49 protein-coding genes and 1 pseudogene (2 of these 50 running past the window's edge) are annotated in these 55422 nt (G+C 74.3%); 27 read left to right on the forward strand and 23 right to left on the reverse strand.

All coding sequences use genetic code 11. From position 1 onward, the window contains the following. The 5 genes from ACZ60W_RS02835 to ACZ60W_RS02855 form a co-directional block, all read left to right on the forward strand. Window positions 1-538, forward strand: the 3' portion of a protein-coding gene (locus ACZ60W_RS02835; RefSeq protein ID WP_469753548.1) for an L-threonylcarbamoyladenylate synthase. 83 nt of this gene lie to the left of the window's left edge; the window shows 538 of its 621 coding nt (coding positions 84-621); the start codon falls outside the window, past its left edge; it ends in the stop codon at window positions 536-538. 85 nt (window positions 539-623) lie between these two features. Continuing rightward, window positions 624-1331 (forward strand): DUF4232 domain-containing protein, encoded by a 708-nt coding sequence (locus ACZ60W_RS02840; protein WP_469753549.1) that lies wholly within the window; start codon window positions 624-626, stop codon window positions 1329-1331. Between the two features lie 100 nt (window positions 1332-1431). Beyond that, window positions 1432-2919 (forward strand): AlkA N-terminal domain-containing protein, encoded by a 1488-nt coding sequence (locus ACZ60W_RS02845; protein WP_469753550.1) that lies wholly within the window; start codon window positions 1432-1434, stop codon window positions 2917-2919. A gap of 6 nt (window positions 2920-2925) precedes the next feature. Continuing rightward, window positions 2926-3429, forward strand: a complete 504-nt coding sequence (locus tag ACZ60W_RS02850) for a methylated-DNA--[protein]-cysteine S-methyltransferase (RefSeq protein ID WP_469753551.1) — start codon at window positions 2926-2928, stop codon at window positions 3427-3429. Between the two features lie 21 nt (window positions 3430-3450). Then, the gene (locus ACZ60W_RS02855; RefSeq protein WP_366307196.1) at window positions 3451-3654 is read left to right on the forward strand and encodes a type II toxin-antitoxin system VapB family antitoxin; all 204 of its coding nucleotides are present in this window, start codon (window positions 3451-3453) and stop codon (window positions 3652-3654) included. Window positions 3655-3694: 40 nt separating this feature from the next. On the opposite strand, the gene ACZ60W_RS02860 is transcribed toward ACZ60W_RS02855, so the two are convergent. Both ACZ60W_RS02860 and ACZ60W_RS02865 read right to left on the reverse strand, forming a co-directional pair. Then, window positions 3695-4000, reverse strand: a complete 306-nt coding sequence (locus ACZ60W_RS02860; RefSeq protein WP_469753552.1) for a hypothetical protein — start codon at window positions 3998-4000, stop codon at window positions 3695-3697. Window positions 4001-4057: 57 nt separating this feature from the next. After that, window positions 4058-5722 (reverse strand): BCCT family transporter, encoded by a 1665-nt coding sequence (locus ACZ60W_RS02865; RefSeq protein WP_469753553.1) that lies wholly within the window; start codon window positions 5720-5722, stop codon window positions 4058-4060. A gap of 112 nt (window positions 5723-5834) precedes the next feature. Here ACZ60W_RS02865 and ACZ60W_RS02870 point away from each other — a divergent pair, with 112 nt between their 5' ends. After that, complete coding sequence (locus tag ACZ60W_RS02870; RefSeq protein ID WP_469753554.1) at window positions 5835-6986, forward strand: glycerate kinase; 1152 nt, start codon at window positions 5835-5837, stop codon at window positions 6984-6986. A gap of 111 nt (window positions 6987-7097) precedes the next feature. Here the strand turns inward: ACZ60W_RS02870 and ACZ60W_RS02875 are convergent, their stop codons facing one another. Continuing rightward, on the reverse strand, window positions 7098-8297 hold the full coding sequence (locus ACZ60W_RS02875) for a PucR family transcriptional regulator (RefSeq protein WP_469753555.1): 1200 nt from the start codon (window positions 8295-8297) through the stop codon (window positions 7098-7100). 196 nt (window positions 8298-8493) lie between these two features. On the opposite strand from ACZ60W_RS02875, the gene ACZ60W_RS02880 reads away from it, so the two are divergent. The 5 genes from ACZ60W_RS02880 to ACZ60W_RS02900 are packed head-to-tail and all read left to right on the forward strand — an operon-like array spanning window position 8494 to window position 13438. Continuing rightward, window positions 8494-9312, forward strand: a complete 819-nt coding sequence (locus ACZ60W_RS02880) for an ABC transporter ATP-binding protein (protein WP_469753556.1) — start codon at window positions 8494-8496, stop codon at window positions 9310-9312. Further along, window positions 9309-10181, forward strand: a complete 873-nt coding sequence (locus tag ACZ60W_RS02885) for an ABC transporter ATP-binding protein (protein WP_469753557.1) — start codon at window positions 9309-9311, stop codon at window positions 10179-10181. The genes ACZ60W_RS02880 and ACZ60W_RS02885 overlap by 4 nt, the downstream gene beginning before the upstream one ends. After that, a complete protein-coding gene (locus tag ACZ60W_RS02890) occupies window positions 10178-11068 on the forward strand; it encodes a branched-chain amino acid ABC transporter permease (RefSeq protein ID WP_469753558.1) in 891 nt (296 codons plus the stop codon). Before ACZ60W_RS02885 ends, ACZ60W_RS02890 begins: the two co-directional genes overlap by 4 nt. After that, the gene (locus ACZ60W_RS02895; protein ID WP_469753559.1) at window positions 11061-12176 is read left to right on the forward strand and encodes a branched-chain amino acid ABC transporter permease; all 1116 of its coding nucleotides are present in this window, start codon (window positions 11061-11063) and stop codon (window positions 12174-12176) included. Before ACZ60W_RS02890 ends, ACZ60W_RS02895 begins: the two co-directional genes overlap by 8 nt. Next, on the forward strand, window positions 12173-13438 hold the full coding sequence (locus tag ACZ60W_RS02900; RefSeq protein WP_469753560.1) for an ABC transporter substrate-binding protein: 1266 nt from the start codon (window positions 12173-12175) through the stop codon (window positions 13436-13438). The genes ACZ60W_RS02895 and ACZ60W_RS02900 overlap by 4 nt, the downstream gene beginning before the upstream one ends. A gap of 129 nt (window positions 13439-13567) precedes the next feature. Here the strand turns inward: ACZ60W_RS02900 and ACZ60W_RS02905 are convergent. Further along, window positions 13568-13756: pseudogene (locus ACZ60W_RS02905) on the reverse strand (NAD-dependent epimerase/dehydratase family protein); the annotation flags it as partial. Here ACZ60W_RS02905 and ACZ60W_RS02910 point away from each other — a divergent pair. Then, window positions 13743-14744 (forward strand): GNAT family N-acetyltransferase, encoded by a 1002-nt coding sequence (locus ACZ60W_RS02910; RefSeq protein ID WP_469753561.1) that lies wholly within the window; start codon window positions 13743-13745, stop codon window positions 14742-14744. The pseudogene ACZ60W_RS02905 and the gene ACZ60W_RS02910 sit on opposite strands and share 14 nt — an antisense overlap. A 66-nt stretch (window positions 14745-14810) precedes the next feature. Here ACZ60W_RS02910 and pssA read toward each other — a convergent pair whose 3' ends face one another. The 9 genes from pssA to ACZ60W_RS02955 form a co-directional block, all read right to left on the reverse strand. Then, the gene (gene pssA / locus ACZ60W_RS02915) at window positions 14811-15677 is read right to left on the reverse strand and encodes a CDP-diacylglycerol--serine O-phosphatidyltransferase (protein WP_469753731.1); all 867 of its coding nucleotides are present in this window, start codon (window positions 15675-15677) and stop codon (window positions 14811-14813) included. Beyond that, a complete protein-coding gene (locus ACZ60W_RS02920) occupies window positions 15670-16326 on the reverse strand; it encodes a phosphatidylserine decarboxylase (RefSeq protein WP_033202964.1) in 657 nt (218 codons plus the stop codon). Before ACZ60W_RS02920 ends, pssA begins: the two co-directional genes overlap by 8 nt. 169 nt (window positions 16327-16495) lie before the next feature. Further along, the gene (locus tag ACZ60W_RS02925; RefSeq protein ID WP_469753562.1) at window positions 16496-17701 is read right to left on the reverse strand and encodes an acyl-CoA dehydrogenase family protein; all 1206 of its coding nucleotides are present in this window, start codon (window positions 17699-17701) and stop codon (window positions 16496-16498) included. A 2-nt stretch (window positions 17702-17703) separates the two neighbouring features. Next, window positions 17704-18216: a MaoC family dehydratase gene (locus tag ACZ60W_RS02930; RefSeq protein WP_226738650.1), complete on the reverse strand. Its 513-nt coding sequence runs from the start codon at window positions 18214-18216 to the stop codon at window positions 17704-17706. A 5-nt stretch (window positions 18217-18221) separates the two neighbouring features. Beyond that, window positions 18222-19187: an HpcH/HpaI aldolase/citrate lyase family protein gene (locus tag ACZ60W_RS02935; RefSeq protein WP_469753563.1), complete on the reverse strand. Its 966-nt coding sequence runs from the start codon at window positions 19185-19187 to the stop codon at window positions 18222-18224. Further along, complete coding sequence (locus ACZ60W_RS02940) at window positions 19184-21220, reverse strand: protein meaA (RefSeq protein WP_469753564.1); 2037 nt, start codon at window positions 21218-21220, stop codon at window positions 19184-19186. The genes ACZ60W_RS02935 and ACZ60W_RS02940 overlap by 4 nt, the downstream gene beginning before the upstream one ends. A 14-nt stretch (window positions 21221-21234) precedes the next feature. Beyond that, complete coding sequence (ccrA, locus tag ACZ60W_RS02945; protein ID WP_469753565.1) at window positions 21235-22572, reverse strand: crotonyl-CoA carboxylase/reductase; 1338 nt, start codon at window positions 22570-22572, stop codon at window positions 21235-21237. A 397-nt stretch (window positions 22573-22969) separates the two neighbouring features. Next, window positions 22970-23788, reverse strand: coding sequence for a TetR family transcriptional regulator (locus ACZ60W_RS02950; RefSeq protein ID WP_469753566.1), 819 nt, complete (start codon window positions 23786-23788; stop codon window positions 22970-22972). A 115-nt stretch (window positions 23789-23903) separates the two neighbouring features. Further along, the gene (locus ACZ60W_RS02955; RefSeq protein WP_469753567.1) at window positions 23904-25685 is read right to left on the reverse strand and encodes a 3-hydroxyacyl-CoA dehydrogenase family protein; all 1782 of its coding nucleotides are present in this window, start codon (window positions 25683-25685) and stop codon (window positions 23904-23906) included. A gap of 363 nt (window positions 25686-26048) precedes the next feature. Between ACZ60W_RS02955 and ACZ60W_RS02960 the strand changes: the two genes are divergently transcribed. Further along, window positions 26049-26651 (forward strand): HEAT repeat domain-containing protein, encoded by a 603-nt coding sequence (locus tag ACZ60W_RS02960; RefSeq protein WP_469753568.1) that lies wholly within the window; start codon window positions 26049-26051, stop codon window positions 26649-26651. Here ACZ60W_RS02960 and ACZ60W_RS02965 read toward each other — a convergent pair. From ACZ60W_RS02965 to ACZ60W_RS02980, 4 genes are all read right to left on the reverse strand, one after another. After that, entirely contained in the window at window positions 26622-28064 is a 1443-nt protein-coding gene (locus ACZ60W_RS02965) for an MFS transporter (RefSeq protein WP_469753569.1), read from the reverse strand. The genes ACZ60W_RS02960 and ACZ60W_RS02965 overlap by 30 nt on opposite strands. A 134-nt stretch (window positions 28065-28198) precedes the next feature. Next, window positions 28199-28648, reverse strand: a complete 450-nt coding sequence (locus ACZ60W_RS02970) for a RidA family protein (RefSeq protein ID WP_469753570.1) — start codon at window positions 28646-28648, stop codon at window positions 28199-28201. Window positions 28649-28727: 79 nt separating this feature from the next. Then, window positions 28728-30362: an alpha/beta hydrolase gene (locus ACZ60W_RS02975; RefSeq protein WP_469753571.1), complete on the reverse strand. Its 1635-nt coding sequence runs from the start codon at window positions 30360-30362 to the stop codon at window positions 28728-28730. 148 nt (window positions 30363-30510) lie between these two features. Further along, window positions 30511-31554: an Rv2578c family radical SAM protein gene (locus ACZ60W_RS02980; protein WP_469753572.1), complete on the reverse strand. Its 1044-nt coding sequence runs from the start codon at window positions 31552-31554 to the stop codon at window positions 30511-30513. Window positions 31555-31699: 145 nt separating this feature from the next. Between ACZ60W_RS02980 and ACZ60W_RS02985 the strand changes: the two genes are divergently transcribed. Both ACZ60W_RS02985 and ACZ60W_RS02990 read left to right on the forward strand, forming a co-directional pair. After that, window positions 31700-32143: an SRPBCC family protein gene (locus ACZ60W_RS02985; RefSeq protein WP_469753573.1), complete on the forward strand. Its 444-nt coding sequence runs from the start codon at window positions 31700-31702 to the stop codon at window positions 32141-32143. Between the two features lie 238 nt (window positions 32144-32381). Further along, window positions 32382-34862 (forward strand): MFS transporter, encoded by a 2481-nt coding sequence (locus tag ACZ60W_RS02990; RefSeq protein WP_469753574.1) that lies wholly within the window; start codon window positions 32382-32384, stop codon window positions 34860-34862. Between the two features lie 35 nt (window positions 34863-34897). Here the strand turns inward: ACZ60W_RS02990 and ACZ60W_RS02995 are convergent, their stop codons facing one another. After that, the gene (locus ACZ60W_RS02995; RefSeq protein ID WP_469753575.1) at window positions 34898-36187 is read right to left on the reverse strand and encodes a hypothetical protein; all 1290 of its coding nucleotides are present in this window, start codon (window positions 36185-36187) and stop codon (window positions 34898-34900) included. Between the two features lie 173 nt (window positions 36188-36360). On the opposite strand from ACZ60W_RS02995, the gene ACZ60W_RS03000 reads away from it, so the two are divergent. From ACZ60W_RS03000 to ACZ60W_RS03020, 5 genes are all read left to right on the forward strand, one after another. Then, window positions 36361-38148 carry a hypothetical protein gene (locus ACZ60W_RS03000; RefSeq protein WP_469753576.1) on the forward strand — a complete coding sequence of 596 codons (1788 nt, stop codon included), beginning with the start codon at window positions 36361-36363 and terminating at the stop codon, window positions 38146-38148. Window positions 38149-38243: 95 nt separating this feature from the next. Further along, window positions 38244-39077 carry a M55 family metallopeptidase gene (locus ACZ60W_RS03005; RefSeq protein ID WP_469753577.1) on the forward strand — a complete coding sequence of 278 codons (834 nt, stop codon included), beginning with the start codon at window positions 38244-38246 and terminating at the stop codon, window positions 39075-39077. After that, window positions 39070-40404, forward strand: a complete 1335-nt coding sequence (locus tag ACZ60W_RS03010) for a M20/M25/M40 family metallo-hydrolase (protein ID WP_469753578.1) — start codon at window positions 39070-39072, stop codon at window positions 40402-40404. The genes ACZ60W_RS03005 and ACZ60W_RS03010 overlap by 8 nt, the downstream gene beginning before the upstream one ends. A 37-nt stretch (window positions 40405-40441) precedes the next feature. Next, the gene (locus tag ACZ60W_RS03015) at window positions 40442-42445 is read left to right on the forward strand and encodes a S9 family peptidase (RefSeq protein ID WP_469753579.1); all 2004 of its coding nucleotides are present in this window, start codon (window positions 40442-40444) and stop codon (window positions 42443-42445) included. After that, window positions 42442-43404, forward strand: coding sequence for a S66 peptidase family protein (locus ACZ60W_RS03020; RefSeq protein ID WP_469753580.1), 963 nt, complete (start codon window positions 42442-42444; stop codon window positions 43402-43404). Before ACZ60W_RS03015 ends, ACZ60W_RS03020 begins: the two co-directional genes overlap by 4 nt. A gap of 74 nt (window positions 43405-43478) precedes the next feature. On the opposite strand, the gene ACZ60W_RS03025 is transcribed toward ACZ60W_RS03020, so the two are convergent. Further along, a complete protein-coding gene (locus ACZ60W_RS03025) occupies window positions 43479-44567 on the reverse strand; it encodes an adenosine deaminase (protein WP_469753581.1) in 1089 nt (362 codons plus the stop codon). A gap of 156 nt (window positions 44568-44723) precedes the next feature. Next, window positions 44724-45551, reverse strand: a complete 828-nt coding sequence (locus ACZ60W_RS03030) for a GntR family transcriptional regulator (RefSeq protein WP_469753582.1) — start codon at window positions 45549-45551, stop codon at window positions 44724-44726. 181 nt (window positions 45552-45732) lie between these two features. Here ACZ60W_RS03030 and ACZ60W_RS03035 point away from each other — a divergent pair, with 181 nt between their 5' ends. From ACZ60W_RS03035 to ACZ60W_RS03045, 3 genes are all read left to right on the forward strand, one after another. Then, window positions 45733-45981 (forward strand): LapA family protein, encoded by a 249-nt coding sequence (locus tag ACZ60W_RS03035; protein WP_469753583.1) that lies wholly within the window; start codon window positions 45733-45735, stop codon window positions 45979-45981. Continuing rightward, on the forward strand, window positions 45978-46328 hold the full coding sequence (locus ACZ60W_RS03040) for a hypothetical protein (RefSeq protein ID WP_469753584.1): 351 nt from the start codon (window positions 45978-45980) through the stop codon (window positions 46326-46328). Before ACZ60W_RS03035 ends, ACZ60W_RS03040 begins: the two co-directional genes overlap by 4 nt. Before the next feature lie 244 nt (window positions 46329-46572). Further along, window positions 46573-47139 (forward strand): GNAT family N-acetyltransferase, encoded by a 567-nt coding sequence (locus tag ACZ60W_RS03045; RefSeq protein ID WP_469753585.1) that lies wholly within the window; start codon window positions 46573-46575, stop codon window positions 47137-47139. On the opposite strand, the gene ACZ60W_RS03050 is transcribed toward ACZ60W_RS03045, so the two are convergent. Further along, complete coding sequence (locus ACZ60W_RS03050) at window positions 47127-47459, reverse strand: DUF6204 family protein (protein WP_469753586.1); 333 nt, start codon at window positions 47457-47459, stop codon at window positions 47127-47129. The two genes, ACZ60W_RS03045 and ACZ60W_RS03050, sit on opposite strands and share 13 nt — an antisense overlap. A gap of 176 nt (window positions 47460-47635) precedes the next feature. Here ACZ60W_RS03050 and ACZ60W_RS03055 point away from each other — a divergent pair, with 176 nt between their 5' ends. Further along, window positions 47636-49816, forward strand: coding sequence for a DUF5107 domain-containing protein (locus ACZ60W_RS03055; protein WP_469753587.1), 2181 nt, complete (start codon window positions 47636-47638; stop codon window positions 49814-49816). A 350-nt stretch (window positions 49817-50166) separates the two neighbouring features. On the opposite strand, the gene ACZ60W_RS03060 is transcribed toward ACZ60W_RS03055, so the two are convergent. After that, window positions 50167-51003 (reverse strand): methyltransferase domain-containing protein, encoded by an 837-nt coding sequence (locus tag ACZ60W_RS03060; protein ID WP_469753588.1) that lies wholly within the window; start codon window positions 51001-51003, stop codon window positions 50167-50169. A gap of 90 nt (window positions 51004-51093) precedes the next feature. Then, a complete protein-coding gene (locus ACZ60W_RS03065) occupies window positions 51094-51612 on the reverse strand; it encodes a GNAT family N-acetyltransferase (protein WP_469753589.1) in 519 nt (172 codons plus the stop codon). 232 nt (window positions 51613-51844) lie between these two features. Here ACZ60W_RS03065 and ACZ60W_RS03070 point away from each other — a divergent pair, with 232 nt between their 5' ends. The 3 genes from ACZ60W_RS03070 to ACZ60W_RS03080 form a co-directional block, all read left to right on the forward strand. Then, a complete protein-coding gene (locus ACZ60W_RS03070; RefSeq protein WP_469753590.1) occupies window positions 51845-53056 on the forward strand; it encodes a sulfite oxidase in 1212 nt (403 codons plus the stop codon). 82 nt (window positions 53057-53138) lie between these two features. Next, window positions 53139-54371 carry an aminotransferase class I/II-fold pyridoxal phosphate-dependent enzyme gene (locus ACZ60W_RS03075; protein WP_469753591.1) on the forward strand — a complete coding sequence of 411 codons (1233 nt, stop codon included), beginning with the start codon at window positions 53139-53141 and terminating at the stop codon, window positions 54369-54371. A 70-nt stretch (window positions 54372-54441) separates the two neighbouring features. Then, a protein-coding gene (locus tag ACZ60W_RS03080) for an MBL fold metallo-hydrolase (RefSeq protein ID WP_469753592.1) crosses the window boundary here: on the forward strand, window positions 54442-55422 show its 5' portion. The gene runs 93 nt beyond the window's last position; 981 of the gene's 1074 nt are visible here — the first part of the coding sequence; the start codon lies at window positions 54442-54444; its stop codon lies beyond the right edge, outside the window.

Here is a 55422-nt window from a genome sequence, read left to right on the forward strand (position 1 = left end):
GCTCGTCGCGTACCCCACCGACTCCTGCTACGCGCTGGGCAGCCGGCTCGGCAGCCGCGACGGCATCGGCCGCATCCGCGCGATCCGCGACCTCGACGACCGGCACCACTTCACGCTCATGTGCCAGAACTTCGCCCAGCTGGGCCAGCTCGTGCACATCGACAACGACGTCTTCCGCGCGGTCAAGGCCGCGACCCCCGGCGCCTACACCTTCATCCTGCCCGCCACCAAGGAGGTGCCGCGCCAGCTGCAGCACCCCAAGAAGAAGACGGTCGGCGTGCGCATCCCCGACCACGTCGTCACCCAGGCCCTTCTCGCCGAGCTCGGCGAGCCGCTGCTGTCCAGCACCCTGCTCCTGCCCGACGAGGCCGAGCCGCTGACCCAGGGCTGGGAGATCAAGGAGCGGCTGGACCACCAGGTCGACGCCGTCCTCGATTCCGGCGAATGCGGAACCGAACCGACCACCGTCGTCGACTTCTCCAGTGGCGAGCCCGAGATCGTGCGCCGCGGGGCGGGAGACACCACGCGGTTCGAGTAGCACGGGCGCGCCGGCCGGCCGGGCCGCGTCCCGGCATGTGATCCTGTGCCGTTCCGACACGGCACCACGACGGGGGAGTTCCACCATGTCCAGGCGTCGCCTTCGCACGTCCGCCCTGCCCGCCGCCGCGCTCGTCTGCGGCCTCGCCCTGACGGGCTGCTCCGGCGCCACGACCTCGGGCTCGGCGAGCGGCGGCTCGACCCCGGCCGCGACCACGGCCCCGGCACCCTCCGCGTCGGACGCCGGCGGCGGACCCTCGTCGGGCGGCGACCCGTCCGCCTCGGGAAGCACGGGCGGAAGCACCGGAGGGGACACCGGCGGTTCGGGCGGCACGGCCTCCGGAGGCACCGCGACGGAGTCCGGCGCCCCGGCGTCGGCCCGGCCCTGCCGCACCGCCGGACTCGGCTTCGCGGTCGCGCCCGGCAGCGGCGCCCAGGCCGTCGGCGAAGAAGGCGCGGTGGTCGTCGAGCTCACCAACAAGAGCGGCGCCCCCTGCACCCTCAAGGGTTACCCGGGCGTCGACCTCGTCGGCGACACCACCTGGTCGCTGCCCCGCCAGACCTCCCGGGCGCCCCGCCTGGTCACCCTGAAGCCCGGCGCCACGACGACCTTCACCCTCACCTACCAGTCGTACGCAGAGGGCACCGGCGTCGAGCTCACCCCGAAGCGGCTCGTCGTCACCCCGCCCGGCGAGACCCGCTCGACCACGCTGACCTGGGACTTCTCCTCGGTGCTGCTCCAGGACGGCGCCACCCACCCCGGCTCGTACGTCGGCCCCGTCGGCGGCAGCTGACCCGGCCGCGCCCGCCCCGGCGCCCCCGGTCCGCGCGAGGGCGGACGGCCATGTCGTTTTTTCGCCAGCCCGACGGCCGTCCGTCCCCGATCCTGGAAGCATGCACACCGACACCGAGCGCTGCGTGCAGGCCGTCCAGTCGAAGGACGCCCGCTTCGACGGCGTGTTCTTCACGGCCGTCCTCACCACCCGGATCTACTGCCGGCCCAGCTGCCCCGTCGTCCCGCCCAAGCCGCGGAACATGGAGTTCCACCCCAGCGCGGCCTCCTGCCAGCGGGCCGGCTTCCGGGCCTGCAAGCGGTGCAGGCCCGACACGAGCCCCGGCTCGCCCGAGTGGAACGTCCGGGCCGACGCCGTCGCCCGCGCCATGCGCCTCATCCAGGACGGCGTCGTCGACCGCGAGGGCGTGCCCGGTCTCGCCCGGCGCCTCGGCTGGTCGACCCGCCAGATCGAGCGCCAGCTCCTCGCGGAACTGGGCGCCGGACCGCTCGCCCTCGCCCGCGCGCAGCGCGCCCAGACCGCCCGCGTGCTCATCGAGACGACCCCGATGCCGCTGGGACAGGTCGCCTTCGCGGCCGGCTTCTCCTCGATCCGCAGCTTCAACGACACCGTCCGTGAGGTCTTCGCCCTCACCCCCGGCGAACTCCGCGCCCGGGCCGCCCGCTCCTCCCCGGCCGGACCGCCCGCCACCCCGGGCGTGATAAGCCTCCGGCTGCCGTTCCGCGCGCCCCTGGAGCCCTCCAACCTCTTCGGCCACCTCGCCGCGACCGGCATCCCCGGCGTCGAGGAGTGGCGCGACGGCGCCTACCGCCGGACGCTGAGCCTCCCGTACGGGCACGGCATCGTCGCCCTCTCCCCGCGCGCCGACCACATCGCCTGCCGGCTCTCCCTCACCGACCCGCGCGACCTCGCCCACGCGATCAGCCGCTGCCGCCGTCTCCTCGACCTCGACGCCGACCCCGTCGCCGTCGACGAGCGGCTGCGTGCCGACCCGCTGCTCGCGCCGCTCGTCGACGCGGCGCCCGGCCGCCGGGTGCCCGGCAGCGTCGACCCCGCCGAGTTCGCCGTACGGGCCGTCCTCGGCCAGCAGGTCTCCACGGCCGCCGCCCGCACCCACGCCGCCCGGCTCGTCACCGCGCACGGCGTCCCGGTCGACGACCCCGAGGGCGGCCTCACCCACCTCTTCCCCGACCCCGAGGCGCTCGCCGACGTCGACCCCGAGACCCTCGCGCTGCCGCGCAGCCGCCGCGCCACCCTCCTCACCCTGGTCCGCGCCCTCGCCGACGGCTCGCTCGCCCTCGGCCCCGCCGAGGACCGCGAGGAGACCCGCGCCCGGCTGCTCGCCCTGCCCGGCTTCGGCCCCTGGACCACCGAGATCATCGCCATGCGGGCCCTCGGGGACCCCGACGCCTTCCTCCCCGGCGACCTCGGCGTCCGCCGCGCCGCCGAGGGCATGGGCCTGCCCGGCAGCCCCGGCGCGCTCACCGCCCGCGCCGCCCACTGGCGCCCGTGGCGCGCCTACGCCGTCCAGTACCTCTGGGCGACCGACGACCACCCCGTGAACCACCTGCCCAGCGAAGGACACTGAACCGTCATGGCCCCCACCGTCGTCCACACCGTCGTGGACAGCCCGTACGAGCCGCTGACCCTCGTCGCCCTGGACGGCGTCCTCAGCCGCCTCCACATGACCGGTCAGCGCCACCGCCCGTCCGAGGAGACCTTCGGCGACCCCGACCCGCGCCCGTTCGGCGAGGTCGTCCGCCAGCTCGACGCCTACTTCGCCGGTGAACTCACCACCTTCGACCTGCCGTTGAACCTCGTGGGTACCCCGTTCCAGCGCAAGGTCTGGGACCGGCTGATCCACATCCCGTACGGGGAGACCCGGACCTACGGCCAACTCGCCGAGGAACTCGGCAGCCCCGGCGCCTCCCGGGCCGTGGGCCTCGCCAACGGGAAGAACCCCGTCGGCATCATCGTCCCCTGCCACCGGGTGATCGGTGCCGGCGGCAGCCTCACCGGCTACGGCGGCGGCCTCGACCGCAAGCAGCGCCTCCTCGCCTTCGAGTCGGGCGCGGGCGAACCGGACGCGCTGTTCTGAGCGGGGTGTTAGGTTCCCGGCATGGCCAAGGTGAACATCGCGCTCGACGCGGAACTCGTGGTGGAAGTCATGGTCCTCGCGGGTATCGGCAACCCGCAGGACGCCGTCGAGGCCGTCGTGCGCGACTACATCGCCCGCGGCCACCGCACGGAGGCCAGGGCCGTCAGCCGGGACGAGCCGCACCGCACGGGTGAGATCGTCCCGCCGGAACCCCAGCAGGGCTGACGCGCGGGGCGGACCGGCACCGGCCGGGCCGCCCCGGCCGTCACCCGGCCGACCGAGCCAACCGCACGGTCCGTTCCGCCGGTTCGCCGATCCCCACGCCGTCGAACCCGAACACCGCGCCGCGCATCCGGTCGCGCAGCGGCTCCGACCACCGCGGCGGAATCGCCGCCGCCCGCTCGCGCCGCGGCCACGCCGGGCGCGGCGCGAAGCCCGCCGCGTCCGGCGGCGGGGGCGGCAGGTGGTCCGTCAGCGCCAGCGCGTTGGTCAGCCGCGGAGAGCCGCCGATGTGCCCCCGGGTCCGGTGGTCCCCGCGCTCCACCCGCTTGCCGAGCAGGTTGCCCGCCATCCGGCCCGTCCAGCCGCCCGGGATCCGGTCCGCGAGCCCCGCGTCCGTCAGGACCTCTCAGGCACCGCCCTCGGGCGGCTCCGCGCCGGCCCCGGTCCGGGGCCGGCGCCCGCCGCCCTGCTCGGTCAGGGCCTCCCCGACCAGCGTCCGCACCGCGTCCCGCAGCCCGTGCAGGGCGTGGTGCCGGGCCGGGCCCGCCCCCGGGTCCTCCCGCAGCTCCTTCAGGAGCGCGAAGCACAGCACCAGCATGACCACCACGAACGGCAGCGCCACCAGGATCGTCGCCGTCTGGAGCGAGTCCAGACCGCCCACCACCAGCAGCACCGCCGCCACGGCCGCCATCAGCACGCCCCAGGTCACCACGAGCCAGGTCGGCGGGTGCAGCGAGCCGCGGCTCGTCAGCGAACCCATCACCAGCGAGGCCGAGTCCGCGCTCGTCACGAAGTACGTCATCACCAGCACCATCGCCACGACCGACGTCACCGACCCGACCGGCAGCGCCTCCAGCATCGCGAACAGCGACGCCTCCGCCCCGTCCCGCACCGCCGTCGCGAGGTCGGCGGCCCCCGTCGACTCCAGCCGGATCGCCGTGCCGCCCATCACGCAGAACCACACCACCGTCGCCCCCGACGGCACCAGCAGCACGCCCATCAGGAACTCCCGGATCGTCCGGCCCCGCGAGATCCGGGCGATGAAGGTGCCCACGAACGGCGCCCACGACAGCCACCAGGCCCAGTAGAAGATCGTCCATGCCCCCAGCCAGTCGCGGTCGGTGAACGCGCCCGTACGGCTCGCCATCGGCAGCAGCTGGTGCAGATAGCCGCCCAGGGACGCCGGGACGGTGTCCAGGACGTACACGGTCGGACCCAGCAGGAAGACGAACACCATCAGGCACGCGGCGAGGACGATGTTCAGCGTCGACAGCCACTTCACGCCCTTGTTGAGCCCCGAGAACGCCGACAGCACGAAGGCCGCCGACAAGGCCGTGATGACGATCAGCCGGGTCGCCGTGGAGTCCTCCACGCCCATCGTCAGGTTCAGCCCTTGGGACACCTGGAGCGCGCCGAGGCCCAGGCTCGTCGCCGTGCCGAAGACGGTCGCGAACACGGCCAGCAGATCGATCGCCTTGCCCGGCCACCCGGCCGCCCGCCGCTCGCCCAGCAACGGCACGAAGGCCGAGCTCAGCTGGTTCCCCCGGCCCTTGCGGAACGCCGCGTACGCCAGCGCCAGCCCCGCGATGCCGTAGATCGCCCACGGCGTCAGCGTCCAGTGGAAGAACGAGTACTCCAGGGCGGTGCGCGCCGCCGCGCCCGTCCCCGCCTCCACACCGCTGGCCGGCGGCGGGCTCAGGAAGTGCTGGAGCGGCTCCCCGACCCCGTAGAACATCAGGCCGATCCCCATGCCGGCGCTGAACATCATCGCGATCCACGCCAGGTTCGTGAACTCCGGCTCCGAGTCGTCCGCCCCCAGCCGGATCCGTCCGTACCGGCTCAGCGCGATCACCACGCACAGCACGAGGAACGTGTCCGCGGCGACCACGAACAGCCACGCGAAGTTCGCCAGGACCCAGCGCAGCGCCGTCGACGACGCCCGGTCGAACGAGTCCCCGCCCAGCGCCGCCCAGGCCACCACCGCCGCCACGGCCGCCATCCCGATCCCGATGACCCTGCCGTCGGGCGTGTGCCGCTCGCGCGGGTCCCGATCGATCGGTTCCGTCCTCATGCGACCCCACTATGGTGCGGAATATCGTCTCATCAGGGGGTGGCACGCCGTCTGGCGGTACGGATAAGGTCGGCCTCGGCGCGACTGCACGTTCGAAAGCAAGGGATGCAAGGTGACGGACGGAGCAGCAACTCAGGTCGCTCACGTGCTCGTGGCGGCCGACAAGTTCAAGGGCTCGCTCACCGCCGTACAGGTCGCGGAGCGGGTCACAGCAGGACTGCGACGGGTCGTCCCCGGACTCAGCGTCGAGACGCTGCCCGTCGCCGACGGCGGCGACGGCACCGTCGCGGCGGCCGTCGCGGCAGGATTCGAGCGCCGCGAGGTGCGCGTCACCGGACCGCTCGGCGAGCAGGTCACCGCCGCGTACGCGCTGCGCGGCACCACCGCCGTCGTCGAGATGGCCGAGGCCTCCGGCCTCCAGCTCCTCCCGCACGGCGTCTTCGCGCCGCTCACCGCGACCACCTACGGCTCCGGCGAGCTCCTGCGCGCGGCCCTCGACGCCGGCGCGACCACCCTCGTCTTCGGCGTCGGCGGCAGCGCCACCACCGACGGCGGCGCCGGCATGCTCGCCGCGCTCGGAGCCCGCTTCCTCGACGCGGACGGCGAGCTCGTCGGCCCCGGCGGAGCGGCCCTCGCCGGCCTCGCCACGGCCGACCTCACCGGCCTCGACCCCCGCTTCGCGGACGTCGACCTCATCCTCGCCAGCGACGTCGACAACCCGCTGACCGGCCCCAAGGGCGCCCCCGCCGTCTACGGCCCCCAGAAGGGCGCCACCCCCGACGACGTCCGCACCCTCGACGCCGCGCTCGCCCACTTCGCCACCGTCCTGGAGAAGGCCATCGGCCCCAAGGCGGCCGAGGCGGCCGTCGCGCCCGGCGCCGGCGGCGCCGGCGGCATCGGCTACGGCGCCCTCATCCTCGGCGCGAGCTTCCGCCCCGGCATCGAGCTCATGCTCGAGGTCCTCGGCTTCGCCCCCGCCCTCGAACGCGCCACCCTCGTCATCACCGGCGAAGGCTCCCTCGACGAGCAGACCCTCCACGGCAAGGCACCCGCCGGCGTCGCCGCCGCCGCGCGCGCCGCCGGCAAGGACGTCGTCGCCGTCTGCGGCCGCCTCGCCCTGTCCTCCGAGGCCCTCGCCGCGGCCGGCATCCGCCGTGCCTACCCCCTCACCGCGCTCGAACCCGACCCCGCGGTCTCCATCCCCCAAGCCGGCCCCCTCCTCGAACAGGTCGCCGCCACCCTCGCCACCGACCACCTCACCTGACCCAGCCCCGGGCACCCGCCCACCCCTGAGCGAAGCCGAGAGCTCGGGGGAGGGTGGGCACCACGGAACGGCGCCCCCCGCGGTCGCGACCCCACCCGCAGGCGCCGCCCGTCAGGGTTGAGGGGTCAGGCGGAAAGCGTCGAGCGCGAGGGTCATCTCGGTGAGGTCCCGCGGCCGGGACAGGGACCGGGACGTGAGCTGTTCGAGGCGCCGCAGGCGGTTGAAGACGGTGTTGCGGTGACAGTAGAGCCGCCCGGCCGCCCGCCCCGCGGACCCCTCGCAGTCGAGCCACGCGTCGAGCGTCTCCAGGAGGACCGCCCGGTCGGCGGGATCCAGTTCGAGGAGCCCGCCGAGGACGTCGGAGACGAGGAGGCCGGCCATCTCGGGCTGGGAGACGACGAGCGCGCCGGCCATCCGCCGGTCGAGGCGGACGATCTCGCGGCTGCCGGGCGGGCAGGTGCGCAGGGCGAGCTCGGCGAGCCGGCGGGCGCGGCCGAGTTCGGTGAGGCCGACGACGACGGGGCTGATGCCGCCGGGCCCGGGGCACCGCCCGTCGAGGAGTTCGGAGAGGGCGTCCAGGCCGGTGTCGCCGGCGAGGGCCACGACGCCGAGTTCGCCGTCGGCCCCCATGCGCCACAGGAACCGGACGCCTTCGCCCTGGACCTGCCGGTGGAACGGTTCGCGTTCCTCGCGCCGGTCGTAGCGGAGGACGACGACGGCGTACCGCCCCTGTTCGGGCAGGTCGAGGCCGGCCGCGGCGCGTGAGACGAGCTCGGGGGAGCGCCGGCCCTGGAGGAGCGCGTCGAGGAGGGCCTGGAGCTGCTCGTCGGTGCGGCGGCGCAGCTCCAGTTCGGCCGAGCGGTACGCCTCCGACGCCGTGTCGGCCTGCGCGTCGACCGCCGACCAGACGGTGGTCGCCGACTGCATGAGGGCGGCGAGCTGCGCGGTGTCGGTGCCGGCGCCCTCGATCAGCGCGTCCCACACGAGGTGTCCTGCGTGCCGGTAGGCGTGGACGACGAGTTCCAGGGGCATGCCCTGCGCGGCCCGCCGCCGGCCCATCCCGTCGGCGTGCTCCAGATCCCGCCGGGGCGAGTTGCGGGGAGCCGAGATCATCTCGATCCCGATGCGGATCGCCTCCTGCGCCTCCTGCCAGTGCTGGTCGTAGGGGAGGATCCGCCCGTAGGCGGGCTCGTAGGCGTGGAGTTCCCGTAGATGCTCGTCGACCAGCTCCGGCACCCGCTCCAGAAGCCTCGTGCACGCCTGAGCGAGCACCTTCCAGTCGTCGCCGGTCCGCCTTCTGCGCCGTCCCATGCCGGGAGGATCCACCGCCGCGGCCCCCCGCGCACAGCCCTGACGCGCAGCGTTGTGCGCATGCACAGCCCGTCGCCGCGCCCGCTGGTCACCGGCAGCGTTTCGGCCGCGGAACGTGGACGGGCGGTCGGGCGCGGTGCTGGGGTGAGCGCCACTGAACGGCCGAGTAACACGTGCGGCCGGGGAAAGGGGAACCATGGGAGGTACCGCACCCGCCCTCCAGGTGACGGACCTGACGGCGGGATACGGGCCCGTGCACGCGTTGCGACGGGTATCGCTGACGGTGCCGGCGGGCGCCGTCGTCACGGTGCTGGGAGGCAACGGAGCCGGCAAGTCCACGCTGCTGCGGGCGGTCTCGCGCACCCTGCGCTTCCACGGCGGCGCCGTGGTGTCGGGGTCGGTGAGCCGTGACGGCCGGCCGCTCGACGGGCTGACGCCCGACCGGGTCGTCGCGGCCGGCGTCTCGCAGGTGCCGGAGGGCCGCCAGGTCTTCGCCCGGATGACGGTCGAGGACAACCTGCGGGCCGGCGCCCTGGGCCGCCGCGGCGGGCGCGCCGCGAAGGCGGCGGCGCTGCGGCGCGTGCACGAGCTGTTCCCCGTGCTCGCCGACCGGGCGCGCCAGCAGGCCGGGCTCCTCTCGGGCGGCGAGCAGCAGATGCTGGCCGTCGGCCGGGCGCTGATGGCCGAGCCCGGGCTGCTCCTCCTGGACGAGCCGTCCCTCGGCCTGGCCCCGCTGATGGCGGCCCGGATCGCCGACGCGGTCCGGGAGATCAACGCGCAGGGCACGGCCGTGCTCCTGGTGGAGCAGAACGCGGCGCTCGCGCTGCGCCTCGCCTCCCTCGCGTACGTCCTGGAGGTCGGCGAGGTCACGCTCTCCGGCCCCGCGGCGGAGCTCGCCGCCTCGGACGAGGTCCGCCGCCGCTACCTCGGCGTCGTCGACGAGACCGCCGCCGCCGACGCCGCCGTGGCGCGCGCCGCGCACCCGGTCCTGTCCCGCTGGGAGGAAGCCCGATGACGTCCACCCCGAAGCCCGGGGCGGAACCGTGGGACGACGGCGCCGCGGCGCCCGACGGCCCCTCCGCCCCCGACGCCCCCGCGTCTCCCGCCGCCGTGCCCCCGGCCCTCGAAGTCCGCGACGTCACCGTCCGGTTCGCCGGGCTCACGGCGCTCGACGGTGTCGGCTTCACCGTCCGGCCCGGCACCGTGCACGCGCTGATCGGCCCGAACGGGGCCGGGAAGTCGACCTGTTTCAACGTGCTGTCCGGGGTCTACCGGGCCGCCGGGGGCTCCGTGCGCTTCGGCGCGCACGAGCTGACCGCGCTGCCGCCGCACCGGATCGCCGACCTCGGCGTCGGGCGGATCTTCCAGAACCTGGCGCTGCCGCCCCGCGCGACCGTCGAGGACAGCCTCATGCTGGGCCGGCACCGGCTGACCCGCACCGGCTTCCTCGCCGCGGGGCTGCGACTGCCGTCGGCGGCGCGGGAGGAGGCGCGGCACCGCGCCAGGGTCCGGGAGATCGCCGCGTTCGTGGGGCTGGAGAGGCAGCTCGCGATGCCCGCGAGCTCCCTGCCGTACGGGCAGCAGAAGCTCGCGGAGCTGGCCCGCGCGCTGTGCATGGAGCCGAAGCTGCTCCTGCTGGACGAGCCGGTCGCGGGCATGACCGCGGACGAGCGGCGGCGTACCGCCTCGGTCATCGCGGGCGTCCGCGACGGCCTCGGCATCTCCGTGCTCCTCGTCGAGCACGACATGGGCCTGGTGATGCGGCTCGCCGACTCCGTCACCGTCCTCGACTTCGGCCGCCGGATTGCCGACGGGGCACCCGCCGACGTGCAGAACGACCCGGCGGTCGTCCGCGCCTACCTCGGAGAGGAGACCGCCGCGTGAGCACCTTCGCCGAATTCCTGATCAACGGCGTCTCACTGGGCTCGATCTACGCCCTCATCGCCCTCGGGTTCGTGGTGATCTTCCGCGCCACGGAGGTCGTCAACTTCGCCCACGCGTCGCTGCTGCTGGCCGGCGGCTACGTCACCGCGGTGCTCCACGACACGATCGGCTTCTGGCCCGCGCTGGCGGCCGGGATCGCCGGCGCGGCGCTGGTGGGCGCGGCCGTGGAGTTCCTCGTGATGCGCCGCCACCGGGGCGGGGACCACAGCGTCCTCGCGATCGTCACCATCGGCGTCGACATCCTGCTGGCCACCGAGCTGACGCGGCGGATCGGCACCGACATCCTGGCCCTCGGAGACCCCTGGGGCGACGCCGTCGTCACCGTCGGTCCCGTCACGATCGCCGAGACCCGGATCGCCGCGCTCCTGGCGGCGGCTCTGCTGATCACCGCCTTCCTGCTCGCCTTCCGCTACACGTCCTGGGGCGTGGCGATGCGGGCCGCGGCCGAGAACCAGGAGACGGCCGCCTTGATGGGGATCCGGCTGGGCCGGGTCTCGCTCGGCGCCTGGGCGGTGGCCGGCGCGCTCGCCGCGGTCGCCGCGCTGTTCCTCACCGTCTTCCCGACCCCGGGCCTGGAGCGGGCCACCTCGCTCGCCGCCCTGAAGGCGTTCCCCGCGGCCATCCTCGGCGGCCTCGACTCCACCACGGGCGCCCTCGTCGGCGGCCTGCTCGTGGGGATCACGGAGTCGCTGGCCACCGGCTACCAGGGGGACCTCGCCTTCCTCGGCCGGGGCATCGGGGACGTCGCCCCGTACCTCGTCATGGTCGCGGTGCTGCTGATCCGCCCGGCCGGACTGTTCGGCACGAAGGAGCTCGCCCGTGTCTGAGACCCTGACCCGTCCCGTCCCGCGGGTCCGCACCCGGGTGTACGGCTGGGCCGCGGCCGGCCTGCTGCTCGCCGCGCTCCCGTTCTACCTGGACCGCTTCTGGCTCCAGGCCGGACTGTTCGCGATGGCCGCGGCCCTGGGGGCGGTCGGCATCAACCTGCTGACCGGCGCGACCGGCCAGCTGTCGATGGGCCACGCCTTCTTCCTGGCCGTCGGCGCCTACGGCTACTGCGCCTTCGCCGGCGACGGCGCCGACGGCCTGACCGGCCTGGGCCTGCCGGGCTGGCTCGCCGCCGTCCTCGCGGTCGCCCTCGCGGGCCTGGCCGGCGGGGTGTTCAGTCCCATCGCGGGGCGGCTGCGCGGCGCGTACCTGGGCATCGCGACCCTCGCGCTGATCTTCATCGGCCAGCACGTGCTGTTCAACGCGCACGACGTCACCGGCGGCTACAACGGCCGGGCCGTCCCGCCGCTCTCCCTCTTCGGCCTCACCTTCGACGACACGGAGCTCCTCGTCGCGCAGGTGCCGTTCGGCGCCGTCGAGAAGCTCTGGTACCTGGGGCTCGTCCTGCTCCTCGGCGGGGTCCTCTTCGCCCGCGGAGTGCTCCGGGGGCGGCCCGGGCGCGCCATGAACGCCATCCGGGACCACCGGATCGCCGCCGGCGTAATGGGCATCCCCGTGGCCCGCTACCGGGCCGCCGTGTTCGTCCTGTCGTCGATGTACGCGGGGCTGGCGGGCGTCCTTCTCGCCCTGGTCTTCCAGCGCACCGTCCCGGAGTACTTCGGCATGGCGCTCTCCCTCGAGTACCTGGCGATGATCGTCATCGGCGGTCTCGGCTCGGTCGCCGGGGCGGTGGCCGGCGGGATCTTCGTCTCGCTGCTGCCGCAGCTCCTCACCCGGTACAGCGACGCGCTGCCCCTGGTCTCCGCCCCGGGGACGGGCGGGATCGCGCCGGGCGAGGCGGCGCGCTACCTCTACGGCGCCGCCGTCGTCGCGGTGGTGCTCTTCCTGCCCGGCGGCCTGGTCCGCCTCGCCGCGCGGAAACCCCCGAACCCCACGCACACCCCCGCTCCACCTACTTCCACCGAACCCTCAGGGGAGGCACGATGAACCACCGACGACAGGCCGTACGGGGCCTGGCCGCCGCGCTCGCCGCACTGGTCGCGCTCACCGCCGCCGGCTGCAGCTCCAAGGCGAAGAGCGGCGACGGCAAGCAGACCGGCGCGGGCGGGGTGAAGACCGGCGAGGGCGTCACCGACAAGACGATCGCCCTCGGCGCGCTCACCGACATGACCGGCGTGTACGCGACCCTCGGCAAGAGCGTCACCCAGGCCCAGCAGCTGTACGTGAAGCAGGCCAACGCCGCCGGAGGGATCTGCGGCCGGCAGCTGGAGCTGACGGTCCGCGACCACGGCTACGACCCGCAGAAGGCGCTGGCCGCGTACACCGAGCTGGAGCCGAAGGTCGTCGGCTACACCCAGTTCATCGGCTCCCCGTTCGTCGCCGCCGTCAAGTCCCGGGTCGACGGCCAGGACAAGGGCCTCGTCCTGCCGCAGGCGTGGTCGGCCTCGCTCCTCGGCTCCCCGTACATCCGCGTCCTGGGCGCCACGTACGACGTGGAGACGATCAACGCCGTCGACTTCCTCCTCAAGGAGAAGGGCCTGAAGTCGGGCGACAAGCTCGGCCACGTCTACTTCGAGGGCGACTACGGCGAGAACGCGCTCAAGGGCTCGAAGTACGCGGCGGAGAAGGCGGGCCTGACCGTCGTCGAGCAGAAGATCAAGCCCACCGACAACGACATGTCGGCGCAGGTCGCGGCCCTCAAGCAGGCCGGCGTCAAGGCCGTCGTCATCAGCGCGGGCCCCCGCCAGGCCGCCTCCCTGGTCGGCGTCGCCGCCGCCACCGGCCTCAAGGTGCCGGTCGTCGGCAACAACTCGGCCTTCGCCCCGCAGCTCCTGGGCACCCAGGCCGGTCCCGCGCTGGAGAAGATGTACTGGTTCGCCTCCCCGAGCCTGCCCATCGGCGCGGACACGCCGACCGCGAAGAAGCTGGTCGCCGACTACCAGGCCGCCTACCCGGGCGACGGCCTCGACAACGGCATCGTCGCCGGCTGGACCGCGGCGAGCGTCTTCGGCGAGGCGCTCAAGAAGGCGTGCGCGGACAAGGACCTCACCCGCGAGGGCGTCGACAAGGCCCTGCTGACCATGACCGGCCACGACGCCGGCTTCGGCATGACCCACGACCTGGGCGACCCGAAGGCGCCGTCGTCCCGCGAGTCCGTCATCATCCAGCCCGACAAGTCGGTCCCCGGCGGCATGCGCACCGTCCGGCAGCCGTTCGTCTCGGACGCGGCCAAGAGCTACACCCCCTGATCGGCCAACCCGGTCCGCCAGGACGGGCGGGCCGGGACCCGGCCGAGCCGGCGGGCCCGGTCGTTCACCGCGCCCCGGGCCCAGACGGTCCGGCCACCGCACCGCCGCGGCGTCCAGCACGTCCACCGGGTGCGGTCCGCGCCGGGAGAGCCCCAGGACCTCGTGGCCCGCCGCCTCCAGACGGGGGACGAGCCGACGGCCCACGGCGCCCGTGGCGCCCGCGACGAGTACACGCATGCGCCTCGGCCTAGGGCGTGTCCGGACCGTCACCTCCCGGAAACACGGGAGTGCGAACCTCGGGCCCATGAACGCACGCATCGAGGAGAACCGCTCGCACCCCCGCCTCGCCGACCTGCTCGGCGCCTACCACCTGGTCAACCAGGAGGAGAAGGGGACGGCGGTGGCCGCGGTCGGCGACCTCCCGGCCGTATACCGCGCCGAGGCCGAGGACCCGGCCGCCGCGTTCGCCGCCGACACGGTGCTCCTCGCCACCCTCGAAGGGGCCGGGGACCCGGCCGGCTGCGTCGTGCTCAAGGCGCCCCGCGACGGCCGCCCGCCCGAGATCAAGCGGCTCTGGGTGGCGCCCGCGGCCCGCCGCAGGGGACTCGCGCGGGCGCTCATGACCGAGGCCCTGCGCCGCGCCGCCGGCGCCGGAGCGCCCTCGGTGCGCCTCACGGTCTGGTCCTGGCGCGCCGAGCCCGTCGCCCTCTACCGCGCCCTCGGCTTCACGGTCGTCGACCCCTGGGACGACCGGCCGGACCTGCTCTGCCTGGAGCGACCCCTCGACGTCGTCGAGCGCCAGTCGCCCGACGCCGTCCGCGCCCACGCCGCCGACGGGCTGGCCGCGCTCCTCGTCGACGCGGTGGACGACGGGGCCTCCGTCGGCTTCCTGGCCCCCCTGGGCACCGCCGAGGCGGCCGCCTGGTGGTCCCGCGCCGCCGACGAGGCCGCCGAGGGCGTCCGGGACGTCCTCGTGGCCCACGGCCCCGACGGACGCCCCTCCGGCGTCGTCACCCTCGTCCGGACCACCACGGCCAACGGCCGGCACCGCGGCGAGATCGCCCGGCTCCTCGTCCACCGCTCGGCCCGGGGCCGCGGCCTGGGCCGCCGCCTGCTCGCCGCCGCCGAGGCGCACGCCGCCGCGACCGGCCTCACCCTCCTCGTCCTGGACACCCGGACCGGCAGCCCCGCCGAGCGCCTCTACCGTGCCGCCGGCTGGACCGCGGCCGGCACCGTCCCGGACTACGCCGCCGACCCGGAGGGCGTGCTGCGCCCCACGACGCTGTACTACAAGAGCCTCGGCTGAGCGGGCACGCGCAAGGGCCCCGGGAGGCGAGTCGCCTCCCGGGGCCCTTGTCGTACCGCATGGTCGCTACGGCAGCTGCGCCGCCCGCGCCTCCCGGTTCTCACGCCGGTTGTCGCGGAAGGTGTTCACCCGGCGCGCCGTCGCGAAGAGGGGGATCACGGCGCCCAGCACGACCTGGAGCGCGCAGCCGGTCTGGAGCAGGAACGCCCCGCCCGGCGCGTCGAACGCCCAGGCCGCCAGCATGGCCATCGCACCGACGATCCAGCTGAGCATCGCCACCGCGAGGACGCCCCGCGGCTTCGGGTACTCGACCCGGCTCACCATCAGCCAGGCCACCCCGATGATCGCGAGCAGCGTCGGGATGAACGGCAGCTCCAGCAGCACGATCGAGACGACCGTCAGCGCGCCGAAGGGGCTCGGCATGCCCTGGAACATGCCGTCCTTCATCGTCACGCACGAGAATCTCGCGAGCCTGAGGACCACCGCGAGCAGCACCACGATCGCGGCCACGGCCGAGACCTTCTGCTGCGCGTCGTCGGCGACCATGCCGTACACGAGCACGAAGTACGCCGGCGCCAGACCGAAGCTGATCAGGTCCGACAGGTTGTCGAGCTCGGCGCCCATCGGCGAGCTGCGGAGCTTGCGCGCCACGATGCCGTCGAAGAGGTCGAAGATCGCCGCGCACAGCATCAGTATCACCGCGGTCGCGGCGCTGTTGCGCGCCATGCCGGTCTCGGTGCTCCCGGTGAGGTGCGGGATCAGGATGCCGGTGGTCGTGAAGTAGACCGCCATGAAGCCACACGTGGCGTTACCGAGCGTGAGGGCGTCCGCTATGGACAGCCTCAGCGACAGCGGCATCTCCTCGGCCTCGTCGGCCGCCTCCGCCTCGGCGTCGGCGGCCCAGTCGGCGGCCCGTGTGTCGGGATCAATCACGGTCAATGCGAGTCACCCCCGCGGTCGTGGCCTGCCCGACCTCGACGGCGACCTCGACACCCTCCGGGAGGTAGATGTCGACGCGCGAGCCGAAGCGGATGAGACCGATCCGGTCACCCTGCTCGACCTTCGTGCCCTGCGGGATGTACGGCACGATGCGCCGGGCGACGGCACCCGCGATCTGCACCATCTCGATGTCGCCGAGCTCGGTGTCGAAGTGCCAGACAACGCGCTCGTTGTTCTCGCTCTCCTTGTTGAACGCCGGGACGAACCCGCCCGGGACGTGCTCCACCGACGTGACCGTGCCGGCCAGCGGCGCGCGGTTGACGTGCACGTTCAGCGGGCTCATGAAGATGGCGACCCGGGTGCGTCCGTCCTTCCACGGCATGATGCTCTGCACCACACCGTCGGCGGGGGAGATGACCCGGCCCTGAGCGATCTCGCGCTCGGGGTCGCGGAAGAACCACAGCATGCCGGCCGCGAGCGCGGTGGTCGGCACGGCGATGGCCGCGGCACGCTTCGACTTGCGCGCGCGCACGAGGCTGAGCGCCGCGGTGGCGACGGTCGGCAGGAGCCACGGCGATGCTCCGCGCGCGAGGCGTACGCCGGCAAGGCTGTCGCGGTGTGCAGAGGTTTGGCTGTGGGGCATGGATGACCTTCGTAGCGGATGATGCCGCGCTGGCAACGGGGGACGGCGGCTTTCCGGCGATGCTATCGGTTGCGGGGCGCAACTGGGCAAGCCAGGAACCGAGTCGACGGCCGGAAGACGAACACAGGGTGTGATCTTCTTCGCGGCCGAACCGACTCAAAAGCGACAATCAACCCTGGAATCGGTACTCCTCGAGCAGCCGACGACCAATGATCATTTTCTGGATCTCGGCGGTACCTTCACCGATGAGCAGCATCGGCGCCTCACGGTAGAGACGCTCGATCTCGTACTCCTTCGAGAACCCGTAACCACCGTGGATGCGGAAGGCATCCTCGACGACCTCCTTGCAGTATTCGGAGGCGAGGTACTTCGCCATCCCTGCTTCGAGGTCGTTTCGTTCCCCGGAGTCCTTTTTGCGTGCTGCATTCACCATCATGGCATGAGCGGCCTCGACCTTGGTAGCCATCTCGGCAAGCTTGAACTGAATCGCCTGGTGCTGGGCGATCTGCTTGCCGAAAGTGTGACGTTGCTGGGCATACGAGACACCCAGTTCGAAAGCACGCTGCGCGACGCCGCAGCCACGGGCCGCCACGTTGACGCGGCCGACCTCCACGCCGTCCATCATTTGGTAAAACCCTCGGCCGGTGACGCCCCCGAGGACCCGATTGGCCGGAATGCGCAGTCCGTCCATGATGAGTTCGGTCGTGTCGACGCCCTTGTACCCCATCTTGTCGATCTTGCCGGGGATGGTGAGGCCCGGACGGACCTCTCCGAAGCCGGGCTCCTTCTCGACGAGGAAGGTCGTCATCGACTTGTGGGGGGCCGTGCCTTCGGGGTGTCCTTCGTCACTTCGGACGAGAACGGCCACCAGCGTGGACGTGCCGCCGTTCGTCAGCCACATCTTCTGGCCGTTGAGGACGTACTCGTCGCCGTCCCTGACGGCCTTGGACGTGATCGCCGACACGTCCGAGCCGAGGCCCGGCTCCGACATCGAGAACGCGCCGCGGGTCTCGCCGGCCGCCATCCGCGGAAGGAAGTACTCCTTCTGCTCCTGGGTGCCGTGCTGCTTCAGCATGTACGCCACGATGAAGTGGGTGTTGATGATGCCGGAGACCGACATCCAGCCGCGGGCGATCTCCTCCACGCACAGCGCGTAGGTGAGCAGCGACTCGCCCAGGCCCCCGTACTCCTCGGGGATCATCAGACCGAAGACGCCGAGCTCCTTGAGCCCGTCGACGATCTGCTGGGGGTACTCGTCGCGGTGCTCCAGCTCCGTCGCGACCGGGATGATCTCCTTGTCGACGAAGTCCCGCACCGTGGCGAGGATCTCCTGCTGGACGTCGGTCAGACCGTGGGTCTGGGCGAGTCGCGCCATGACTACTTCCCCTGTTCCTTGAGCTGGGGGCGGCCGGGCTGCTCGCCGCCGCGCTCCTTGATGTACGTCTCGGTGGGGACCATCACCTTGCGGCGGAAGACGCACACGAGGGTGCCGTCCTGCTTGTAGCCCTTGGTCTCGACGTAGACGATCCCGCGGTCGTTCTTCGACTTCGACGGGGTCTTGTCGAGGACCGTGGTCTCGCCGTAGATCGTGTCGCCGTGGAAGGTCGGCGCCACGTGGCGCAGCGACTCGATCTCCAGGTTGGCGATGGCCTTGCCGGAGACGTCCGGCACGGACATGCCCAGCAGCAGCGAGTAGATGTAGTTGCCCACGACGACGTTCTTGCCGAAGTCCGTCGTGTTCTCGGCGTAATTCACATCCATGTGCAGCGGATGGTGGTTCATCGTGAGCAGACAGAAGAGGTGGTCGTCGTACTCGGTGACCGTCTTCCCGGGCCAGTGCTTGTAGACGGCACCGACTTCGAACTCTTCGTAGGTACGGCCGAACTGCATGGGTCTCAGGCCTCCGGGATGTCGAACGTGGTGGTGCGCTGCATGCCGGCGGCGCGGCCCTTGCCGGAGATGACCAGGGCCATCTTGCGGGAGGCCTCGTCGATCATCTCGTCGCCGAGCATCGCGGAGCCCTTCTTCCCGCCGGCCTCGGACGTGTAGTAGTCGTAGGCGTCGAGGATCAGCTCGGCGTGGTCGTAGTCCTCCTGCGAGGGCGAGAAGATCTCGTTCGCGGCGGCCACCTGGTCCGGGTGGAGCACCCACTTGCCGTCGAAGCCCAGGGCGGCGGCGCGCTGGGCCACGGCCTTGTACCCCTCCTGGTTGCGGATCTGCAGGTAGGGGCCGTCGATCGCCTGGAGGTTGTTGGCGCGGGCCGCCATCAGGATGCTCATCAGGATGTGGTGGTACGCGTCCGCCGGGTAGCCGGGCGGCTGCTCGCCGACGACCAGGGACTTCATGTTGATGGAGGCCATGAAGTCGGCCGGGCCGAAGATGATCGTCTCGACGCGCTGGGAGGCCTGCGCGATCGCGTTCACGTTGGTCAGGCCCTGGGCGTTCTCGATCTGCGCCTCGATGCCGATCTTGCCGACCTCGAAGCCCATCGTCTTCTCGATCTGGGTGAGCAGAAGGTCGAGCGCGACGACCTGCTGGGCGTCCTGGACCTTCGGCAGCATGATGCAGTCGAGGTTCTGGCCGGCGCCCTCGACGACGGTGACGACGTCGCGGTAGGTCCAGTGGGTCGTCCAGTCGTTGACGCGGACCACGCGGGTCTTGCCGGTCCAGTCGCCCTCGTTCAGGAACTTCACGATGGTGTGGCGGGCGTCCGGCTTGGCCAGCGGGGCGCAGGCGTCCTCCAGGTCGAGGAAGACCTGGTCGGCGGCGAGGCCCTGGGCCTTCTCCAGGAACCGCGGGTTGGAGCCGGGGACCGCCAGGCAGGAGCGGCGGGGGCGGAGCCGGTTCACAGGGCTGGTCATGCGGGGACCTCCGTGCTTTCCATGGGGCTGAGCTTGTGAGCGGTGCGGATCTCGTCGACGATACGGCCGATGATCTCCGTGATGCCGAAGTCCTTCGGCGTGAAGACGGCGGCGACACCCGCTCGCTTCAGTTCCGCCGCGTCGGCGTTGGGGATGATCCCGCCGACGATGACGGGGATGTCGGTCGCGCCGGCCTCGCGGAGGCGGTCCAGGACGTCGGGGACCAGCTCCGCGTGGGAGCCGGAGAGGATCGACAGGCCCACGCAGTGCACGTCCTCGGCGAGCGAGGCGTCGACGATCTGCTCGGGGGTCAGGCGGATGCCCTGGTAGACGACCTCGAATCCGGCGTCACGCGCGCGGACGGCGATCTGCTCGGCGCCGTTGGAGTGGCCGTCCAGACCGGGCTTCCCGACGAGCAGCCGCAGCCGCCCGGAGTTCAGCTCCTCGGCGGTCCGCGCCACCTTCTCCCGCACGAGGGCCAGCGGCGTGCCCTCCTCGGCGGTGACCGCGACGGGGGCGGAGGAGACGCCGGTCGGGGCCCGGAACTCGCCGAAGACCTCGCGCAGCGCCCCGGTCCACTCGCCGGTCGTGACGCCGGCGCGGGCGCACTCCAGGGTGGCCTCCATGAGGTTGCCGGTGCCCCGGGCGGCCTCCTTGAGGCGTTCGAGGGCCTTGCAGGGGCGCGGGTGGTTGAACGGGGGCTGGTAGCGGTTGTCCCGCCACGACTTCAGCGAGCCGACCACCCGGGCCTCGACGGCCGGGTCGACCGTCATGATCGCGGTGTCCAGGTCGGAGGTGAGGGGGTTCTCCTCGGTCGACTGGAAGATGTTGACGCCGACGATCTTCTCGTCGCCGGCCTCGATCCGGGCGCGCCGCTCGGCGTGCGAGGAGACCAGCTGCGACTTGAGGTAGCCGGACTCGACGGCCGCCATGGCGCCGCCCATCTCCTCGATCCGCCCGATCTCGGCCATGCACTCCTCGACGAGCGAGTCGACCTTGGCCTCGATGACGTGCGAGCCGGCGAAGATGTCCTCGTACTCCAGGAGGTCGGACTCGTGGGCCAGCACCTGCTGGATCCGGAGCGACCACTGCTGGTCCCAGGGCCGGGGGAGGCCGAGGGCCTCGTTCCAGGCCGGGAGCTGGACGGCGCGGGCGCGGGCGTCCTTGGAGAGCGTGACGGCCAGCATCTCCAGGACGATCCGCTGGACGTTGTTCTCCGGCTGGGCCTCGGTGAGGCCCAGCGAGTTGACCTGCACGCCATAGCGGAACCGGCGCTGCTTGGCGTCCTCGATGCCGTACCGCTCGCGGGTGATGCGGTCCCAGATGCGGCCGAAGGCGCGCATCTTGCACATCTCCTCGACGAAGCGGACGCCCGCGTTCACGAAGAACGAGATGCGGGCGACGACATCGCCCTTGCGGTCCTCGGGGATCTGGCCGGAGGCGAACACCGAGTCGAGCACGGCGATCGCGGTGGACATGGCGTACGAGATCTCCTGGACCGGCGTGGCCCCGGCCTCCTGCAGGTGGTAGCTGCAGATGTTGATCGGGTTCCACTTCGGGATGTTGTTGACCGTGTAGCAGATCATGTCCGTCGTCAGCCGGAGCGAGGGGCCGGGCGGGAAGACGTGCGTCCCGCGCGACAGGTACTCCTTGACGATGTCGTTCTGCGTGGTGCCCTGGAGCTTGGTGATGTCCGCACCCTGCTCCTCGGCGGCGACCTGATAGAGCGCCAGCAGCCACATCGCCGTGGCGTTGATGGTCATCGAGGTGTTCATCTGTTCCAGCGGGATGTCCTGGAACAGCCGTCGCATGTCACCGAGGTGCGAGACGGGGACGCCGACCCGGCCGACCTCGCCGCGGGCGAGGATGTGGTCGGGGTCGTACCCGGTCTGCGTCGGCAGGTCGAAGGCGACCGAGAGGCCGGTCTGACCCTTGGCGAGGTTGCGCCGGTACAGCTCGTTGGACGCCTCGGCGGTGGAGTGACCGGCGTACGTCCGCATGAGCCACGGCCGGTCCTTCTGGCGCTCAGTCATCTATGGTCCCGGGCTCAGATGTTGCGGAAGCGGTTGATGGCGTCGATGTGCTGGGCGCGCATCTCGGGGTCGCGCACGCCCAGGCCCTCCTGCGGGGCGAGGGCCAGCACGCCGACCTTGCCCTGGTGCAGGTTGCGGTGGACGTCGTAGGCGGCCTGGCCGGTGTCCTCCAGGGAGTAGACCTTGGAGAGCGTCGGGTGGATCTTGCCCTTCGCGATGAGGCGGTTGGCCTCCCACGCCTCGCGGTAGTTGGCGAAGTGCGAGCCGATGATCCGCTTGAGGGACATCCACAGGTAGCGGTTGTCGTACTGGTGCATGTAGCCCGAGGTCGAGGCGCAGGTGGTGATGGTGCCGCCCTTGCGGGTGACGTACACGGAGGCGCCGAAGGTCTCGCGGCCCGGGTGCTCGAAGACGATGTCGATGTCCTCGCCGCCGGTCAGCTCGCGGATCTTGGAGCCGAAGCGCTTCCACTCCCGCGGGTCCTGGGTGTTCTCGTCCTTCCAGAACTTGTAGCCCTCGGCGTTGCGGTCGATGACCGCGTCGGCGCCCATGGACCGGCAGATGTCGGCCTTCTCGGGGGAGGAGACGACGCAGATCGGGTTGGCGCCGCCGGCGAGGGCGAACTGCGTGGCGTACGAGCCGAGGCCGCCGCTCGCGCCCCAGATGAGGACGTTGTCGCCCTGCTTCATGCCGGCGCCGTTGCGGGAGACCAGCTGGCGGTAGGCGGTGGAGTTGACCAGGCCGGGCGAGGCGGCCTCCTCCCAGCTGAGGTGGCCGGGCTTCGGCATCAGCTGGTTCGACTTGACCAGGGCGATCTCCGCCAGGCCGCCGAAGTTGGTCTCGAAGCCCCAGATGCGCTGCTCGGGGTCGAGCATCGTGTCGTTGTGGCCGTCCGAGGACTCCAGTTCGACCGAGAGGCAGTGCGCGACGACCTCGTCGCCCGGGTTCCAGGCGTTGACGCCCGGGCCGGTGCGCAGGACGACGCCCGCGAGGTCGGAGCCGATGACGTGGTAGGGCAGGTCGTGGCGCTTGGTGAGCTCGGAGAGCCGGCCGTAGCGCTCCAGGAAGCCGAAGGTCGAGACGGGCTCGAAGATCGAGGTCCAGACCGAGTTGTAGTTGACCGAGCTCGCCATGACGGCGACCAGGGCCTCGCCCGGGCCCAGCTCGGGCAGGGCCACGTCGTCGAGGTGCAGCGACTTGCGCGGGTCCTTGTCACGGCTGGCGAGCCCGGCGAACATCTCCGCCTCGTCCTTGTGGACGGTCACGGCCCGGTACGAGTCGGGGAGCGGGATGTTCGCGAAGTCGGCGGACGTGGCGTCCTGCGACTGGATCGCGGCCAGGATTTCCTTCACGGGTTGCCTCCGGCGGTGAGCGTCCTGAGGGAGGGACGCCTGGGGGTTACGGCGGTGGGTGCTGCTGTGGAGGTGTGCCGTCGGTTCGGCGCGGTGGTGCTGTGGCGGCGCTGTGGTGGAGCGCGGGGTGCCTGTGACGCAGGCGTCCGGGCGCACCGGCCGTCGGCTGGTGGGGACAGCCGGCGCGCGAGGTGTGGTCTCTGCGCGCCGGCCGCCCGGACTCCTTCAACGTATGGCACGCCGTGTCACCTGACAAGGCACTGCGTGCCAACAATTTCACTCAGATGCAATCTGCCCATCTCGGATGAGCGATGATCGATCGAAACCGCCCGTGAACTGGGCGAACGCGAGAGGGCCGCCCCCGGAATCCGGGGGCGGCCCTCTCGTCGGAACGTGCTCAGGAGCCCTTGAGGGCCTCCTGGATGGTGCGCATGACCTCGTCGAGCGGTGCGTCCGTGCGGGCCACGGCGACGACCACGTCGCCGGCCGTGGAGACCCGTGCGGGGGGAGCCGGCGCGGCCTGCGGGGGAGGGGCCGGGCGGCCCGCGCCTATCCCGGTGCCGAAGGTCTCCCGCACGATCGCGAAGGCGTGGTCGAGCTGCGCCTCCACGTCGCCCTGCCCGCCCGCCCGCAGCCAGCGCCGCAGCACGTGGTTGTGGGCGGTGACGACCGCCGACGCGGCGACCTCCGCGAGCAGCGGGTCGTCGTTGCCGGCGTGGTGGTCGCCCTCGTCGAAGTGCTCCAGCAGATAGCGGGTGAACAGCCGCTCGTAGCGGGCCACCGAGGCGATCTCGCGCTCCCGCAGCGTCGGCACCTCGCGGGTGAGCCGGTAGCGCTCCACCGAGACTGCGGGCGAGCCCGCGTACATCTTCATGACTTCCTTGATGCCCGTGCACACCGTGTCGAGCGGGTGCTCGTGCGGCGGGGCGGCGTTCAGCACCGCCTCCGCCCGCACCAGGGTGTCGTCGTGGTCGGGGAAGATCGCCTCTTCCTTGGACCGGAAGTGGCGGAAGAAGGTCCGCCGCGCGACCCCGGCCGTGGCCGCGATCTCGTCGACCGTGGTGGCCTCGTACCCCTTCGTTGCGAAGAGCTCCATGGCCGCCGCGGCGAGCTCCCGGCGCATCTTGAGCCGCTGCGCGGCGGCCCGGGTGCCCGCCGCCGTCTCGGGAGCGTCGGACGTGGACGTGGCACGGGGTGTCTTCGCGGCCTTGGGCATGGTCCGAACGTACTGCATCGGAGCGGGAGTGTGCCCAGGTGGGGGCGGGGAGCCCCCCGGGGCGCCGAGGGTGCCCGGGGAGCTCAGCAGACCGCCCCAGCCGGCCGTGCGGGGATCAGCGTCGGGCATATTCGCGGAAGCCGCGACCCGTCTTGCGGCCCAGGCAGCCCGCCGCCACCAGGTGCTCCAGGAGCGGGGCCGGGGCGAGGCCCGGGTCACGGAACTCGCGGTGCAGCACCTGCTCGATCGCGAGCGAGACGTCCAGGCCGACCACGTCGAGCAGCTCGAACGGGCCCATCGGGTAGCCGCCGCCCAGCTTCATCGCCGCGTCGATGTCGTCCAGGGTCGCGTAGTGGTCCTGGACCATCTTGATCGCGTTGTTGAGGTACGGGAAGAGCAGCGCGTTGACGATGAACCCGGCGCGGTCGCCGCAGTCCACCGGGTGCTTGCGGATCCTCGTGGTGACCTCGCGGACCGTGGCGTGGACGTCGTCGGCGGTCAGGACCGTACGGACGATCTCGACCAGCTTCATCGCCGGGGCCGGGTTGAAGAAGTGCATGCCGATGACGTCCTGCGGGCGCGTGGTGGCGCGGGCGCAGGCCACGACCGGCAGTGAGGAGGTCGTGGTGGCGAGCACCGCGCCCGGCTTGCAGATCTTGTCCAGCCGGGCGAACAGCTCCTGCTTGATCGCCAGGTCCTCGGCGACCGCCTCGACGGCCAGGTCGACCTCGGCGAACGCGTCGAGCGTGCCCGCCGCGGTGATCAGGGCCAGCGTGGTGTCCCGGGCCTCGGCCGTCATCCGGCCCTTCTCGACCGAACGGGCCAGCGACGTGGCGATGCGGGCCTTGGCCTTGTCCGCCTTCTCCTGGGAGCGGGCGGCGAGGACGACGCCGTACCCGGCCTTGGCGAAGACCTCGGCGATGCCGGACGCCATCGTGCCCGAGCCGGCGACGCCGACCGAGCGGACCTCGCGGGACGGGCCGGCCTCGGCGGACGCCGACGGGGTCAGCGCGTCCGCGACGACCTCGGCGGAGCCCGGCGCCGCGTAGGTGTAGAAGCCGCGGCCCGCCTTGCGGCCGGTCAGACCGGCCTCGCTGAGCTGCTTGAGGAGGGGGGCGGGGGCGTGCAGACGGTCGTGCGAGGAGGCGTACATGGCCTCCAGGACCGTACGGGCCGTGTCCACGCCGATCAGGTCGAGCAGCGCCAGCGGACCCATCGGGAGGCCGCAGCCCAGCTTCATCGCCGCGTCGATGTCCTCGCGGGAGGCGTACCGGGCCTCGTACATGGCCGCGGCCTGGTTCAGGTAGCCGAAGAGCAGGCCGTCGGCGATGAAGCCCGCCCGGTCGCCGACCGCCACCGGCTCCTTGCCGAGGCCCTCGGCCAGCCGCGTGACGGCCTCGACGGCCCGCGGGTCGGTGAGGACCGAGGAGACGACCTCGACCAGCTTCATCGCCTGGACCGGGGTGAAGAAGTGCAGGCCGAGCACGCGCTCCGGGTGCGCCGAGTCCGCGGCGAGGCGGGTGACGGAGAGCGCGTTGGTGCCGGTGGCCAGGATCGCGTCGGGGCGGACGATCGCGTCCAGGGCCCGGAAGACCTCCTGCTTGGCCTCGTACGACTCCGGGACGACCTCGATCACCAGGTCGGCCTCGGCGGCCGCCTGGAGGTCGGAGAAGGTACGGAAGCGGGCCAGCACGTCCTGCCGCTCCTCCTCGGTGATCCGCTCACGGGCCACCGCGCGGGCGGTGGAGGTCTCCAGGGCGGCGACGGCGCGGGCGGCGGCCGTGTCGCTGATGTCGATGCCGATGACCTCGTGGCCGGCCCGGGCGAGGACGTCGGCGATACCCGCGCCCATGGTGCCGAGACCGACGACGGCGATGGTGGAGAGAGGGGTGTCCATCAGGGGACTCCAGAGAGGAAGAGTGACGACTGAGGGCAGTACGTGTGCGTGAGGGGCGGGTGCGGCTCCGCGTACGGGCGCACGCGGGAGATGCCGAATCGCGCGGGTGAGAAAGCGCGGGATAACCCGGGAACGGGGCCACGCCCCGGAATGGCGGGCGTGCCCTGGAAAAGAGCGACGGACCCTGTCCCGGGCCACGTCGAAACTGCCGAACCGACGTACGACACAACGGCTGCGTCACCAGGCCGTCGTGGAAAGTGCGGGTGGTGGCCCGCTCACCTGAGACTAACCGGCCGGTAACGAGCGCGCCAGTCCCGGGAAGTTGGGGGCGATGTGATCTGGATCGCGGATAGGGTCGGATTCATGGAATACGCCGAGGATCCGGAATTCTGCTCGATGATCGATCGATTGCGTGACGAGATCGAGAAGGACGCCGAAGAAGTCCCCGACGCATTCCGCCGCCTGGCCGAAACCGGTGATCCCGAGGAACTGCACCGCGTGCTCACCGCCCCCGGACAGCCGCTGTGGGCCCGCGAGATCGCCGCCTACGCGCTCGGCGTCGCCGGCGACCCGCGCGCCTTCGAGACGCTCGTCCTCCTCCTCAACCACCGGGACCCCGAACGCTGCGTCACCGCCGCCCACGCCCTCACCCGGCTCGGCGACCCGCGCACCGCGCGTGCCGCCGCCGCCCTCGCGACCAACGAACTCCGGGCCGCCTACGCCCTCCTCCCGGTCCGCCTCCTCGCCGCCCTCCGCGCGCCCGAGTCCGTGCCGGCCCTCATCACCGTCCTCGCGCGGCGGCTCCCGGCCGACGACCCCCACTGGCGGGTCGGACTCGCCTGCGTCGAGGGCCTCGGAGCCCTCGGAGACCCGGCGGCCCGCCCCGCCCTGGAGGCCGCCTTGCCGCACCCCCGGCTCGGCGCCGCCGCCGCCCGCTCACTGACGCTGCTCGGCCCCGTCGCCTGACACCGGGCCGCGATCCCGCCCCGCCCCGCCGTCCCCCGACTCCGGGCTGCGGTCCCGCCCCGCCCCGCCGTCCCCCGACTCCGGGCTGCGGTCCCGCCCCGCCCCGCCGTCCCCCGACTCCGGGCTCCGGCACTCCCCGGCCTCACCGGGGCGCGGCTCCGGGCCCCGGCACTCCCCGGCGGCTCGGGCCGGCGGCTTCGGCATCCGGCGCGCCAGGGCCGGCGTCCCGGCCGCCGCCAGGACGGCGGGAAGGGCCGCCACGGCGAAGCACACCGGCAGCGGCAGCCACCCCACCAGGAGCCCGGCACCGGCCGTCGCCCCCGTACTGCCCGCGTTGAAGGCCGTGTTGACCCACGCCCCGGCCCGGGCGCGCCGGTCCGGCGCGGCGGACTCGTCGGCCAGCAGATACGCGCTGGTGAGGGCCGGCGCCAGGAAGAGCCCGCCGAGGGCCACCCAGCCGACCAGCGCGTACGGATGCGGGGACAGTCCGGCCACCGCGAGGACGCCGCCGAGCGCCGACGCGGACAGCGACAGCCGGCGGGCGCTGGACAGCCGCCAGGAGACGGCGCCGTGCACCAGACCGCCCACCGCGCTGCCCGCCGACAGCGCGGCCAGCGCCCAGGGCACCACCCCCGGCCTCCCGTGCTCGTCGGCGAACGCGATCACGAGCAGGTCGAGCGCGCCCAGGGCCATGCCCACCGCGGCCGCGACCACCGCCGCCCGCGCCGTCCCGGCACCGGGCCCGGCCGCCTGCCCGCCCTTCGCCCCGGGCGCCCCGCGCTCCGGCGTCCGGCCCCGCGCCGCCGGCGAGGCGGCGAGCGCGAGCGTGCCCGTCAGGACCAGCGCGGCGCTCACCGCCAGACCGGCCGGCGCCGCCGCGTACCGCACGAGCAGCCCCACCAGCAACGGGCCCGTGACGAAGAGGACTTCCTCCGCCACCGTGTCCAGGCTGTACGCACGCCGCAGCAGGTCCCGGTCGGCCGGCATCCCGCTCCACAGCGCCTGCATCACCGGGCCGAGCGGCGGGGTCGCACAGCCCGCCGTCGCGGCGAGCGCCACGAGCGGGACCGCGCCGGCCTCCGGGGCGGACGTCACCACCGCGAGGGCAGTGAGCAGCGGCGTGTAGACCAGGGCCATCGGAGGCAGGGCCCGCCGTGGCCCGAACCGGTCGACCAGGCCGGCCCGGAGCGGGGACAGGAGCACGCTCGTCAGCCCGAAGGCGGCCATCGCGGTGCCGGCCACGGCGTACGAGCCGGAGGCGGACCTGACCGACAGGAGCAGCGAGAGTGGGGCCGTGCCGTAGGAGAGGCGGCCCAGGAGCGCCGCGCCGAAGGTCCGGCGGGCGTACGGAGTGCGCAGCACCGCCGCGTATCCGGGCGCGGGGGAGGGGCGGGCAGGGGAGATCACGGACATGACGGTGTTCCTCGGGGAAGGACGCCGGGCGGGAGCCGGTGGCGCCGGAGCGTGCGGGGACGGCGGGACGCCGCGCCGGTCTGGGCACGGCCGTCGGATCGCCGACTCCTACGCACGGGAGAGGAACATGCGCGTCAAGGTAGCAAACGGAGCCCCGCCCCGGTCTCGCCCGCGGGAGCCGGTTCCTCCGGGACGAGGGCGAACGCCTCGATCTCCACCAGCAGTTCCGGCCGGACCAGCGCCGACACCTGCACGGCGGAGCTCGCCGGGAGCGGCGCCCCCGCGAAGGCGGCGTCCCGCGCGTCCCGGACGGCGGGGAGGTGGGCCACGTCGGTGACGAAGTACGTCAGCTTCACCACGTCCCCGAACCCGGCGCCGGCCGCGGTCAGACAGCGCTCCACGTTCGCGAAGACCTGGCGGGCCTGCGCCGCCGGGTCGCCCTCGCCGACCACCGCGCCGTCGGCGTCGAAGGCGCACTGCCCGGATATCGCGACGAACCGGCCGGTGCCCCACACGACGTGGCTGTACTGGGGGCTGGGCGCGAGGCCCTCCGGGGCCGGGAGGTGGGTGAGGTGGTTCGTCATGCCCGACATCCTCGCGCATGCCACTGACAGTGCCCGCGACCCCTCGGCCGCGGGCACTGCCGGTGGAAGGACGCCGGGGTCAGCGCACGTGGCCGAGGAACCCGTGCAGCGCCGTGCCCGCCGCCTGCGCCTGCGGGGCGCCGGCCCGCGTGGCGCCGCCCTCGGGGGCCGTCTTCCCGGCCGGCGCCGCGGGCTCCGGATCCGGCTCCGGCTCCGGGAGCCGGGCGCAGACCGCGTCGGCCTCCGCGCCGTCCGCCGCGCGCGGGACCCTGCCCGTGGCGAGGTAGCCGGCCAGGTGGTCGTCGAGGCAGTCGTTCCCGGCGAGGGTCACCCCGTGGTTTCCGCCGCCCTCCTCGACGACGAGGCTGGAGCCCCGGAGGAGCCGGTGCAGGGCGACCCCGCCCTCGTACGGCGTCGCCGCGTCGTCCGTCGCCTGGAGGACGAGGACCGGGGACACCTGGTCGTTGCTCACGTCCGGCGGCGTCAGCGGCTCGACCGGCCAGAACGCGCACGGCGCGTTGTACCAGGCGTTGTTCCAGGTCGAGAACGGCGCCTTGGCGTGCACGTCCCAGTTGTCCTTGCGCCAGACGCTCCAGTCACGGGGCCACCCCGCGTCCCGGCACTGCACGCTCGTGTAGACCGAGTAGCCGTTGTCCGCGGCCGCGTCGGCCTCCCCGTACCGCTCGTACGCCTCCTTCAGCGGCGCCGGGTCGCCGTCGTTGACGTACGCGGAGAACGCGCGCGCGAGGCGCGGCCAGTACCCGTCGTAGTACCCGCCGGGCAGGTAGGTGTCCTCCAGCTCGCCCGGTCCGACCTTCCCGCCGGCCGGCGTCTCGCGCAGGGCGTCCCGCATCCGGTACCAGGCCGCCTCGACCGCCGCCGGGTCCGTGCCGAGGCCGTAGGCCGCGTCGTGCCGGGCGACCCAGGCCATGAAGGCCTTGTGGCGGGTGTCGAAGGCGAAGTCCTGGGCGATGTTGTCCTCGTACCAGACCCCGTGCGGGTTGACGACGGAGTCCAGCGCCATCCGCCGCACCCGGTCCGGGTACAGGCGCGCGTACACCGCCCCCAGGTAGGTGCCGTACGAGTAGCCGAGGTAGTTGATCTGCTGGGCGCCGAGCGCGCCGCGGAGGACGTCCAGGTCCCGGGCGGTGCTCACGGTGTCGATGTACGGCAGCACGTCCGCGTACTTGTCCCCGCACGCGTTCGCGAAGGACTGGGCCCGGGCGACCGCCGCCCGCTCGGCCGCGGCACCGGTCGGCACCGAGTCGGCGCGCACCGGCGCGAAGTGGCCGGGCTTGCAGTCGAGCGCGGGCTCGCTCTTCCCGACCCCGCGCGGGTCGAAGCCGATCACGTCGTACTCGGCGGCCACCTTCGGGGGCAGCGACGCCGCCACGTACCCGGCCATGCCGCGCCCGCTGCCGCCGGGCCCGCCCGGGTTCACCAGCAGGGGCCCCTGGAAGGTCCGTGCCGTGTGCGGGATCCGGGTGAGCGCGAGCGTGATGGCGCGCCCCGCCGGGTCGTCGTGGTTCAGCGGCACCTTCAGGGTGGCGCACTGGAGCCTGGGGTAGGCCGCGGTGGCGCAATCGGTCCAGGCGATCCGGGGCAGCGGGCGGGGGGCCGGTTCTCCGGCCTCGGCGGGAGCGGCCGGCAGGACGGTGACCGTCCCGGCGACCAGCGCTCCAGCGGCGATCAGCATTCCTGCGCGTGGGGTCATAGGGCCTTTGTGTCCCGCCCGGCGTGCGGAAGGACCCACTTCGGCCAGAGTTGACCCGAACAGAGGAGGGTCCGACGGCGTGTCAGGCGACCGGTCGGATGATCGGAGTGGAGGTTCGCCCGCGCGGGGAGCCTTTCGTGAGCGGGCGTCAGAGCAGGGTGAGCTGTTCCGGGGCGGCCGCGTCGGCGGGGTCCTCCGGCAGGGGCGTCCGGCGCGGTCCGCCGCTCCGGTGCGCCGGTCCGATGCCGAACTCGGCCGCCAGCTCGTGCACCTGACGGGTGATCCGGCGCTGGTACCAGGTCGGCGCGTACGCCCCGGCCGCGTACATCCGCTCGTACCGCCCCACCAGGCCGGGGTGGTGCTCGCGCAGCCACCGCATGAACCACTCCCGGGCGCCGGGCCGCAGGTGGAGGACGAGCGGGGTGACCGAGCTCGCGCCGGCCTCGGCGATCGCGCGGACCGTCGCCCGCAGCTGCTCGGGCCGGTCGCTCAGGAAGGGCACGACGGGGGCCATCAGGACCCCGCAGTCGATGCCGTGCTCGCCGAGGACGCGGACGACGTCGAGGCGCCGGCCCGGCGAGGGGGTGCCGGGTTCGACCGTCCGCCACAGCTCCTCGTCGGTGAAGCCGACGGAGACGGAGATGCCGACCTCGGTGACCCGGGCGGCCTGGGTGAGGAGATCGAGGTCGCGCAGGATCAGCGTGCCCTTGGTGAGGATCGAGAACGGATTCGCCCGGTCGCGCAGCGCGGTCAGGATGCCCGGCATCAGGCGGTAGCGGCCCTCGGCGCGCTGGTAGCAGTCGACGTTGGTCCCCATGGCGACGTGCGCGCCCTCCCAGCGTGGCGAGGCGAGCTGGCGGGCCAGCAGCGCCGGGGCGTTGATCTTGACGACGATCTGGGAGTCGAAGCCCAGGCCGGTGTCGAGGTCCAGATAGCCGTGGGTCTTGCGGGCGAAGCAGTACACGCACGCGTGCGTGCAGCCCCGGTAGGGGTTGACCGTCCACTCGAACGGCATCCGCGACGCTCCCGGCACCCGGTTGAGGATCGAGCGGGCCCGCACCTCGTGGAAGGTGATGCCGCGGAACTCGGGGGTGTCGAAGGTCCGGGTGGTGACCGCGTCCGTGCCGAACAGGGTGATGTCGGCGGGCGCCGCCCGGCCGCCCGGGGTGTCGCGCAGATTCTCCCAGCGCATGGACGCCTCCTCGGTAGCTGCTGTCGACCGTGCGCCCAGAATAGAACACCTGTTCCCTTGATCGTCGCAACCCGGATTTCGCCCGCCGCACCCCACGTGGTTCGCTTGGCCCACACCCGGAGCACCCACCAGCTGGAGGAAGTCAATGGCGCAGGTCGAGGCCACCACGGAACGGATCATCGCCGCGGACGCGGAGACGGTGTTCGACGCGCTGGCCGACTACAGCGGCACGCGCGCGAAGCTGCTCCCCGAGCACTTCAGCGAGTACGAGGTGCGCGAGGGCGGCGACGGCGAGGGCACCCTGGTCCACTGGAAGCTCCAGGCCACCAGCAAGCGCGTGCGCGACTGCCTCCTGGAGGTCGGCGAGCCCACCGACGGGCAGCTCGTCGAGAAGGACCGCAACTCCTCCATGGTCACCACCTGGACCGTGACCCCGGCCGGCGAGGGCAAGTCCCGCGTCGTCGTCACCACCGTCTGGAACGGCGCCGGAGGCATCGGCGGCTTCTTCGAGAAGACCTTCGCCCCCAAGGGCCTCGGCCGGATCTACGACGCCGTCCTCGCCAAGCTGGCGGACGAGGTCGAGAAGTAACGCCCCGGGCGTTCACCGATTCGAGTGGATCGCCCGCACCCCCGTACCGGCGCCCGGCGCGTCGAGGGGGCGCGGGCCTTCTCGTAAACGCGCTGATGAGCGACCCAAGTGCGCCGTCGCGCAGGGGGGTTCGCACCCCCGGGTTCCACCCGCCGCCCGTACCGCCCGACTTGCTCCCCCTTCGCGCCCAATGCGAAGAATGGCGCGGCGCAGACGCCGTGACGAGGGGAGCAGGTACGTGGGTGCGATCACCATCGCGGAGTACGCCGAGGGCGCCAAGGAGGCCGCGGCGGAGCCGGAACCGCTCCCCGCGCACGACCCGCCCGCCGGCCTCGCGCCCCCGCCCGGACCCGGCCAGGCCGCCCTCGACCCCCGGCGCGTCCGCCTCGTCTTCTGCGGCCTGATGCTCGCGCTGCTCCTCGCCGCGCTGGAGCAGATGATCGTCGCCACCGCCCTGCCGAAGATCGTCGGCGAACTCCAGGGCCTGGACCGGATGTCCTGGGCGATCACCGCCTACCTGCTGACCTCCACCATCGGCCTGCCGGTCTACGGGAAGCTGGGCGACCTCCTCGGCCGCAAGGGCGTCTTCCTCTTCGCCATCGTCGTCTTCGTCATCGGCTCCGGCCTGGCCGGCTGGTCGCGCACCATGGACCAGCTCATCGCCTTCCGCGCCCTCCAGGGCGCCGGCGCCGGCGGACTCATGATCGGCGTCCAGGCGATCATCGCCGACATCGTCCCCGCCCGCGAACGCGGCCGCTACATGGGCCTGATCGGCGCCGCCTTCGGCCTCGCCTCCGTCGCCGGCCCCCTCCTCGGCGGCTTCTTCACCGACCACGTCTCCTGGCGCTGGTGCTTCTACTTCAACGTGCCCTTCGGCCTCGTCACCCTCGCCGTCGTCGCCACCGTCCTCAAGCTCCCCAAGCCCACGGCACGCGCGCGCTTCGACGTCCTCGGCGCGCTCCTCCTCGCCGCCGCCTCCACCTGCCTGGTCCTGCTGACCAGCTGGGGCGGCACCGAGTACGCCTGGGACTCCCGCGTCGTCCTCGCCCTCGCCTGCGGAGCCGCCGGAACGGCCCTGCTCTTCCTGGTCGTCGAGCACTTCGCGCCCGAACCCCTCATCCCGCTCCGGCTCTTCCGCGACTCCGTCTTCACGGTCACCGCCCTCGTCGGCGCCGTCGTCGGCATCGCGCTCTTCGGCGCCGCCAGCTACCTCCCCAGCTTCCTGCAGATGGTCGAGGGCGCCAGCGCCACCGAGTCCGGCCTGCTGATGCTGCCCCTCATGGGCGGCATCGTCGTCGCCTCCGTCGTCTCCGGCCAGCTCATCAGCCGCACCGGCCACTACAAGGTCTATCCGGTGGCCGGTGGGGCCGTCTCCGTCCTCGGCATGTGGCTGCTCTCCCGCATGGACGCCGACACCCCGCGCCTCCAGCACAGCCTCTGGCAGGCCGTTCTCGGCACCGGCATCGGCCTGGTCATGCCCGTGCTCGTGCTCGCCGTGCAGAACTCCGTGCGCCCCGCCGACCTCGGCACCGCCACCAGCGCCCACACCTACTTCCGCCAGATCGGCGGCAGCATCGGCGCCGCGGTCTTCGGCACCCTCTTCGCCTCCCGGCTCGACGACGCCCTCGGCGACCGGCTCGCCGCCGTCCTCCCGGGGAGCGGCGGCGCGAGCCTCCCGCCGGCCGAGTCCATCACCCCGCAGACGGTGCACACCCTGCCGCCCGCGCTCCGCGACGCGTACGTCCACGCCTACGCCGACGCGATGCCGCGGATCTTCCTCTACCTCGTGCCGGTCCTCGCGCTCGGCCTCGTCCTCGCCTTCTTCCTCAAGGAGAAACCGCTGGTGTCCCACCACACCCCCCTCGCCGAGACCGCCGAGGCCCACGACATCGCCGGCGCCCAGGCCGTCCCGCACGCCCGGCACGCCGCCCCGCAGCCCGCGCCCGCGGCCCCGCACCACTCCGGCGTTCCGGTCTGCGGCACCGTCCAGCACCACGACGGCAGCCGGGTGCCCCGCGCCGCCCTCACCCTCATCGACGTCCAGGGGCGGCAGGTCGGCCGCGGTGCCAGCGGCGAGGACGGCCGGTACGCGCTGAGCGTCCCCGGCAGCGGCGCCTACGTCCTCATCGCGGCGGCCGGCGGGCACCAGCCCCAGGCCGTCTCCGTCACCGTCGGCGACCGGCCGGTCGAGCTCGACGTCGTCCTCGGCGGCGCGGGGCGGCTCGCGGGCAGCGTCGTCACGGCCGACGGCACCCCGGTGCGGGACGCGGCCGTCACCCTCACCGACGTCCGCGGCGAGGTCGTCGCCTCGACCCGCACCGGGCGCGAGGGCGGCTACGTCATCGGCGAACTGGTCGCGGGGGAGTACACGCTCGCCGCGAGCGCCCCCGCCTTCCGCCCGGCGGCCCTGCCGGTGAGCGTCCAGTCGGCCCGGGAGACCCGCCAGGACATCGAACTGGCCGGCGGCGCGGTGCTGCGCGGCACCGTGCGCGGGGGCGGCGGCCGGCCCGTCGAGGACGCCCGGGTCACCCTGCTCGACGCCGCGGGCAACGTGGTCGACACCCTCACCACCGGCGCCGACGGGGCCTTCCGGTTCGTCGACCTGTCCTCCGGCGAGTACACGGTCATCGCCGCCGGGTACCCGCCCGTCGCCACGGTGCTCCAGATGGCCGGCGGAGGCCGCACCGAGCGCGACCTCCAGCTCGGCCACCAGGACTGAGGCCCCGTCCCCTCGTGGGGGACGGGGCGGGCGGGTCAGGGGGTGGTCGTCGCCTTGCGCAGCGCGCTGATGCAGGTGCCGATCGCCTCCTGGAGCGCCTCCAGGCGCTGGAGCATGTCGGCCTCGTAGATGTCCTCCTCCATCACCTCGTCCAAGGTCAGCTCCTCGAAGACCTTCGTCGCCTTCTGCAGGCTGTTGTAGAACTTCGTCCGCCGCTCCTGGACCCGCAGCACCGGGTCCTCCTCGACGGCCTTGGCGACCAGGCCCTTGACCGCGTCGTAGGCCTCGCCGGCCCACTCGCCGGCCTCCTCGGAGTCGTCGAGCTCGTCGAGGAGCGACAGGTGCCGCTCGGCCTCGGCGCGCAGCTCGGCGGGCGCCTCGACGGTCTGTCCGGCGGGGGTCTTGATCTGGCCGTTCTCGACGATCTGGCGCACGTATCCGATGCGGTCGGCCGCCTTCGCCTCGCCGGCCACCGCCTTCTTCAGGTCGTCGGTGCGCGCGATGGCCCGGGCCATCTCCGTCTGGAGCGCCGGGTCCTCCTTCATCCGGTCGAGCAGGGCCCCGCGGGCCGCCTCCGCGGTGCCGGGGTCGGCGAGGATCGCGGCCCGCAGCGCCGTGGGGTTCTCGGCGACCTCCAGGGCCTTCGTCGGGCGGATGCCCTCCGCCTCGGCCGCCGCCGTGATGGCCTGGCCCCGCACCGAGGACGCGCCGTTGCGGGAGGTGTAGTACGACAGCCACACGTCGGCTTCGGGCAGCTCGATGTCCGCGCCCGGGACCAGCACCTCGAACTGCGGCACCAGGCCGTCGTCCGCCGCCATGTCCCACGCCTTGTAGTACCGCATGACCCGCTCCGGCGAGCACCCCGCCAGCCGTGCGAAGGCCTTCGCGGAGACCTTCGTCCGCGCCGTGCCCTCGGCGGCCTGGCCGCCCGGCCGCACGCTGCGGGCCACCTTCAGCGCGAAGGTCCAGCCGCCCGTCCGCGCGTACACGCCGAAGTCGAGGGCGTCCCGGACGACGACGGGGTCGTGCTCTTGGACGAGATCGTCCTTGTCGCTGTCGCTGTCGCTGTCGCTGTCGCTGTCGGTGTTGGCGTCGGCCGCGGCGTCGGCGTCGGCGTCGGCGGTGCCGTCGTCGGCGCCCGGCCGGTCGAGCCGCCCGACGGGGGCGTCCGGCTCCTCCCGGGGCTCGGGTGCCGAAGGCTCCCAGAACTCGGGCTCCTCGGCCATGGCGGGCACGCGGGCGGTTCCGGCGGCCCCGGCGGGCACGGTGTCGAGGGGCGCGGCGTCGGCGGGCGCGGCGTCGGACGGGGTGAAGGCGATGGTCACCGAGGGCTCTCCGGAGGGTCGGGTGCGACAACTGCGGCCGACAGCCTATACGCACCTGTTGGCGATGGTTCGTCCCATTCGGTGCACCCTGCTCCGGAAATCGGATGGCGCGGGAGGCACCCGAAGGACACGATGACCCCCATGATCCACGGAATCGAGCACCACCCCGCGCGGTGAGCGCGCCGGACGAGCGCACGCCGCTCGCACCCTCCCTGTACGCGTACGCCAAGGGCCTGCGCGACTCCGCACCCCACGCCCCGCCCCGCCGCCGAGGGCTCCCCCTGCCCGACCACGCGCGGCCGCCCCGTGCGCGTGCGGGCGGCCCTGACCACCCTCAGCGCAACCGCGACGCCGTCAAAGCCCTCCTGCTCCCGTTCCTGGCCGCCCCGGACCCCGGACGCGCCGCCGCCGGGGCCGAGGCCGCGCTCCTCGCGGCGGGCGTCCGCGAGCGGGCCGTCTTCCCCGCCGCCAGAACCCTGCCGCTCCCCGAGGAACCGGCCGGGCGGGACCGTGTCCGCGCCCTCGGACGCCGACTGACCCGGCACGGCACGACCCTGGGGGCCGTGGCCGCCGGACTCGCTCTGCTCGTCCGGCTCGGCGAACCCGAGGACGTGCCGTACCTGCGCGTCCTCGGCCTGCTGGGCGAGCTCGCGCAGCCGGCCGTCGCGACCCTCGACGCACTGGACCGGGGGGCCGCGGCCCGTCTGTGGCTGGTCCACCGGGGCCGCGGCGAGGACCGTGCCCTGGTGGACGCCCTCGCCCGGGGGGACGAGACGACCGCCTTCGCCCTCCTGCCGAGGCTGTCCACCGAGGCCCACGACACGAGCCCCGCGTACGCGCGCCGGACCGCGGAGGCCGTCGGCCTGCCGGACCTCCTGCGCGAGGTGCCGGACCACCCCGGGCTCCTCGCCCAGGCGCTGGGGCTCCTCACGCGCGTGTGCGGCGGCCGGGCGTACGGGCACGAGATCGGCCGGTACGGCCGGGCCGTCGACCTCTTCGAGGCGGTGGCCGCCCGCGCCCACGAGCTGCCCCCGGAGCCCGGCCACCAGGCCGACCTCGTCTCCCTCGCCCAGGACCTGCACAGCGGCCCCGCCCACCTCCTGCCCTGGCCGCCGGGCCGCCGCCGGCAGGTGGCCGCCCTCCTCCTGGCCGCCGTGGTGGAGCCCGGCACCCCGCCCGAGACGGAGGCGCGCCGCCGCGCCGACTGGATCCGGCGTACGGCGCACCGGCTCCGCGAGGCGACCTCGGCGGAGCCGGCCCGGCCCTCCGGCGCGCCCCGCCTGCGGATCGAGGTCGCCGTCGCCGACCCCGCCGCCCCCGAGGTCGTCGAGACCCGTCTTCTCGTCGACGGGCGCCCTCTCGTCCCCGAGGCCTTCGGTCTCGGCCCGGGAGAGCCGCCCGAGTCGCTCCTGGACGACGGCGCCCTGCGGGCCGGTCCGGTCCCCCGGGAGGTACGGCTCGCCGAGGCGTCCTGCACCGAGGGCTGCTGCGGGGCGCTCCACGTCACCGTGCGGCGCGAGGGCGCCCACGTCGTCTGGGACGGATGGCGCCGGCCCGGAGCGCCCCCGGGACGGCCCGGGAACCCCGCAGCCCTCCGCTTCGACGCCGCGGCGTACGACGCCGAGGTGGCCCGCGCCGAAGGGGACGACGGCTGGGCCTGGCCCGCCCGCCGGACCGCCCGCCTGATCGGCGCCGGACTCCGCGAGCGGCCCGACCTGGCCACCCGGTGGGGGCTGCGCCGGGGGTGGATCGCCACGGACCTCCACGCTCCGGACGCCACGACGGTCACCTTCCGCGGGCCGGCCCTCCGCCCCGACGGCACCCCCGACGAGGAGGGGCCCGTGCGGCAGGTCCTCTGGCGGCTGCCGGACGACGGGAGCCCGCCCGAGGAGCAGGCCGCCGCCGCCCTGCGCCGACTGGCGCGGGAGGACCCCCGGACGTTTCCGGAACCCGCCGGGTGAGCCGTTGCGCCGTCCGGTGGGCGTCATTGGTCCACTCCAACGGAGGTTATCCACAGGGGTGGTAGGGCCGCCGGGCGGCGCGTACGGTGCCAGACATGAAGATCCTCATCAGCGCCGACATGGAGGGCGCCACCGGTGTGACCTGGCCCGCCGACGTGCTGCCCGGCACGCCCCAGTGGGAGCGGTGCCGCGCGATGTTCACCTCGGACGTGAACGCCGCCGTGCTCGGCTTCTTCGACGGCGGCGCCGACGAGGTCCTCATCAACGAGGCGCACTGGTCCATGCGGAACCTGCTCCTGGAGCGGCTCGACGAGCGGGCCGAGATGATCACCGGCCGCCACAAGACCCTCTCCATGGTCGAGGGCGTGCAGCACGGGGACGTCGACGGCATCGCCTTCGTCGGCTACCACACGGGCGCTGGCACCGAGGGCGTCCTCGCCCACACCTACCTCGCCAACTCGATCACGGGCGTCTGGCTGGACGGCGAGCGGGCCAGCGAGGGCCTGCTCAACGCCCATGTGGTCGCGGAGTACGGCGTCCCGGTCGTCCTCGTCACCGGGGACGACCTCACCTGCGAGGACGCCCTGGGATACGCGCCCGAGGCGCGCAAGGTCGCCGTCAAGGACCACGTCTCGCGGTACGCGGCCGTGTGCCGCACCCCGGCCAGGACCGCCGGCGACATCCGCGCGGCGGCCAAGGACGCCGTCGCGCTCGCCGTCCGGCACGAACCGGTCCGCGGAGGGCCCTTCACGGTGGAGCTGGAGTTCGACGCCGATCACCTGGGCGCGGCCGCCACGGTGGTTCCCGGCGTGGCGCGGAGCGGGGAGCGGCGCGTCGCCTACACCGGCGCGACCATGTACGAGGCAATCAGGACGTTCAAGGCGGTCACGACCATCGTCTCGGCCGCGGTGGAGGAGCAGTATGGCTGAGGAGGTCCGGGGACCGGACGCGACGGCGCTCGACGAGGTGGTCACCTTCACCTCCGAGCTCATCCGCATCGACACCACCAACCGCGGCGGAGGCGACTGCCGGGAGCGGCCCGCCGCCGAGTACGTCGCCGAGCGGCTCGCCGCCGCCGGCATCGAGCCCACCCTCCTGGAGCGGACCCCCGGCCGCACCAACGTGGTGGCCCGCATCCCCGGCACCGACCCCGCGGCCGAGGCGCTCCTCGTCCACGGCCACCTGGACGTGGTCCCCGCCGACCCGGCCGAGTGGAGCGTGCACCCCTTCTCCGGCGAGGTCCGCGACGGCCTCGTCTGGGGCCGAGGCGCCGTCGACATGAAGAACATGGACGCGATGGTGCTGGCCGCCGTCCGCTCCTGGGCCCGCCACGGCGTCCGGCCGCGCCGGGACATCGTCCTCGCGTACACCGCGGACGAGGAGGCCAGCGCCGAGGACGGCTCCGGCTTCCTCGCCGACCGGCACGCCGGCCTGTTCGAGGGGTGCACCGAGGGCATCAGCGAGTCCGGCGCGTTCAGCTTCCACCCCACGCCGGGCACGACCCTCTACCCGATCGCCGCGGGCGAGCGGGGCACCGCCTGGCTCAAGCTGACCGCGCACGGCCGGGCCGGCCACGGCTCCAAGGTGAACACGGCGAACGCCGTCACCCGCCTCGCCTCCGCCGTCGCCCGGATCGGCGCGCACACCTGGCCGGTCCGCCTCACCGCCACCGTCCGCGCCGCCCTCACCGAGCTGGCCGCGCTGTACGGCATCGAGGTCGACACCGGCGCACCCGACCTCGACGTCGACCTGCTGCTCGACAAGCTCGGCCCCGCCGCGGCGCTCGTCGAGCCGACCGTCCGCAACAGCGCCAACCCGACGATGCTGGAGGCCGGGTACAAGGTCAACGTGATCCCCGGCCAGGCCGTCGCCTACATCGACGGACGGATGCTGCCGGGCACCGAGGAGGAGTTCGCCGCGACCATGGACGGGCTCACCGGCCCGGACGTGGCCTGGGAGTTCCACCACCGGGAGGTGCCCCTGGAGGCTCCGGTGGACTCGCCGACCTTCGCGAAGCTGCGGGCCGCCGTGGAGCGCTTCGACCCGGAGGGACACGTCGTGCCGTACACGATGTCCGGCGGCACCGACGCCAAGCAGTTCTCCCGGCTCGGGATCACCGGCTACGGCTTCTCGCCGCTGCGGCTGCCCCCCGGCCTCGACTACGGCGCGCTCTTCCACGGCGTCGACGAACGCGTCCCGGTGGACGCCCTGCACTTCGGCGTCCGGGTGCTGGACCACTATCTGCGGTCGGCGTAGGGACGGGGGAGAGGGACCTGTGACAGGGGGAGTGGAGATGGACCCGACCGAGGCCGGCCGCGGCGGCCGGCCGTCACCCGTCGACGCGGCGCTCGCCGCCGCGCACGACGGGCGGCCCGAGTACCTCGGCGCCGTCGGCGACGAACTGTGGTGGACCGCGCCCCGCCCCGCCGAGGGCGGCCGACGGGCCCTCGTGCGGCGGCGCGCCGACGGCACGGAGGAGAGCGTGCTGCCCGCCCCGTGGAACGTGCGCAGCCGCGTCATCGAGTACGGCGGACAGCCCTGGGCCGCGGCCGGGCGTCCCGCGGGCGGACCGCTCGTCGTCTTCGTCCACTTCCCCGACCAGCGGCTCTACGCCCACGAGCCGGACGCCGCTCCCGGCACGGAGCCCCGCCCCCTCACCCCGCTCTCCTCGACCGGCGGCGGACTGCGCTGGGTTGACCCGGTGATCCGGCCGGAGCGGGGCGAGGTGTGGTGCGTCCTGGAGGAGTTCACCGGGCCCGCGCCGACCGACGTGCGCCGCGTGCTCGCCGCCGTGCCGCTCGACGGTTCCGCCGCGGAGGACCGCGGCGCCGTGCGGGAACTCTCCGACGACCGGCACCGGTTCGTCACCGGTCCCCGTGTCTCGCCGGACGGACGGCGCGTCGCCTGGATCGCCTGGGACCATCCGCGGATGCCCTGGGACGGCACCGAGGTGCGGCTCGCCGACATCGCCCCCGACGGCACCTTCCGGGCCGCCAGGACCGTCGCCGGCGGCCCCGCCGAATCGGTCCCACAGGTCGACTGGGACGCGGCCGGCCGCCTCCTCCTCGTCAGCGACCGCACCGGCTGGTGGAACCTCTACCGGGTGGAGTGCGGGACCGACGGGGAGCTCGGCGAACCCATCGCGCTCTGTCCCCGCGCGGAGGAGTTCGGCGGCCCGCTCTGGAAGATCGGCCTGCGCTGGTTCACGCCCCTGGAGAGCGGTCTGATCGCCGTCGTCCACGGCCGGGGGACCACCTCCCTCGGCATCCTCGACCCCGGCACCGGCACCCTCGCCGACGTCCCCGGCCCCTGGACCGAATGGGCCTCCGCCCTCGCCGCGCAGGGCACCCGGGTCGTCGGTGTCGCGGCCGGGCCGCGCTCCTCCTACGAGCTCGTCGAGCTGGACACCCGCACCGGACGGACCCGGGTGGTCGGCGCGGCGCACACCGACGCCGTCGACCCCGCGTACTACCCCGAACCCCGCCTGCGCACCTTCACCGGACCCGGCGGACGGGAGATCCACGCGCAGGTCCACCCGCCCCGCCACCCCGGCGTCACCGTTCCCGACGCCGCCCCGCCGCCGTACGTGATCTGGGCGCACGGCGGTCCCACCGGCCACGCCCCGCTCGTCCTCGACCTCGAGATCGCCTACTTCACCACCCGGGGCATCGGCGTCGCCGAGGTCAACTACGGCGGGTCGACGGGCTACGGACGGGAGTACCGGGAGCGGCTGCGCGAGCAGTGGGGCGTCGTCGACGTCGAGGACTGCGCGGCCGTGGCCACGGCGCTCGCGGCCGAGGGCACGGCCGACCCGGCCCGCCTCGCGGTGCGCGGCGGCAGCGCCGGCGGCTGGACGGCCGCGGCCTCCCTCGTCGCCACCGACGTGTACGCCTGCGGCACGATCATCTACCCCATCCTCGACCTGCGGGGCTGGGCCACGGACGAGACGCACGACTTCGAGTCCCAGTACCTCCACGGGCTGATCGGCCCCCTCGACGAGGTGCCGGCCCGCTACAAGGAGCGCTCGCCGATCGAGCACGTCGACCGGGTCGCGGTCCCCTTCCTGCTGCTCCAGGGGCTCGACGACGTCATCTGCCCGCCCGCCCAGGCCGAGCGCTTCCTCGCCCGCACCGCCGGAAGCGGCGTCCCACACGCCTACCTGGCCTTCGAGGGGGAGGGGCACGGCTTCCGCCGGGCGGACACGATGGTCCGCGCGCTGGAGGCCGAACTCGCCCTGTACGTCCGCGTCTTCGGGCTCGACCGGACGGACGTGCCCGAGCTGGAGTACCGCTCGTGAGCGCCGGTGCCACGGGGGCGGCGGACGGCGCCGTCGTCCCCCTGGCACGGGCCGAGCGGCTGACGCCCGGGGCGCGGGTCGCCGTCGTCTCCCCGAGCGGGCCCGTCCCCGAGGACCGGCTCGCCGCCGGGCTCGACGTCCTGCGCGGCTGGGGACTGGAACCCGTGGTCGCGCCGCACGTCCTGGACACCCACCCCGCGCTCGGCCACCTCGCGGGCGAGGACGCGGCACGGGCCCGGGACCTCACCGAGGCGTGGTGCGACCCGACGGTCTCCGCGGTGATCTGCGCCCGCGGCGGTTTCGGGGCGCAGCGCATGGTCGACCTCGTCGACTGGCGGGCGGTCCGGGAGGCCGGCCCCAAGGTCTTCGTCGGCTACAGCGACGTCACCGCCCTCCACGAGGCCCTCGCGGGCCGGGCGGGCTTCGCCGGGCTGCACGGCCCCATGGTCGCCGCCGCCGCGTTCCTGACCGACGAGGCGACCCGGGAATCGCTGCGGGCCACCCTGTTCGAGCCCGAGACCGTCCGCGCCGTCGGCCCCGGGACGGCGCGGACGCTGGTGCCGGGGCGCGCCCGGGGCGTCACGCTCGGCGGGTGCGTCAGCCTCCTCGCCGCCGACCTCGGCACCCCCCACGGCCGCCCCTCGGCGCGCGGCGGGCTGCTGCTTCTGGAGGACGTGGGGGAGGAGCCGTACCGCCTCGACCGGATCCTCACCCAGCTCCTGCGCTCCGGCTGGCTGGACGGCGTCGCGGGGATCGCCCTGGGTTCCTGGGCGGAGTGCGGTCCCTACGAGGACGTGCGCGCCCTGCTCGCCGACCGGCTCGGCGGGCTCGGGGTGCCGGTCGTGGAGGAGCTGGGCTTCGGTCACGGCGCCTCCGCCCCGACCGTCGCCCTCGGTGTCCCCGCGGTGCTCGACGCGGACGCCGGCACCCTCACCCTGGACGTCCCGGCCCTGCGCTGAGCGGGGACCGGGACGCCCGGGGCGACGCGGCCGGACCGGTCGCCCCGGGGGCCGGACACCGCCGGCTGGGGCGGCTAGAGCGCCGCGTACCCCGGACGGACGACCTCGTCGATCAGCCGGCGCCGTTCCGGCAGCGGCAGGAAGGCGGCCTCCAGGGCGGCGACCGTGAACTCCTCGAAGACCTCGGGACCGTAGCCGAAGGCGTCCACCATGTGCTGGAACTCCTCGCTCATGGTGGTGCCGGAGACCAGACGGTTGTCGGTGTTCAGGGTGATGCGGAAGCCCAGGCGGCGCAGCTCGTCGATCGGGTGCGAGGCGTAGTCCTTCGCGGCGCCCGTCTGCAGGTTGGAGGTGGGGCAGACCTCCAGGGCGATGCGGTTGTCCCGGACGTACGAGGCGAGCCGGCCCAGCGTGCCGTCCTCGGCGATGTCGTCGGTGATCCGGACGCCGTGGCCGATCCGCTCGGTGCCGCAGACCTGGACGGCCTCGTGGATCGACTCCGCGCCGACGGCCTCGCCCGCGTGGATCGTGAAGTGGCAGTTCTCCCGCTTCAGGTGCTGGAAGGCGGGAAGGTGGCGGGCGGGCGGGTTGCCGATCTCGCCGCCGGCTATGTCGAAGCCGGCGACGCCGTTGTCCCGGTGCGCGACCGTGAGCCGGGCGATCTCCAGCGAGCGGTCGGTGTGCCGCATGCCGGTCAGCAGGGTGCGGACGGTGATCCGGCCGCCGGACCGGCGCTCGCCCTCGCGGAAGCCGTCGTTGACCGCCTCGACGACCTCGTCGAGCGTGAGCCCGCCCTCCAGATGCTGCTCGGGGGCGTAGCGGATCTCGGCGTACACGACGCCGTCCGCCGCGAGGTCCTCGGCGCACTCGGCCGCGATGCGCGCCAGCGCCTCGCGGGTCTGCATCACCGCGCAGGTGTGGGCGAAGGTCTCCAGGTACCGCTCCAGCGAACCGGAGTCGGCGGCGTCCCGGAACCACACCGCGAGCGCGGCCGGGTCCTCGGTGGGCAGCGCGGTGTAGCCGCACTCCCGTGCCAGTTCGACGATGGTCGCGGGGCGCAGGCCGCCGTCGAGGTGGTCGTGGAGGACGGCCTTGGGGGCCCGGCGGATCCACTCGGAGACGGTGGCGGCGGCAGGCGTGGCAGGGTTGTCAGACAAGTGCATGGCCGGGAAGTGTACGCCACGGTCGGGGCGCGCGCTGTGACGGTCCCGACAGCCCTCACCGTGCCGCCGGGACGGCACGCCTTCAGGGGTGCGGACCGGTCCGGCTCGTGACGGCGGCGCGGCCCGACCGCCGGCCCCTCCGGGGAGCGCCGGGCCTCAGTGCGACTGCAGCACCGGCAGCGCGGGGGCGCCCGTCGGGAGCATGTGCTTGGCGGCCAGGACCGGGGTCTCGCCGACCCGCACGACCTGGGTGACCAGGACCGCGGGCGTGTCGGCCGGGCGCCCGAGCTGTTCGCCGCGGCGCCGTCCGAGCAGGGTCGCCGTGATGCCGCTGTGGGCGGTCAGGGCCGTCTCGCGGGAGGCCCCGACGAGGACCGAGAGCATGGAGACGGACGCTTCCCGGGCCGCACCCGCCCCGGCGGCCCGCACCGCGCCGCGGTCGTCCCCGGGACCCGGCCCGGCCTCCGCCGCGCCGCCGGTCTCCGCGGCCCGCAGGGCCCGCGCGAACTCCGGGTGCGTCCGGTCGAGGAGGGCGTCCGGCGCCGCCCATTCGTGGCTCAGGGCGGCCGCCGTGCCCTCCCCGGTCAGTACGGACTCCCAGAAGCGCAGCTCGGCGCGGGCCGGGGCGAGCAGGTGCTGGGTGGTGAAGTCGGTCGGCTCCTCGACGGTGCGCAGCAGGGCCCGCACGCGCAGCGGCGTGCCCGCCCCGATCAGCTCCTCCAGGGGTTGGACGTGCTCGAAGCCGCGCCGGGGCGGCCGGTCGTTGACGGTCCGGCCGACCCCGCGCCGCACGGTCAGGACACCGTCCTCCTGGAGCAGCAGCAGGGCCTCGCGCAGCGCGGGCCGGCTCACCCCCAGCTCGGCGGCGAGCTTCGGTTCGGAGGGGAGCGTGGAGCCGGGCGGGTAGGTGCCGTCGTGGACCGCGTCCGCGATGCGCTCGTAGAGCGCCACGACCGGTCGCCGCCGCTGTCCGCTGACCGCCACGGCCCCTCCTCGTCTCGTCACCGGCCGGGTCGCCGGATGCCCACGGTAGTCGCCCTCGTTGTCTGACAAGTCACCCGTATGGCTCAGCTCATCCGTACGGTGGGGCGCCGCGCGCCCCATTCTGGACCCACGGCGGAGGGCCGGGTACGTCCGACGGCACGACGGAGGAGAGGGGCCGGGCATGAGTCCCAAGGAGCCACGCACATCGGGCGAGGGCACGTCACGGTTCTCCGGAGCCATGACGCCGGGCCGGATCGCGATGGGCGTGGTCGCGATCCTCACGCTGATCTTCATCTTCGAGAACACGCAGGACGTCGAGATCCGGCTGCTCATCCCCAAGGTGACCATGCCGCTCTGGGGCGCCCTGCTCACGACCACCCTCCTCGGCGCGGCCATCGGCTTCTACGCCGCCGCCCGGAGGCGGAAGTGAGACGGGCCGCCGTCCTGGGCGCCGGGGCCGCGCTCGCGGTCGCCGCCCTCGCCATGAGCGCGGCCGAGGAGGCCGCCGCTCCCGGCGACGACGCCGGGACCCGGCCGATGCCGGACTTCCTCGGGCAGGGGCTCTGGCGGGTCTTCACCCACCTCCCGCGCCGGATCAGGCTCGACGTCCACGACGTGAGCGGACAGGACCGGCGGGTGGTCTGGCCGTCGAGGTGGCTGGTCTGCACCCAGTACCCGGCGACGGGCGCGGGACTCGACCGCCGCACCACGGTCATGATCGGCGTCGTCCGCAAGGGCGAGAGCTGCCCGCCGCGTGTCGCGAGCGCCCGCCGCTGACCACCCTGGAAGCAGAAGCAGAAGCAGAAGCAGAAGCAGAAGCAGAAGCAGAAGCAGAAGCAGGAGCAGAAGCAGGAGCAGGAGCAGGAGCAGGAGCAGGAGCCCCGGCTCTGGCTCCGGCTCCGGCCCCAGCCCCGGAGACCGGGCTCCGGCCCCCGGCGCGTCCGGCCCCGCCCTGGCGCACGCCGCCGACGGCGGCGGCCGCCTGGCGCACCCCGGCGACGGCACCCCCTAGCCTGGCCCCATGTCCGATGATCTCGGCCGGTACCTCGTGGCCGGCGCCCGTGTGGGCCTGCGGGCCTTCTCGCCCGGCGACGCCGCGGAGTTCACCGCCCGCGCGCGGGAGAGCCGGGAGCTGCACCGCCCCTGGCTGTTCCCGCCGTGCACGGCGGAGGCGTACGAGGTGTACGCGGGCGCGCTCACGGGGGACCCGGCGCGCGCCGGGTTCCTGGTGTGCGACCGGGAGGACGGCGGCCGGATCGCCGGGTTCGTGAACGTCAACAACATCGTCCGGGGCGCGTTCCGCAGCGGCGCCCTCGGCTACGGCGCCTTCGCGCACGCCGCGGGCCGCGGACTGCTCACGGAGGCCCTGGCGGTGCTCCTGCCGTACGCCTTCGGGCCGATGGAGCTGCACCGCCTGGAGGCGAACATCCAGCCGGGCAACGCCGCCTCCCGCGCGCTCGTCCGCCGCGCCGGCTTCCGGCTGGAGGGCTTCTCGCCGGCGATGCTGTTCGTGGACGGCGCCTGGCGTGACCACGAACGCTGGGCCGTCACGGCCCCGGACACCGGGAAGCCGGCTCAGCGCTTGTAGTTGATCTTCATGGTGTCGAGGTCGGTCACGGTCGAGCGCAGCCCGCGGTGGCCGTGGCCGAGCGCCGCGAGCGCGGACTCCACGCGGTCCTCCGCGATCGCCCCCGCCATCTCGTCGCCGTCCGCCGCGTCGGAGACGACGACCAGACGGTAGGAGAAGTGCTTCAGCGTGCGGTCGTAGGCGAGCGAACCCTCCTCCGTGAACTGCATCGCGGTCAGCCCGTGCGCCTCCACCTCGGCGAGCAGCCGGCTCCGGCTCTCCTCCGACAGGCCGTCGAACGTCCCGCGCACGATGACCCGGTAGGTGTGCTGCGTGCCCATGCCTCGTACTCCCTGTGCTGTTCCCGCCGTCGCCGGGGCCGGCGCCGACCCTTCACCGTACGGCGCCCGGCGCCCGCGCCGCCGGGAATATCCGGGCCCCGCGCCGGCCCGCCTTTACCGAAGCCTGACGCGGAGAACCCCTGGTCAGGACGGACCCCGGCGTGTTCCATGGGGCAATGACGACCGTACGACGTGCCGTACTGACGCTGCCCGCGGCCCCGTTGGGCCCGGACAACCCGCTGCCCGCCCTGCGCCCCCACGACGGGACGCACGCGGTCGACGCGTCCACCCTCGCCACCCTCCCGCGCGACATGGCCCGCGGCATCGGCCGCGACCCGCTGCGCAGTCTGCTGCCCGTCCCGGTGCGCGACGGATACGGGCGCGAGCGCACCCCCACGGAGTTCGACGCGATCGTGATCGAGAACGACCGCCTCCGGGTGACCGTGCTGCCGGGCCTCGGCGGCCGTGTGCACTCCCTGCACCACAAGCCCACCGGCCGGGAACTCCTCTACCGCAACCCGGTGTTCCAGCCCGCGGCCTTCGCCCTCAACGGCGCCTGGTACTCCGGCGGCATCGAGTGGAACATCGGGGCCACCGGCCACACCGCCCTCTCCTGCGCGCCGCTCCACGCGGCGACGGTCCCCGCCCCCGACGGCGTCCCGATGCTCCGGCTCTGGGAGTGGGAGCGGCTGCGCGACCTCCCCTTCCAGGTCGACCTGTGGCTCCCGGAGGGCTCCGACTTCCTCTACGCCGCCGTCCGCGTCCGCAACCCGCACGAGCGCACCGCCCCCGTCTACTGGTGGTCCAACACCGCCGTCCCCGAGGACCGCCGGATCCTCGTGCCCGCCGACGCGGCGTGGCACCACGGCCCCGAGCGCGGGCTGCGCCGGCTCCCCGTGCCGCACGCCGGGGACGGCACCGACCGGTCGTACCCGCTGAACGGCGCCCACGCCGCCGACTGGTTCTACGACCTGCCCGAGGAGCGCCGCCGCTGGATCGCCGCCCTCGACGCCGACGGCACCGGACTCGTCCAGACCTCCACCGACGCGCTGCGCGGCCGCAAGCTCTTCCTGTGGGGCACCGAGCGCGGCGGGCGGCGCTGGCAGGAGTGGCTGACCGAGCCCGGCACCCCCGGCTACGCCGAGATCCAGGCCGGACTCGCCCGCACCCAGCTGGAGCACCTGGAGCTCCCGGGCGGCGCGGAGTTCAGCTGGCTGGAGGCGTACGGGCCGGTGGCCGCCGATCCCGCCACGGCGCTCGGCGACGACTGGCCCGCGGCCCTCGCCGGGGTCGAGGAGGCCCTCGCCGGAGTACTGCCGCGCGCCACCGTCGACGCTGCCCACGCCGCCTGGCGGGAGCACGCCGCCGACGCCGCGCCCGGCACGTCCCTCGCCGTCGGCTCGGGCTGGGGGGCGCTCGAGGTCCTGCGCGGGGGACACGCGCTGCCGGGCACGCCGTTCCCCGAGTCGACGATCGGGCCGGACCAGGAGCCCTGGCGCGCATTGCTGCACACGGGTGTGCTGCCCGCCCCGGCCCCGGGCGCCCCGCCGGGACCGCCGCTGGTCGCCGCCCCCTGGCGGGACATGCTGGAGACCGCCCCGGCCGACCCGGCCACCGAGTACCACCTCGGCATCGCCCAGTGGCACGCCGGAGACCGCGCCCAGGCCGTACGCAGCTGGGAGCGCGGCCTGAAGGGCGCCGAGGTGCGCTGGCCGCTCCTGTACTGCCTGGCCGTCGCCGACCGCGAGGACGGCCACCCGGTGCGGGCCGCCGAGCGCTTCACGGAGGCGTTCGCCGAGGCGGCCACCGAGGCCGTCGCCGGCCTGGACGGCGCGGACGCCGGGCACGTCGTCCCCGGCCAGGCGGTCACCGGTCACGCGGAGACGTGGCTCGCCGACGTCCGGCTGCCCGTGGACGCCACGCCCTCGCGACCGGCGTCCGGCCGGTCGGGTGCCGCCGGGGCCGCGGGCGCCGCCGGCTCCTCCGGCGGCACGGCGGCCTGGCCTGCCGGTGTCCGCCCCGAGGCGGTCCGGGCCGCGGGAGCGGGGGCCTCCGCCCCGTGCGTCGCCCTCGGGCGGGAGGCGATCGCCGCGCTGCTCGCCGCCGGGCGGCCGGGTACGGCCGGGGAGGTGTGGGCCCGGCTCCCGGAGGAGGTGCGGGGGAGGGGGGCGTTCCGCCTCCTGGAGGCGCGGATCCTGCTCGCCGAGGGCAGGACGGCCGAGGCCCGCGCCGTGTTCGACGCGGGCTTCGAGGTCGCGGACCTGAGCGAGGGGGCCGAGGTCCTCGGCGAGTTGTGGGCCGAGTTGACCGACGAACCCCTGCCGGACGCCTACGAGTTCAGGATGCGCCCGCTCTGACGGCGGGGCCCGGGCGGCGGTACGGTGGAACCGGCGACCGGTTGACCGGGTGACCGGGCGGCGGGGGCCGCGGAGGGGCGGGGGTCCGGAGATGGCGTCCTGGGCGACGGCCGAGTGCCGGTGCGGTCATCCGCGCTTCCGGCACGCCGGGGCGCGGTTCTCCGGCGCCTGCGGAGGCTGCCTGTGCGGCGCCTTCGCGATGGCGCCGGCACCCGCCGCCGCCCCCGGCCCCGCGCCGGCCCCGCCCGCGCCGGACTGCACCCCGCATCCGGGCTGTCCCCTCCAGGACCCCGACTGCCTCGGGGTCCACGACGTCGGGGACTGACACGCGAGGGGCTCCTGGTCCGGCCTCAGGACACCCGGCACAGGATCTCGCCGTGCGGGACCATGAACCAGGCGTCCTCCTGCTCGCCCCACTCCCGCCAGGCGTCCCCGATCGCCGTCAGTTCCCCGGCGGTCGCGTGGCCGCCGGAGACGGCCAGATCGGCGTAGACGGACGCCGTCGTGCGGTCCGCCCACAGACCGCTCCACCAGGCCCGCTCCTCGGGGGTGGCGTAGCACCAGGTGCCGGCGGTCGTCGTGACGTCGGTGAAGCCGGCCCGCCGCGCCCAGGAGAACAGCCGCCGGCCGGCGTCCGGTTCGCCGCCGTTGGCCCGCGCGACCCGGTGGTACAGGTCCAGCCATCCGTCCAGGGCGGGCCGTTCCGGGAACCAGGCGAAGGCCCCGTAGTCGCTGTCCCGGGCGGCGACGACGCCGCCGGGCCGGCAGACCCGCCGCATCTCGCGCAGCGCCTGGACCGGGTCCCCGACGTGCTGGAGCACCTGGTGGGCGTGGACGACGTCGAAGGAGTCGTCGGGGAAGTCCAGGGCGTGGACGTCGGCGACGGCGAACGTGACGTTCTCCCGGCCCCGTTCGGCGGCGACGGCGCGGGCCTTGTCCAGGACGTCCTCGGCCGCGTCGACCGCGGTCACCCGGCCCGGCGCCACCAGTCCGGCCAGATCGGCGGTGATGGTGCCGGGCCCGCACCCCACGTCCAGCACGTCCAGTCCCGCCCGCAGCTCGGGCAGCAGGTAGGCGGCGGAGTTGGCGGCGGTCCGCCAGGTGTGCGAGCGCAGGACGGACTCGTGGTGCCCGTGCGTGTAGACGGCGGTCTCGTGGGCCGCGGACGGTGCGGAGGCGTGCGTCATCGGAAGCGACTCCCTCGGTGTGGGTGCGTGCCTCCACCGTACGCAGCTCGGCCGAATATTGAGATGGTCGTCTTGAGATATGGACAACGTTCAGTCGAACAGGCGCTTTCGGTAACGGAGTTCGTCGAGAAGCACCCCGCCCGTCTCCTCGCTCGCCACCTCGCCGTCCGGGCGCCAGCCCGCGGCCTCGTAGAACCGCCGCCCCCGCGCGTTCCCCGCCAGGACCCACAGCGCCGCCCCGCGGAACCCGGCCGCGCCGAGCGCCTCCTCGGACGCCGCGAGCAGCGCCCGCCCGACCCCTGTGCCCCACACCTCCGGCAGGGCGTACAGGGCCGCCAGTTCCCCCGTCGGTCCGGCGCCGGGCAGCTCGTCCGGCCACGCCCGGAAGCAGGAGAAGGCGACCGCCCGGCCGTCGGCACCGGTGCTCACCAGGACCGTCGGCCGGTCCGCGGCGGTCAGCCGGGCCCGCCACACGGCGGCCCGCTCCACCGGGTCCAGGGCGTCGAGATGGGGCCGGGGGACGAGGCCGCGGTAGGCGGCCCGCCAGGAGGCGACGTGGACGCCGGCGATCGCCGCCGCGTCCCCGGGTCGTGCGGCACGTATCGGCATGCCGCATTCTCGGTGCCGGGGCGCCCTGTCCGCCGCCGGATTTCCGCGGCGCCCGGACCGGCCCGCGGGGCCGCGGCGGGCCGCCCCCGGGTCGAGGCGCGGTGGAGCCCCGGTCGACCCGGCGCCCCCGTCCATGACAGCCATGTGAACGGACCGTCAGGACCGGTTCCGCGCCCCTAGGATCGGCGCGCCGCCGCCCGGTGGCCGCGCCCGTCCCCCGCCGAGGAGTCCCGTGCCGTACTCGCCCGCGCCCGCCCGACGCTCCCTGCTGAAGCTCCTCGCGGCGGGCCCGGCGGCCTCCGCCGTCGGCGGGCTCGCCGCCGCCGCACCCGCGCACGCCGCCCCCGCCGTGCCGCTCGCCGCCCCCGGCATCGTCAAGGCCCTCCCGCCCGAGCACTTCATCCTCCGGGGCACCAACGCCGAGGCGCGCTTCGACGGCTTCGGCGACACCGGTCTCCTCACCCCCGCCGACCGCTTCTTCGTGCGCAACCACACCTCGACCCCCGTCCTGGACGCCGCCGACTGGCGGCTGACGCTCTGGGGGGACGGGCTGCACGGCCGGAGCCCCGTCCACGTCACCTACGGGCAGCTGCGCGACCTGCCCTCCGTCACCCGGACGGCCCTGATCGAGTGCGCCGGCAACGGCCGCAGCCTCTACACGACCCAGCAGGGCGAGCCGGTGACCGGCACCTCCTGGACCCTCGGCGCCGTCGGGGCCGCCCGCTGGCGCGGCGTCCGCCTCTCCGACGTGCTGCGACGGGCCGGCCTGGCCCGCGACGCCGTCGACCTCCAGCCGCGCGGCCTCGACGATCCGTACGTCTCCGGCGGCGTCGACTACGGCCGCGTCCGCCGGCCGCTGCCCGTCGCCAAGGCCCTCGACGACGTGATCCTCGCGTACGAGATGAACGGCGAGCCGCTGCCGTACGACCACGGGTACCCCGTCCGGCTCGTGGTCCCCTCCTGGGTCGGCATCGCCTCCATCAAGTGGCTCGGCGACATCGAGGTCTCCACCCGGCCGCTCAGCTCGCCCTGGTCCACCGACTGGTACCGCCTCTTCGGCGACGCGCACCCCGCCGGCGGCAGCGCCCCGATCAGCCGCCAGACCCTCAAGTCCGCCTACCAGCTCCCCTTCGGCGCCGCCCTGGAGTCCGGCCGCGTCCACCGGCTCACCGGACGCGCCTGGTCCGCCCTGGCGCCCGTGCGGAAGGTGGAGGTCTCCACCGACGGCGGCGCCCACTGGCGCCACGCCCGGCTCCTCGACGCCCCCCGCCGCGGCGGCTGGGTCCGGTGGGCCGTGCCGTGGCGCCCGCACGCCCCCGGCCCCGCCACCCTGCTCTCCCGGACGACCGACGCCGCCGGCAACACCCAGCCGGACCGGGCCGTCCACAACACCCAGGGGTACCTCTTCAACGCGGTCGTCCGTCACCCGGTCACCGTCTCCTGAGAGGGCGCGACCGCCCGAACCTTCGTATAAAGGGCACGGGGCCGCCTTCCCGGCGCCCCCGTGCGCTCAGGAGGTGCGGGACATGCGGCACAAGGCTCCGGAAGGCCGCGGCCCCGTGCGCTACGGCCCTCCCGCCCCCGAGACCGGTCTGCCCGTCCTGCCCGTGCTCGCCGGGCTCCTCGCCGCCGCCGCCGGCCGGACCGCCCCCGAACCGCCCGGCGGCGGTCCCGTCCTGCGCGAGGCGGCCGGCGGCTACTGGTGGCGCCGCGGCCTGCGCACCCACCCCGAGGACGTGGTGGCCGCCCCCGGCGCCCCCGCCCTCCTCCTGGCCCTGCTCGCCGCCCACGGCGGCGACCTCCTGCTGCCCCGGCCCTGCCCCGCCTGGTGGACCCCGCAGGCCCGGCTCGTCGGCCGCCCGACATACCACGTGCCCACCCCCGCCGAGTGCGGCGGCGTCCCCGACCCCTACGCCCTGATGGAGACCGTGCGCCGGGTCCGCGCCGAGGGCGGCGACCCCCGTGTCCTGCTGCTCTCCGTCGCCGACGACCCCACCGGCACCGTCGCCCCGCCCGAGATCGTCCGCGAGGCGTGCGAGGCCGCCGTCGCCGAGGGGCTCCACGTCATCAGCGACGAGACCTGGCGCGACACCCTCCACCACCCGCACGACACCGTGCTCCTCGGCCCTGCCGAGATGTGCCCGGACGACGTCACCGTCCTCAGCGACCTCGGCGGCGCCCTCGCCCCGGCCGCCTGGCCTTGCGCCGTCGCCCGCTTCCCGCCCACCGACCCCTCCCGCGCCGACCGCTGGACCGACCGCCGGTCCCGCGTCCTCGACGTGCTCACCGCCCTCGGGGCCGTCGTCCCGGGGCCGGTGGCCCCCGCCGCGGCCCACGCCCTGGACGAACCCGAGGACGTCACCGTGCGCGCCCGGCGCGCCGCCGCCGTCCACGGGCGGATCGCCGCCGCCGCGCACCACGCCGTCCTCGCCGCCGGGGCCCTCGCCCGGCCCCCGCAGGCCGGCCGCCACCTCTACGCCGACCTCGGGCCGCTGCGCTCCGGACTCGCCGCCCGCGGCGTCACCGACTCCCTGGAGCTGGAGAGCCACCTCACCGCGCGGCTGGGCGCGCCCGCCCCCGGCGGCCACCGCTTCGGCGACGAACTCGGCGCGCTGCGCGTCCGGTTCGGCACCGTCATGTTCCTGGGCGCGACGGAGCGGGAGCGCGCCGAGACCCTCGACGCGCCGGACCCCCTGCGCCTTCCCCACGTGGCCCGGAAGCTCACGGAGTTCGGAGGGGTCCTGGAGGAACTCCGGTGACCCCGCACCCGGCCGGCCCGCACCGGCGCCCCACCCCACCCGTACGAGCCGCGCGGAACGGAGCCCGCAGATGACCGAACGGACGGCACCCCCCGCCCGGGCCGCACAGACCCCGTCCTCCCCGGACCCCGTCACGGCTTCCCCCCAGGTCCCGCCGCTCACCGGACCCGCGCCCGCCCCCGTGCTCCAGCCGGTGGGCCGGCTCCGGCACGACTGGCCCCGCACCTTCGCCGACCGGCTCACCGCGCCGCTGCCCGGCGTGCGGGCCCTGGCGCGCCTGGCCCGCGAAGGGGCGGTGCGCCCCCGGCCCGAAGGGCTCCGCGACATCCCCCTGCTGCCGTTCGAACCCGGCCCGCTGCCGCCCGCCGGACCCGACACGGTCGCCGTCACCTGGGCGGGGCACGCGAGCTGGGTGCTGCGCATCGGCGGCCTCACCGTGCTCACCGACCCCGTCTGGTCCCGGCGCATCTTCGGCACCCCGGCCCGGCTCACCCCGGTCGGCGTCCGCTGGGAGGACCTGCCGCCCGTCGACGCGGTCGTCATCAGCCACAACCACTTCGACCACCTCGACGCCCCCACCCTCAAGCGGCTGCCCCGGCACACCCCGGTCTTCGTCCCGGCCGGGCTCGGCCGCTGGTTCGCGCGCCGCGGCTTCCACCGGGTGACCGAGCTCGACTGGTGGGAGGCGGCCGAACTCGACGGTGTGCGCTTCGACTTCGTCCCCGCCCACCACTGGTCCAAGCGCACCCTCCTGGACACCTGCCGCTCGCTGTGGGGCGGCTGGGTGCTGACCGACCGGTCCGGCCGCCGCGTCCACTTCGCCGGCGACACCGGCTACGGCCACTGGTTCGCCGAGATCGGCCGCCGTCACCCCGGCATCGACCTCGCGCTGCTCCCCATCGGGGCGTACGACCCGCGCTGGTGGCTCAGCGACGTCCACACCGACCCCGAGGAGGCGGTCCGGGCCCACCAGGACCTCGGCGCACGGCGGATGGCCCCGATGCACTGGGCCACCTTCGTCCTCTCCTCCGAGCCCGTGCTCGAACCCCTC

The organism is Streptomyces sp. NPDC104202, assembly GCF_055584185.1.

What these genes read in the sequence shown, in the direction of transcription:
- ACZ60W_RS02840 (WP_469753549.1), top strand. Translation starts at nt 624, where the DNA reads ATGTCCAGGCGTCGCCTTCGCACGTCCGCCCTGCCCGCCGCCGCGCTC.
- ACZ60W_RS02845 (WP_469753550.1), top strand. Translation starts at nt 1,432, where the DNA reads ATGCACACCGACACCGAGCGCTGCGTGCAGGCCGTCCAGTCGAAGGAC.
- ACZ60W_RS02850 (WP_469753551.1), top strand. Translation starts at nt 2,926, where the DNA reads ATGGCCCCCACCGTCGTCCACACCGTCGTGGACAGCCCGTACGAGCCG.
- ACZ60W_RS02855 (WP_366307196.1), top strand. Translation starts at nt 3,451, where the DNA reads ATGGCCAAGGTGAACATCGCGCTCGACGCGGAACTCGTGGTGGAAGTC.
- ACZ60W_RS02860 (WP_469753552.1), bottom strand. Translation starts at nt 4,000, where the DNA reads ATGGCGGGCAACCTGCTCGGCAAGCGGGTGGAGCGCGGGGACCACCGG.
- ACZ60W_RS02865 (WP_469753553.1), bottom strand. Translation starts at nt 5,722, where the DNA reads ATGAGGACGGAACCGATCGATCGGGACCCGCGCGAGCGGCACACGCCC.
- ACZ60W_RS02875 (WP_469753555.1), bottom strand. Translation starts at nt 8,297, where the DNA reads ATGGGACGGCGCAGAAGGCGGACCGGCGACGACTGGAAGGTGCTCGCT.
- ACZ60W_RS02880 (WP_469753556.1), top strand. Translation starts at nt 8,494, where the DNA reads ATGGGAGGTACCGCACCCGCCCTCCAGGTGACGGACCTGACGGCGGGA.
- ACZ60W_RS02885 (WP_469753557.1), top strand. Translation starts at nt 9,309, where the DNA reads ATGACGTCCACCCCGAAGCCCGGGGCGGAACCGTGGGACGACGGCGCC.
- ACZ60W_RS02900 (WP_469753560.1), top strand. Translation starts at nt 12,173, where the DNA reads ATGAACCACCGACGACAGGCCGTACGGGGCCTGGCCGCCGCGCTCGCC.
- ACZ60W_RS02910 (WP_469753561.1), top strand. Translation starts at nt 13,743, where the DNA reads ATGAACGCACGCATCGAGGAGAACCGCTCGCACCCCCGCCTCGCCGAC.
- ACZ60W_RS02920 (WP_033202964.1), bottom strand. Translation starts at nt 16,326, where the DNA reads ATGCCCCACAGCCAAACCTCTGCACACCGCGACAGCCTTGCCGGCGTA.
- ACZ60W_RS02925 (WP_469753562.1), bottom strand. Translation starts at nt 17,701, where the DNA reads ATGGCGCGACTCGCCCAGACCCACGGTCTGACCGACGTCCAGCAGGAG.
- ACZ60W_RS02930 (WP_226738650.1), bottom strand. Translation starts at nt 18,216, where the DNA reads ATGCAGTTCGGCCGTACCTACGAAGAGTTCGAAGTCGGTGCCGTCTAC.
- ACZ60W_RS02935 (WP_469753563.1), bottom strand. Translation starts at nt 19,187, where the DNA reads ATGACCAGCCCTGTGAACCGGCTCCGCCCCCGCCGCTCCTGCCTGGCG.
- ACZ60W_RS02940 (WP_469753564.1), bottom strand. Translation starts at nt 21,220, where the DNA reads ATGACTGAGCGCCAGAAGGACCGGCCGTGGCTCATGCGGACGTACGCC.
- ACZ60W_RS02950 (WP_469753566.1), bottom strand. Translation starts at nt 23,788, where the DNA reads ATGCCCAAGGCCGCGAAGACACCCCGTGCCACGTCCACGTCCGACGCT.
- ACZ60W_RS02955 (WP_469753567.1), bottom strand. Translation starts at nt 25,685, where the DNA reads ATGGACACCCCTCTCTCCACCATCGCCGTCGTCGGTCTCGGCACCATG.
- ACZ60W_RS02960 (WP_469753568.1), top strand. Translation starts at nt 26,049, where the DNA reads ATGGAATACGCCGAGGATCCGGAATTCTGCTCGATGATCGATCGATTG.
- ACZ60W_RS02965 (WP_469753569.1), bottom strand. Translation starts at nt 28,064, where the DNA reads ATGTCCGTGATCTCCCCTGCCCGCCCCTCCCCCGCGCCCGGATACGCG.
- ACZ60W_RS02970 (WP_469753570.1), bottom strand. Translation starts at nt 28,648, where the DNA reads ATGACGAACCACCTCACCCACCTCCCGGCCCCGGAGGGCCTCGCGCCC.
- ACZ60W_RS02975 (WP_469753571.1), bottom strand. Translation starts at nt 30,362, where the DNA reads ATGACCCCACGCGCAGGAATGCTGATCGCCGCTGGAGCGCTGGTCGCC.
- ACZ60W_RS02980 (WP_469753572.1), bottom strand. Translation starts at nt 31,554, where the DNA reads ATGCGCTGGGAGAATCTGCGCGACACCCCGGGCGGCCGGGCGGCGCCC.
- ACZ60W_RS02985 (WP_469753573.1), top strand. Translation starts at nt 31,700, where the DNA reads ATGGCGCAGGTCGAGGCCACCACGGAACGGATCATCGCCGCGGACGCG.
- ACZ60W_RS03005 (WP_469753577.1), top strand. Translation starts at nt 38,244, where the DNA reads ATGAAGATCCTCATCAGCGCCGACATGGAGGGCGCCACCGGTGTGACC.
- ACZ60W_RS03010 (WP_469753578.1), top strand. Translation starts at nt 39,070, where the DNA reads ATGGCTGAGGAGGTCCGGGGACCGGACGCGACGGCGCTCGACGAGGTG.
- ACZ60W_RS03015 (WP_469753579.1), top strand. Translation starts at nt 40,442, where the DNA reads ATGGACCCGACCGAGGCCGGCCGCGGCGGCCGGCCGTCACCCGTCGAC.
- ACZ60W_RS03025 (WP_469753581.1), bottom strand. Translation starts at nt 44,567, where the DNA reads ATGCACTTGTCTGACAACCCTGCCACGCCTGCCGCCGCCACCGTCTCC.
- ACZ60W_RS03035 (WP_469753583.1), top strand. Translation starts at nt 45,733, where the DNA reads ATGAGTCCCAAGGAGCCACGCACATCGGGCGAGGGCACGTCACGGTTC.
- ACZ60W_RS03045 (WP_469753585.1), top strand. Translation starts at nt 46,573, where the DNA reads ATGTCCGATGATCTCGGCCGGTACCTCGTGGCCGGCGCCCGTGTGGGC.
- ACZ60W_RS03050 (WP_469753586.1), bottom strand. Translation starts at nt 47,459, where the DNA reads ATGGGCACGCAGCACACCTACCGGGTCATCGTGCGCGGGACGTTCGAC.
- ACZ60W_RS03055 (WP_469753587.1), top strand. Translation starts at nt 47,636, where the DNA reads ATGACGACCGTACGACGTGCCGTACTGACGCTGCCCGCGGCCCCGTTG.
- ACZ60W_RS03060 (WP_469753588.1), bottom strand. Translation starts at nt 51,003, where the DNA reads ATGACGCACGCCTCCGCACCGTCCGCGGCCCACGAGACCGCCGTCTAC.
- ACZ60W_RS03065 (WP_469753589.1), bottom strand. Translation starts at nt 51,612, where the DNA reads ATGCCGATACGTGCCGCACGACCCGGGGACGCGGCGGCGATCGCCGGC.
- ACZ60W_RS03075 (WP_469753591.1), top strand. Translation starts at nt 53,139, where the DNA reads ATGCGGCACAAGGCTCCGGAAGGCCGCGGCCCCGTGCGCTACGGCCCT.